Here is a 53,617-nt window from a genome sequence, read left to right as displayed (position 1 = left end):
GCAGATCGAGTTTACGGTCGATTCCGGCGCGCTGCATGTGCTCGACGCGGTCAAAGTAGCGCGCTCGTCCCGGGCTGCCGTCCGGATCGCGGTGGCGCTGGCGCAGGACGGCATCATCAGCCATGACGAGGCGGTGCTGCGGGTCGAGCCGCGGGCGCTGTCGGAACTGCTCCATCCGCAGGTCGATCCGCGCGCCCCGCGCGACCGTTTCGCCCGCGGCATCGCCGCCAGCCCGGGCGCGGCGCAGGGCCGGATCGTGTTTTCCTCGACCGCCGCCCAGGCCTGTGCCGCGCGCGGCGAGCCCTGCATCCTGGTGCGGCGCGAGACCGCGCCCGAGGACATCCGCGGCATGCATGCCGCCGCCGGCGTGCTGACCGAGCGCGGCGGCATCACCAGCCATGCCGCGGTGATCGCCCGCGGCCTCGGCCTGCCCTGCGTCGTCGGCGCCTCGGACATCACCCTCAATGCCCGCGACAAGCTGCTCAAGACGACCGATGGCCGGAGCTTCCGCGAGGGCGACCTGATCACCGTCGACGGCACCCGCGGCGAGGCCCTGGTCGGTGCCGCCGAGATGCTGGAGCCGGCGCTGGACGACGCCTTCCGGGCGCTGCTGCACTGGGCCGACGCGGCGCGCGACATCGGCATCCGCGCCAATGCCGACACCCCGGCCGACGCCACCACCGCGCGGATGTTCGCCGCCGAGGGCATCGGCCTGTGCCGGACCGAGCACATGTTCTTCGAGGAAGGCCGGCTGACGGTGATGCGCGAGATGATCTTCGCCGACAGCGCCAAGGACCGGGCCGCCGCGCTCGACCGGCTGCTACCGATGCAGCGCGAGGATTTCGTCCGCCTGTTCGAGATCATGGCCGGCCTGCCGGTCTGCATCCGGCTGTTCGACCCGCCGCTGCACGAATTCCTGCCCCACAGCCGCGAGGGCATGCGCGAACTGGCCGAGGCGCTGGACAAGCCGCTCTCCGACGTCACCCGCCGGGTCGAGGCACTGAGCGAGTTCAACCCGATGCTGGGCATGCGCGGCGTGCGGCTGGGGATCACCGTGCCGGAAATCTACGAGATGCAGGCCCGCGCCATCTTCGAAGCCACGATCGAGGTCGGCCGCAAGGGCGAAACGGTGGTGCCCGAGATCATGATCCCGCTGGTCTCGGCCAAGCGCGAGGTCGAGATGGTCAAGACCCGGATCGACGCCGTCGCGGCGGCGGTGCGGACCGAGGTCGGGCTGGGCTTCGACTACCGGCTCGGCGTCATGGTCGAGACCCCGCGCGCGGCGCTGCGGGCGGGCGAGATCGCCCAGCATTCCGCCTTCCTCTCCTTCGGCACCAACGATCTGACCCAGATGACCTACGGGCTGTCGCGCGACGATGCCGGCCGCTTCATGAACGCCTATGTCCAGCAGGGCGTCTTCCCCGAGGACCCGTTCCATGTCCTCGATGTCGAGGGGGTTGGCGAGCTGTTGATGATGGGGGTCGAGCGCGGTCGCAAGGTGCGGCCGAATCTCACCCTGTCGATCTGCGGCGAACATGCCGGGAATCCCGAATCTATCGCCTTCTGCCGCTCGGCCGGATTCGACTATGTTTCCTGCTCGCCCTTCCGGGTGCCGGTGGCTCGGCTGGCCGCCGCTCATCTGGCGCTGAAGGAACGGCGGCAGGATAGGTAACACTTTTATTACAGCATCTTACGCCGAAACGGGTGCCGTCTCTCGCGCTGATTCCGGTCCTGGAATGGGCTGATTCCATCTTCGGGAAGGGCGTCGAGATGTTGCAAAAATGACGCAGGGGTAGACCTTTCTTGGGAATTCGGCTAGAGCAGCCGCTGGTTGTTGCCTGGGGGCGCGGCCGGTGAAACGAGGCCGGGAACGGATATCATGCGCATGGTTATGGCATGGGCACGCAGCGCGGTGTTGCTGGTGGCCCTGAGCACAGCGGCTGTTGCCGACGTGTCGGTCAGCCAGTCGAACGATCCGACGGCGTCGGTCGACACCCGGCTGTCGCTGCTTCTGGGGCAGGAGCGGACCGCCTTCACCGCGATCTCGCCCGACCGGCTCGAGCAACTTTTGGCGCCGCCGCCGCGGCAGACCCGCAAGGCCGGCGAGATCGCCGACCCCGACCACATCAAGTACAGCGAATCCTGGCTCGCCTCCCTGCCCAAGGCCAAGGGCGGCGAACAGTGGAGCTGCCTGGCCGAGGCGCTGTATTTCGAGGCGCGCGGCGAATCCGTGAAAGGCGAATTCGCGGTCGGCGAGGTGATCCTCAACCGCGTCGACTCTGCCCGCTTCCCCGACAATGTCTGCGCCGTGGTCAACCAGGGAACCGGGCGTCGCAACGCCTGCCAGTTCTCCTTCACCTGTGACGGCCGGCCCGAGGTGGTGCACGAACCCGCCGCCTACGAACAGGCCGGCAAGATCGCCCGGCTGCTGCTGGACGGCGCGCCGCGCAAGGTGACCGACGGGGCGACCTATTTCCACACCCGCTCGGTCCATCCGCGCTGGTCGCGCCGGTTCACCCGCACGGCCATCATCGGCGCCCATGTCTTCTACCGCCGGCCCGAGCCCAAGCCGACGCAGGTCGCCGCGAATTGACGGGCATGCCCGGCCCGGGGTCGCTTGCGGGTCGCGGCGTGACGCCTTCGGGCGCTTAGAGTTGAGTGCAGGCGCTAGGGTCGGGCGCGATTCCCGCCCCCGACTGCCCCGGAGCTGCCATGACCACCGATATCCGCCTCGCCTTCGCCCACCCGGAAGCCCGGGCCGAGGCCACCGCCAGCGCCGATCCGCGCGACCGCATCAGCCTGCGCGACCATGTCGTCGAGGTCGAGATCGGCGCCTTCCAGGCCGAGCGCGGAGTCACGCAGCGGGTCTGCTTCAACGTCGTGGTCGAGATCCGGCCGCATCCGGCGCCGCTCGACGACGATGTCGACCGCATCCTGTCCTATGACAAGATCACCGAGGCGATCGCGGCCGAGCTGGCGGCCGAGCGGCTCAACCTGCTCGAAACCCTGGCCGAGCGGGTGGCCGAGCGCATCCTGGCCGAGCCGCAGGCGATGCGGGTCTTCGTCCGGATCGAGAAGCTCGACCGTGGCCCCGGCGCGCTCGGGGTCGAGATCGTGCGCTCGCGCGCCGCGGTGCCACTGCGCGCGGTTCAGGATGACGGCAGCGAAGCGGCGCTGCACCCGCTGGTGGTCTATCTCGACAATGCCGCGATCGCGGCGCCCGACCTGTCGGCGCGGCTCGACCAGTGGGAGGCCGGCGGCCGGCCGCTGATCCTGGCCGTCGGCCTGCCCGAAGGCCCGCGCCCGGTCTCGCAGGTCAAGCCGGCGCAGCGCCGGATCGACCTCTTGGCGATCGAGCAGAACGCCTGGGTGCTGGCCGGCCGCGACCCGCGTTGCGTGGTGGTGGCCAGCCGGACCGAGATCGACTGGGCGATGAACCACGGCCAGACGATCGTCTGGGCGCCGTCCAAGCTGGTGCTGGACGCGGTCGACGGTCCCGGCGCGCCAGCCGACAACGCGGTGGCGCTGGCGCTGTGGCTGGCCGAGCTGCTGGCCGCCGAGCGGCTGATCGTTCACGGCGATGTTTCGGTTCCGGCGGGAAGTCGCGTGCCGGTTGAGCGGTTGGCCGGCTGAGGCTTGCCAAGCGGCCGGGGCGGGCCTAATCCCGTGCCCAGCCTTCCGGCCGGGGGCGCGGGCGATGCCCGAGGCGGCCTCCGGCGGGGATATTTATTTGAAGATGAAAGCGCGGCGGCGACCTTGCCCGCGCGAGGGGAGCCGGCAGCGGCAGGATGCAGTATTTCCGACCGATCGCGATGACCGATGCGGCCCGGCCCGAGGGGGCGTTGCCGCTGGCGGGGGGCTGGTGCTGGTTCGACCGGGTCGAGGTGATCGCGCGCGGGCAGGCCCCCCGGCTGATCGCGGCGCAGGATCTGCCCGCCGAGGTCCGGCAGCGGCTGACGGCGCCGCGCGCGCCGGTCTGCGGGCTGGCGATGGACGCGCCGCGGATCATGGGCATCCTCAACGTCACCCCCGACAGTTTCTCCGACGGCGGTCGCTTCGATGCGCCGGAGACGGCGCTGGCCCATGCAAGGGCGATGCGCGCGGCCGGGGCGGAGATCCTCGATATCGGCGGCGAGAGCACGCGGCCGGGCGCGGCCGAGGTGGCGGTGGCGGAGGAGACCGCCCGTACCGCGCCGGTGATCGCGGCGCTGCGGGCGGGCGGCGACAGCGGCGCGATTTCCATCGACACGCGCAAGGCGGCGGTGGCGCAGGCGGCGCTCGAGGCCGGCGCCGACCTGGTCAACGACGTCTCGGGCTTCGACTTCGACCCCGGCATGGCCGGGACGGTGGCGGCGAGTGGCGCGCCGGTCTGCCTGATGCATGCCCAGGGCCGGCCCGAGACGATGCAGGCCGATCCGCGCTATGATGACGTGCTGCTGGATGTCTACGACCATCTCGAGGCGCGGGTGGCGCGGGCCGAGGCGGCGGGGATTGACCGGGCGCGGATCGTCGTCGATCCCGGCATCGGCTTCGGCAAGACCCAGGCCCACAACCTGGCGCTTCTGTGCCGTCTGTCACTGTTTCACGGGCTGGGCTGTGCCATCCTGCTGGGCGTGTCGCGGAAGAAATTCATCGGCACCATCGGCGGCGCCGAGCTGGCCGAAGACCGTGCGCCGGGCTCGATCGCCGTGGCGCTGGCCGGGGTGGCGCAGGGGGTGCAGATCCTGCGCGTCCACGACGTGGCGGAAACCGCCCAGGCGCTGCGCCTGTGGCAGGCAGTGACCTTGAGCGAGAAAGGGTAGGCGAGCATGGTACGGAAACTGTTCGGAACCGACGGCGTTCGCGGCGAGGCCAACAAGTACCCGATGACGGCCGAGCTGGCCCTGCGGCTGGGGGCGGCGGCGGGGCGCTATTTCCGGCGCGAGAACGGCGGCGTCCACCGGGTGGTGATCGGCAAGGATACCCGGCTGTCGGGCTACATGCTGGAGAACGCGCTGACCGCGGGGCTGACCTCGACCGGCATGAACGTGCTGCTGCTGGGGCCGGTGCCGACGCCGGCGGTCGGCTTCCTGACCCGCTCGATGCGCGCCGATCTGGGGGTGATGATCTCGGCCAGCCACAACCCGCATCGCGACAACGGCATCAAGTTCTTCGGCCCGGACGGTTTCAAGCTGTCCGACGCCGCCGAGGCCGAGATCGAGGCAATCCTCGCGGGCGAGATCGTGCCGGCCAGGCCCGAGAATATCGGCCGGGCACGGCGCATCGACGACGGCCGCGGCCGCTACCTGGAATTCGCCAAGACCACCTTCCCGGCCGGGCTGCGGCTGGACGGGCTCAAGGTCGTGGTCGATTGCGCCAACGGCGCCGCCTACCGCGCCGCGCCCGAGGCGCTGTGGGAACTGGGGGCCGACGTGGTCCCGGTCGGCGTCTCGCCTAACGGCTACAACATCAACCAGAATTGCGGCTCGACCCAGCCGGCGACGGCGGCCGAGGCCGTGGTCGCCCACGGCGCCGATGTCGGCATCTGCCTCGACGGCGACGCCGACCGGGTGATCATCCTCGACGAGACCGGCGCGGTGGCCGATGGCGACCAGCTGATGGCGCTGCTGGCGGCGCGCTGGGCCGAGGACGACCGGCTGAACGGCGGCACGCTGGTGGCGACGGTGATGTCGAACCTCGGGCTGGAACGGTTTCTGCAAGAGCGCGGGCTGCGGCTCGAACGGACGCCGGTCGGCGACCGCTATGTCGTCGAGGCGATGCGCCGCGGCGGCTGGAACCTGGGCGGCGAGCAGTCGGGCCATATCGTGATGACCGACTACGCCACCACCGGCGACGGGCTGATCGCCGGGCTGCAGTTCCTGGCCGAGATGGCGCGGACCGGGCAGAAGGCCAGCGCGCTGGTCCGGCAGTTCGAGCGCGTGCCGCAGCTGCTCAAGAACGTGCGCTACGAGCTCGGGGCCGAGCCGCTCAAGGCCGCGCCGGTGCAGGCGGCGATCACCGAAGCCGAGGGGCGGCTGAGCGGTTCGGGGCGACTGCTGATCCGCAAGTCGGGCACGGAGCCGCTGATCCGGGTGATGGCCGAATGCGAGAACGAGGCCCTGATGACCGAGCTGGTCGATAGCATCGTCGCCGCGGTCGAGGCCGAAGGCTGACGGCGGCGGCGCCGAGGGGGCCTTCTGCCCCCTCTTCGCGCCACGGCGCGAATTCACCCCCCGAGGATATTTGCGAGCAGAAAGAAAGCCGGGGTGGTCCGGGGTTTTCCCGGCTGCGGCTCAGGGCCGGCGCCGCCAGGCCGGGGCGCGGCTGATGGCGAGGCCGCCGAGGATCAGCGCGAGGGCGCCGAGGAAGGCGGGCGGCAGTTGTTCCTGCAGCAGCAGGGTGCCGAACAGCACCGACCAGATCGGCACCTGGTAATTGACCTGCGACAGGAAGGACGGGCCCGAGGACTTGATGATCCGGACCAGGATCAGGGTGGCCAGCGCGGTCGGGAACAGACCGAGGTAAAGCGCCGCGCCAAGGGCGGTGGCGCCGGGGGCGGCCGGCATCGGCTCGCCGATCAGGGCCACCGGGGCGATGACGGCGGTGGCGACCAAGAGCGCGGCGGCGCCGAAGCTGATCTGGTTCGATTGCGGCGCCCGCCGGGTGATGATCGAGCCGGTGGCATAGCAGGCGGTGGCGCCGAGGCAGGCGAGGCGGGCCAGCGTCTCGGTCTCGGCACCCGAGGAGGCGAAGGCCTCGGGGCCGATCAGGGTGGCGACGCCGGCAAAGCCGACGAGGAAGCCGATCCCCTTGCGCAGGGTCATCTGCTCACCCGGCACGAAGACATGGGCCAGCGGCAGCACCAAGAGCGGCACCACCGCCATGGTGATGCCGGCAAAGCCCGAGGTCACCGATTGCTGCGCCCAGGCCAGCAGCAGGAAGGGAAAGGCGTTGGAAAACAGCCCCATGCCGATGCAATGCAGCCAGAGCTTGCGCTCCTTCAGCGCCGGCAGCCCGACGCCGAGCGCATAGGCCAGCACGGTCAGGGCAGCGGCGCCGAGGGCGATGCGGATGGCGGCGATCTGGGCCGGGCCGAAGCCGGTCAGCGCCAGCTTCACCCCCATGAAGGAGGCGCCCCAGATCATCCCCAGCAGGGTCAGCAGGGCCCAGTCGGTCAGGTTGCTCGTCCGCGTCATGGCGCAAGCGTTAGCGCCGGGGACAGGCAAGGGCCAGAGGGAAAATTTATGCATGCGAACGAGGCGACGAACTGTCGTTCCCGACTGCCCCGCCCCTCAACGAAAAAAGGGCGCCCCGAGGGGCGCCCGTAGTCGGCCAGAGCCGGCGTACCGGCCTCTGACGGGGGAAGCTCAGTTCTTCGCCTTGTCGACCAGCTTGCCGGCCGAGATCCACGGCATCATCGCGCGCAGCTTCTCGCCGACCTGCTCGATCTGGTGTTCGTCGTTCAGGCGGCGGGTGGCCTTGAAGAAGGGCTGGCCGACCGCGTTCTCCTGCATGAAGTCGCGCACGAACTTGCCGGTCTGGATGTCGCGCAGGACTTCCTTCATCCGGGCCTTGGTCTCGTCGTAGGGCAGGATGCGCGGGCCCGAGACATATTCGCCGTATTCGGCGGTGTTCGAGATCGAGTAGTTCATGTTGGCGATGCCGCCCTCGTAGATCAGGTCGACGATCAGCTTCACCTCGTGCAGGCACTCGAAATAGGCCATCTCCGGCTCGTAGCCAGCCTCGACCAGGGTCTCGAAGCCCATCCGGATCAGCTCGACCAGGCCGCCGCAGAGCACCGCCTGCTCGCCGAACAGGTCGGTTTCGCATTCCTGGCGGAAGTTGGTTTCGATGATGCCCGAGCGGCCGCCGCCGATGGCCGAGCAGTAGGACAGGCCGATTTCCATCGCCTTGCCGCTGGCGTCGTTATGCACCGCCACCAGGCAGGGCACGCCGCCGCCCTTGACGTATTCGCCGCGCACGGTGTGGCCCGGGCCCTTCGGTGCCATCATGATGACGTCGATGCCCGGCTTCGGCTCGATCAGGCCGAAATGGACGTTGAGGCCGTGGGCGAAGGCGATCGCCGAGCCTTCGCGCAGGTTGTCGTGGACGTATTTCTTGTAGGTCTCGGCCTGCAGCTCGTCGGGCATGGTGAACATGATCAGGTCGCACCAGGCGGCGGCCTCGGCGATGCCCATCACCTTGAGCCCCTCGGCCTCGGCCTTGGCCGCCGAGGGCGAGCCTTCACGCAGCGCCACGGCCACGTTCTTGGCGCCCGAGTCGCGCAGGTTCAGGGCGTGGGCGTGGCCCTGCGAGCCGTAGCCCAGGATCGCCACCTTCTTGTCCTTGATCAGGTTGATGTCGCAATCGCGATCGTAATAGACGCGCATCGGAGTTCCTCTCTCGGTCTGGCTGTCTTGATGACATCGAGCATACGGGTTTCCGCCGTAATCCCCGTGCATAATTTGACTGTAATCCAAGTTTATGGAAATTATCATTTCCCAAACTGGCGAATATCGAGATAATCATGCGCATTGACGATACCGACCGGCGTATCCTGCGCCAGCTGATGGCCGAGCCCGAGCTGTCGACGGCCGATCTGGCGGCCCGCGCCGGGGTCACCGCGGCGACCTGCTGGCGGCGGCTGGAGAAGCTGCGCGACCGCGGCATCCTCAAGGGCCAGCAGGCGGTGCTGGACTGGCGTGCGCTGGGCTACGAGGTCGAGGTCTCGCTGCGGCTTACCCTCGACAAGACCCAGCCGCGCGCCTTCGAGGAGTTCATCGCCGCCGCGCGGCTGGTGCCCGAGGTGATCGAGATCCAGACCTTCCTCGGCCAGGTCGACCTGCGGCTCAACCTCGTCGCCCGCGACATGGCCCATTACCAGGAGGTCTATCGCGACCGCATCCTCGCCCTGCCGCATATCGCCGATATCGAGGCGCTGATGCATGTCACCTCGATCAAGGCCAGCGAGGCGCTGCCGCTATGATCGCGCTCGACGATATCGATCGGGCGATGCTGCGGGCGCTGGTCGGGGACGCCACGCTGAGCGCCGGCGAGCTGGGCCGCCGGCTGGGCCTGTCGCAGCCCGCCGCCTGGCGCCGGCTGAAGCGGCTGACCGAGGGCGGCGCGATCCGGGCCCGGCGGGTCGTCGTCGACCGCGAGGCACTGGGCTTTTCGGTGACCGTGTTCCTGGGCGTCAAGCTGGCGACCAAGGGCAAGGTGAGCCTGGAGGATTTCGAGCGCGCGGTGACGGCGATCCCCGAGGTCCAGACGGTGCAATACATTCTCGGCGCCTACGACTACCGGCTGCGGGTGGTGGCGCGCGACCTGAGCGATTTCGAGCGCGTGCTGCGGCGGCGGATCATGACCCTGCCGGGGCTGGGCCAGGTGGATGCCAACGTGCTGCTGTCCGAGGAGCGGCTGCCGGGGCCGATCGGCTAGGGGGCGCCGCCCCGCCGGTTCCGGGCTCCCCGAGCATATTTCGGGACGGAAAATGAAAGGCTGGCCCGGAGGCGGCGGGCGGGCTATCACCTTGGCAAAGCTAGCTGAGGAGAGAAGCCATGCCCGCGCTGCGCCCCGATGTCGATCCGGACGGTCTGCAGGAATTCTCGGTCGTCTTCACCGACCGGTCGCTGAACCACATGTCGGCGAAGTTCCAGCAGGTGATGCGCGACATCTCCTCGATGCTGAAAAAGGTCTACAACGCCGGCTCGGTGGCGCTGGTGCCGGGCGGCGGCACCTACGGCATGGAATCGGTGGCGCGGCAATTCGCCAGCGGCCGCCACGCGCTGGTGGTGCGCAACGGTTTCTTCTCCTACCGCTGGAGCCAGATCCTCGAGATGGGCGGCTTCGCGGCCGAGACCACGGTAATGAAGGCGCGGCCGGCGGGCAACGAACCGCAGGCGCCCTTCGCCCCGGCGCCGATCGCCGATGTCGTCGCCAAGATCCACGATGCCAAGCCCGACGTCGTCTTCGCGCCGCATGTCGAGACGGCGGCGGGGCTGATCCTGCCCGACGATTACCTCAAGGCGCTGGCCCAGGCGACGCATGATGTCGGCGGGCTGTTCGTGCTCGACTGCATCGCCTCGGGCTGCGTCTGGGTCGACATGCAGGCGGTGGGCGTCGACGTGCTGATCTCGGCGCCGCAGAAGGGCTGGTCGTCCTCGCCCTCGGCCGGGCTGGTGATGCTGTCCGACCGGGCGCGGGCGCGGATCGACGGCACCACCTCGTCGAGCTTCGCGCTCGACCTGAAAAAGTGGCTGTCGATCATGGAGACCTACGAGGGCGGCGGCCATGCCTATCACGCCACCATGCCGACCGACGCGCTGGCCGCCTTCCGCGACACCATGGCCGAGACCCGCGATTACGGCTTCAAGCGGCTGAAAGAGGCGCAATGGGCGCTGGGCGACGGGGTGCGGGCGATGCTGGCGGCCAAGGGCGTGCGCTCGGTCGCCGCCGAGGGTTTCGGTGCGCCGGGCGTGGTGGTCAGCTATACCGACGATCCCGAGATCCAGAACGGCCGGAAATTTGCCGAGAAGGGGATGCAGATCGCCGCCGGCGTGCCGCTGCAATGCGACGAGCCCGAGGGCTTCCGGACCTTCCGGATCGGGCTGTTCGGGCTCGACAAGCTCTATGACGTCGAGGGCACGCTGGGACGGCTGAAAGCGGTGGTCGACGAGGTGCTCTGAGGCCCCCGTCACCGCCTTCGGCGCGCCTCGGCACGGACCGACGCGCGCTCGAAGAGGAACGAGGACGGCTCAGTGAACGCCGAGCCCGGCGCGCATCAGCGTCTTGCGCACCGGGGCGACCGAGTAGAGCGCGTTGAGCGCCGTCGCGCGCAGGTCGCGCAACCCGCGCGCGCCCAGCATCGAGGCGCGGTTGAGCGCGTCGATCCCCGTCACCCGGGCCAGCACCTCGGCATGGCGGCGGCGGTGGTAGGTTTCCAGCATCTTGGCGCTACCCATGTTTGACGGATCGGCCTGCGCCAGTTCCAGCAGCACGCGCAGGTCGGCGAGGCTCATGTTCAGCCCCTGGGCGCCGATCGGCGGCACGACATGGGCGGCCTCGGCAATCAGCGCCGTGCGCTGGCCCCACATGCTGTGGGCATACTGGCTGATGATCGGCCAGACCGTGCGCCGGCTGGCCAGGGTCAGCGGCCCGAACAGGTGGCAGGAACGCTCGGACATCGCCGCCTCGAACTCGGCCTCGGGCAGGGCGGCCAGGTGCAGCACCTCGGGCCCGCGCTCCATCCAGACGATGGCGGAGCAGGGCAGCCCGTCGCGGTCGGGCAGCGGCACCAGGGTGAAGGGGCCGCCCGAGCGATGGATCTCGGTCGAGACGTTCATGTGCGGGATCGGGTGGGTGACCGCGAAGGCCAGCGCCTTCTGGCCGTAGCGGATCGTCCGGACATCGATCCCCAGCGCCTCGCGCACCGGAGAGTTGCGGCCGTCCGCGGCGACCAGCAGCCGAGCCGAGACCTGGCTGTCATCCGACAGCGTCACCAGCGCCTCGGCCTCGCGGGTCAGGACCGCGCGGGTCGCGGTGCCGGGGCGGAACGCGACGTTTTCCATCTCGTCCAGCCGCGCCACCATCTCGCGCCGCAGCAGCCAGTTCGGCAGGTTCCAGCCGAAGGGATCGTCGGAGATGTCGGAAGCGTCGAAATCCTTGACGATGCGGGGCTCGGGCAGCTCGCCGCCGGCATCGACGATGCGCATGATCTGCAGCGGCGCGGCATGGGGTTCGAGCCGCTGCCACAGCCCGGCGGCCTCGAGCACCGGGATCGAGGGCTGCAGGAAGGCGGTGGTGCGCAGGTCGGCGCCGGCATCGGCATCCGAGGTGATCGGCGGGGCGGGATCGACGCAGATCACGTCGAAGCCGGCCGCGCCGAAGGCCGCGGCAGCCGTGAGCCCGGCGACGCCGCCGCCCGAAATCAGAACATCGGTGGAAATCCGCTCCATGGGGTCCTCCCTTGCGTGCCCGCAACTTAGTGCGGGCGACGGGGGAGGGAAAGCGGCGAAGCGTCGGCCATGGCCATTGGCCCGGACCGTGGACGATGATGGAAAGGGCGGGGGGCTGTCTGCCCCCCGCGCCCCCCGAGAGTACTTTCGCAAAGAAGAAGGAGGCGCGCGGGGTCTTTCCCGGCCCGGTCAGCCCAGGGTGATGCGGATCAGGATGACGAACATGATCGGCACCGCGACCAGGGCGGTCATGGTCAGCGCCATCGGGCCGTAGGTCATCGTCGCCAGCGTCACGGCGGTCAGGAAGACCACCAGCGCGTACCAGAAATTCTCTTCGCCCTTGGTGGCGATGTCGCGGGCGATCCAGCCGAGGACCGGGATCATGAAGAAAGACCGTTTGAGGATGGCGGTGGCGGTGGCCGACATGGGCAGGACTCCTGTTCGAATGGAACCCTCGTCCTAGCGTGCCTTGATCCAGAACAAACTGCGCAGGATGCCGCAGTGCGGCATCGTGCCGCGTATCGGTGCGGTTAACCTGTTAACTGCGACAGAAAATCGCGCAGGTCGGCGGTGTGATGGTGGATATGCGGCGCCGGCTGTGGCTCGGGGGCGACATGGACCGTGCGCATCCCCATCGCGTGCGGCGCGGCCAGGTTGCGGGCATCGTCCTCGAACATCGCGGCGCGGGCGGCGTCGATGCCGGCCCGGGCGAAGATGGTCTCGAAGGCGGCGCGCTCGGGCTTGGGGCGGTAGTCGGCATGCTCGACGCCGTAGACCGCGTCGAACAGGCCGGCGAGGCCTCGGGCGGCCAGCACCCGCTCGGCATAGGGGGCGCAGCCGTTGGTATAGACGATGCGCTGGCCCGGCAGGGCGCGGATATGGGCGGCGAGCGCGGCATCGGGCTCGAGATGGTCGAGCGAGATGTCGTGGACATCGTCGAGATAGGGGCCGGGATCGACGCCGTGCACCTGCATCAGCCCGGCCAGCGTGGTGCCGTAGGTCGCCCAGTACTCGCGCCGCAGCCGGTCGGCCTCGGCCCGGTCGACGTCCAGTTCCTGCATCACCCAGGCGGTCATCCGTTTCTCGATCTGGTCGAACAGACGCGCCTGCGGCGGGTAGAGCGTGTTGTCCAGGTCGAAGACCCAGGCGCGGACATGGGAGAAGTGTGTGGCGACCATGGCGGGAAGGTAGGGGCGCGCAGGGCCGGCCGCAAGGGTGGGGAGGCTTGATTGTCGGGCGAAGCCGGGGCTACGGTGCGCCAGTTGAACGGAGCGGGACATGCAGGAAATCAAGCCGGCGCAGAAGGATGCCTATTCGCTGATCCTCGAGGCGATCGATACGGGTGTCTACCGGCCTGGCGACAGGTTGGTGGAATCGGAGCTGGCCGAGCGTTTCGGCGTCTCGCGCACGCCGATCCGCGAGGCGTTGCAGCGGCTCGAGACCCAGTCGATGCTGTCGCGCGACGGCCGCAGCCTGATCGTCGCCTCGCTCGACCACAACCAGCTGGCCGAGCTTTACGTCGTCCGCACCGAGCTCGAGGCGCTGGCGGCCCGGCTGGCGGCGCGCCACGCGACGGACGAGGAAATCAGGGTGCTGCAGGACATGGCCCGGCAGGACCGCAAGCTGCTGGGCGATCCCGAGGCGCTGAGCCGCGCCAACCGGCGCTTCCACAAGCAGATCCACCTGGCGTCGCACAATCGTTTCCTGGTCCAGCAGATCGACCTGGTGCACCGGACCATGGCGCTGCTGGCCACGACCTCCTTTGCCGCCGAGGGCCGCGACGAGGACGCGCTGGCCGAGCATGACGCGATCGTCGCCGCCATCGCCGCCCATGATCCCGAGGCGGCGGGCGAGACCCTGCGGACGCATATCTCGAAGGCGTTCGAGACGCGGCTCAAGCTCGATGCCGGCGAATTGAAGACCCGCGGCGAGACGGGCGCCGAGGCGGGCCCCGAGACGGGCACCGGGGCGGGCAGCTAGGCGCCGGTCCCGCCGCGGTCCGGGTTACATCCGCGACTTGGCGATGCGGAAGGCGGTGGAGGCGAGCCAGCCCGCCGCGATGGCGATGAACAGCGACAGCACGCCATAGGCCAGCGGCTGGTCCTTCGACAGCCGGTAAAGCCAGCGCTCCAGCCCCTCGCGCCGAACCTCGATCACGCTGTCGGAACTGTCGAGCACCGTGCCGCCACGGGTCAGGAAGATGCGCAGCTTGTAGGCGCCCTCGGTCAGGTTCGAAGGCAGGGCGATCGAGGTATTGAACAGGGTCGCGGCCTGGAAGTCGACGCTGCCCTCGTTCAGCTTGTAGAGCCCGTTCTTCTCGCGCAGGCGGATCAGCGCGTCGGTGAAGCGGGGCGCGTCCGGCGCCTCGCTGGCGGTGCCGACGGCGCGGATCGCCTTGGGGATGGTGATCCGGTAGCGCAGGTCGTCGGTGGCCGAGAGCGACTTGGCCAGCGGCGCCGAGGTGGCGATGGCGTAGAAGCTCGGCGCGCCGGAGATGGTCACGGCCTCGGAGTTGACCCAGATGCCGAACTTGCGTTCCTTCTTGCGCACGATCAGCGGCTGCGACGGGCCCTGCAGCGTCATGATGACGTCGAGCGGCGGGCCGGGCGGTATCGGCCGATCGCGCTTGACCGCGCCGAAGACGAGGATGTCGGAGCCGTTGAAATTGGCGGTGATCGCGACGCGGTCCTTGCTCAGCCCCGAGACGAGCTGTTCCGCCCGGGCGGGGGCAGCGCCGAGAAGGGCGCCGGCGAGGGCCGCGACGGTGACGGCGGGGATCAGGAAACGGCGGATCATGAGCGGCCCACCGGAGCGATCGAGAACACGTCGGCCGGGGTCAGCAGCATGTCGAGGCCGATCTTGACGCAGACCGCGAGGACCAGCAGCGCCAGCAGGATGCGCATCTGCTCGGCCTTGAGCTTGAGGCCGATGCTGGTGCCGATCTGGGCCCCGACCACGCCGCCGACGATCAAGAGCACGGCCAGCGCCAGGTCGACCGACTGGCTGGTGATGGCGTGGGCCATGACCGAATAGGCGGTGACGAAGATGATCTGGAACAGCGAGGTGCCGACCACGACCTTGGTGTTCATGCCCAGCAGGTAGATCATCGCCGGGACGATGATGAAGCCGCCGCCGACGCCCATCGCCGCCGACAGGAAGCCGACCAGGACGCCGATGCCCAGCGGCGGGATGATCGAGATATAGAGGCCCGAGGTGCGGAACTTCATCTTCAGCGGCCATTTCTGGACCGAGCTGTGATGGCGCCGCTTCGGCGGGGCGGGCGCCGCGTCCGAGGCCTGCTTGCGGGCGCGGCGGATGGCGCGGAAGCTCTCCTGGAACATCAGCGTGCCGATCAGGCCCATGAAGATGACGTAGGACAGCTGGACGAAGAGGTCGATCTGCCCCAGCTTCTTCATCAGCTCGAAGACGTAGATACCGATGGTCGAGCCGGTGAAGCCGCCCAGCAGCATCACGATGCCCATGCGGAAGTCGACGGTGCGCCGTCGCAAGTGCACCAGCACCGAGGAGACCGAGGAGGCGACGACCTGGGTCGCGCCGGTGGCCACGGCAATCGGCGGCGGGATGCCGATGAAGAAGAGCGCCGGGGTGATCAGGAAACCACCGCCGACGCCGAACATGCCGGACAGGAGCCCGACGATCCCGCCGATACCGAACAACAGGAAGGCGTTGACGGAAACCTCGGCAATGGGAAGGTAGATCTGCATGGCGGCGCCCTCGCGGAGCTGGATGGTGGGGTCCACATGACTCGGATGTTCAAAGCTGTCAAATCTTTGCATCCGTGAATATGTGGCATTCACGTCAGGCTGCGCAGGTATCGTCGGAGGATGCGGTCGAGTTTCGCGGCCCCCAGCGGGGCCATCTGCTTGGTATGTTCGTGGCTGATGGATTCGTCGCTGAGCCCGGCGGCCATGTTGGTAATGGTGGAAATCGCCGCGACGCGCAGGCCGAGGAAGCGGGCCAGGATGACCTCGGGAACCGTCGACATCCCTACGGTATCGGCCCCCAGCGTGCGAATTGCGCGGATTTCGGCGGGGGTTTCGAAGGACGGGCCCGAGTACCAGGCATAGACGCCCTCGGCCAGTTCGAGCCCTTCCGCCGCCGCCGCGGCGCGCAGGCCGGCGCGGATCTCGGGATCGTGGGCGTCGGTCATCGGCACGAAACGGGCGTCCGACGGCTCGCCGATCAGCGGATTCAATCCCGAAAAATTGATATGATCCGACAGCAGCATCAGCGCCCCGGGCGGGATGTCGGGCCGCAGCGAGCCGGCCGCGTTGGTCAGGAGCAAGCTCTCGGCGCCGAGTTCGCGCAGCGCCTCCAGCGGCAGCCGCATGGCGTCGGCCCGACCCGATTCGTAGTAATGCGACCGGCCGCCGAAGACGGCGACCCGCACGCCCTCCAGATCGCCGATCACCAGCTGCGGATTGTGGCCCGAGACGCCGGCATGGGGAAAGCCGGGCAGATCGTCATAGGGAATGGCGGTGCCGTCCACCGCCCCGGCCAGGTGGCCGAGGCCGGAGCCGAGGATCAGGCCCAGCCGCACCGGCGCCTCTCCGGCGCGGGCGCGGATCGTCCGGGCGAGGTCCTCAGCGTTCCTTGACATAGGGCGTGCCTCCGGCGCGTGGCGGGATCGCCTTGCCGACGAAGCCGGCGAGGATGATCACCGTCAGGATGTAGGGCAGGGCCTGCATGAACTGCACCGGCAGGACGAAGGCACCCAGGTCGATGTTCTGGTAGCGGTTCGAGATCGCCTCGAGCAGGCCGAACAGCATCGTCGACCCGAGCGCGTACCACGGCCGCCATTTCGAGAAGATCAGCGCCGCCAGCGCGATATAGCCGCGCCCCGCGGTCATCTCCTTGACGAAGCCGGCCGAGAGCGAGGTCGACAGGTAGGAGCCGGCGATGCCGCAGAGGACGCCGCAGATCAGCACCGCGGTGAAGCGCATCCGGATCACCGAGACGCCGGCGGTATCGACGGCGGCCGGGTTCTCGCCGACCGCGCGCAGCCGCAGCCCGAACCGGGTCTTGTAGAGCGCCCAGTAGGTCAGCGGCACGCAGGCCAGCGCCAGGTAGACCAGGATGGTATGGCCCGACAGCAGGTTCTGGTAGATCGGCCCGATGACGGGGATTTTCCCGATCGCCTCGGCGCCGGGCAGGGCGATGCTCTGGAACCGGCCGCCGCCCATCAGCGCCGGGGTGCGGCCGCCCTGGTGGAACCAGCTCTGCGCCACCAGCACGGTGATGCCCGAGGCGAGGAAGTTGATCGCCACGCCGGAAATGAGCTGGTCGCCGCGGAAGGTGATCGAGGCCACTCCGTGGATCAGCGCCAACACCAGCGCCGCGGCGATCCCGGCGGCAAGGCCGAGCCAGGCGTCGCCGGTGACGGCGGCGACCGCGCCCGACATGAAGGCCGCGACCAGCATCTTGCCTTCGAGGCCGATGTCGAACACGCCCGAGCGTTCCGAGAACAGGCCGGCCAGGCAGGCCAGCAAGAGCGGTGTCGCCAGCCGCACGGTGCTGTCGAGGATCTCGATGATCGTCTGGTAGTCCATCAGCCACGCCCCCGGCCGAATTTCAGGAACAGGCTCTCGATCGGCATCCGCACCATGTTGTCCAGCGCCCCGGTGAACAGGATCACCAGCGCCTGGATCACGGTGATCAGCTCGCGCGGGACGTTCGACCACAGCGCCAGCTCGGCCCCGCCCTGGTAGAGAAAGCCGAACAGCAGTGCGGCGAGGAAGACGCCGAACGGGTGGTTTCGGCCCATCAGGGCGACGGCGATGCCGATGAAGCCGGCGCCCTCGGGCGCATTCAGCACCAGGCGCCCGGCCTCGCCCATGACGTTGTTGATCGCCATCATGCCGCCGAGCGCGCCCGAGATCAGCATCGCGTACATGGTGATCCTGACCGGGTTGATGCCGGCATAGCGCGCCGCCGGTTCCGACTTGCCGAAGGCCCGGATCTGGTAGCCGAGGCGGGTGTGCCAGATCAGCAGCCAGACCGCGACGCAGGCGCCGATGGCGACGAAGAAGGTGACGTTGGCCGGGGTGTGCTTGGCGAAGGGAATGCCGACAGTCGCCAGGATCTCGTTCAGCTGCGGCAGCTGCGTCGCCTTGGGGAAGTTGGCCGAGGCCGGGTCCATCGAGCCGACCGGGCGCAGCACGTTGACCAGCAGGTAGTTGAGCAGCGAGGCGCCGATGAAGTTGAACATGATGGTGGTGATGACGACATGGCTGCCGCGCTTGGCCTGCAGCCAGGCGGGGATCGCCGCCCAGGCCGCGCCGAACAGCGCCGCGCCGACCGAGGCGGCCAGCAAGGCGATCGACCAATGCGGCCAGGGCACCATCAGGCAGACCAGGGCCACGCCGAGGCCGCCCAGCGTCGCCTGGCCCTCGCCGCCGATATTGAACAGGCTGGCATGGAAGGCGACGGCGAAGCCGAGACCGGTGAAGATGAAGTTGGTGGTGTAGTAGAGCGTGTAGCCCCAGCCATAGCTCGACCCCAGCGCCCCGGTGACCATGATCTTCATGGCCTGCACCGGGTCCTGGCCGATCGCCATGATGACGAGGCCCGAGATGACGAAGGCGATGACGATGCTGATCAGCGGCACCAGCAGGGCGTCGGCCCAACGCGGCATGCGGTCCATCAGGCGGCCTCCCCTTCAGAGGAGCTGTCCATGCCGGCCATCAGCATCCCCAGTTCCTTTTCGTTGGTTTCCTCGGGCAGGCGCTCGCCCATGATCTGGCCGTCGAACATCACCGCGATGCGGTCCGACAGGCTCATGATCTCGTCCAGCTCGACCGAGACCAGCAGGATCGCCTTGCCGGCGTCGCGCAGCCGCAGGATCTGCTGGTGGATGAACTCGATGGCGCCGATATCGACGCCGCGGGTCGGCTGGCCGACCAGCAGCAGGTCGGGATTGCGCTCGATCTCGCGCGCCAGCACGATCTTCTGCTGGTTGCCGCCCGAGAAGTTCTTGGCCGCCAGCTTGGCGTTGGGCGGGCGGACATCGAAGCGTTCCATCTTCGACTGGGCGTCCCTGAGGATGGCGCGGTTGTCCATCAGCAGGCCGTTCATCTGGTAGGCCGGATCGTGGTGATAGCCGAAGGCCATGTTCTCCCAGGCCGCGAAATCCATGATCAGACCCAGCCGCTGGCGGTCTTCCGGGACGTGGGAAATGCCCTGGTCGCGGCGGGTCTGGCCGTCCGAGCGGAAGCCGGTGACGTCGATTTCCTTGCCGTTGAGGCGGATGATGCCCTCGCCGCCCAGGGTGCCGCCGAGCACGTCGAGCAGCTCGGACTGGCCGTTGCCGGCGACCCCGGCGATGCCGACGATCTCGCCCGCGCGGACGTCGAAGGACACGCCCTTGAGCCGCTCGACCCCCTTGTCGTCGGTGACGCGCAGGTCCTGCACCTCGAGCACGGTGAGGCCGGGCTTGGCCGGGGTCTTCTCGACCCGCAGCAGCACCTTGCGGCCGACCATCAGCTCGGCCAGTTGCTCGGGGCTGGTCTCGGCGGTCTTGACCGTCGCCGTCATCTCGCCGCGGCGCATGACGCTGACGGTGTCGGTGATCTCCATGATCTCGCGCAGCTTGTGGGTGATCAGGATGATCGTCTTGCCCTCTTCGCGCAGCCGGCCGAGGATGCGGAACAGCTGGTCGGCCTCGGCCGGGGTCAGCACCCCGGTCGGCTCGTCGAGGATCAGGATGTCGGCCTGGCGGTAGAGCGCCTTGAGGATCTCGACCCGCTGCTGGTGGCCGACCGAGAGGTTCTCGATCATCGCGTCGGGGTCGACATGCAATTCGTATTCGTCGGCCAGCTGGGTCAACGTCTTGCGCGCCTTTGACAGCGACGGACCGAGCCGCGGGCCGTCCTCGACGCCGAGGATGACGTTTTCGAGGACCGAGAAATTCTGGACCAGCTTGAAATGCTGGAAGACCATGCCGATGCCGGCCTTGATGGCCGCCTGGCTGTCGGGGATCTGGGTCGGGCGGCCGTTGACGATGATCTCGCCCGCATCGGCCTTGTAGAAGCCGTAGAGGATCGACATCAGCGTCGACTTGCCGGCGCCGTTCTCGCCCACGATGCCGTGGATCGAGCCCTTGGCGACCCGGATCGAGATGTCCTTGTTGGCCTGGACAGGCCCGAACGCTTTCGAAATGCCCCGCAGCTCGATCGCTGCGGGAGCACCTGCGGGAGCGGCAGTCGCCTGCCGCCCCTGTTTGTCATCCATGCCCATCGGGTCTTACTTCACCGGGCAGGAATTGTCGGTCATGTAGTCGTGGACCTTGATCTCGCCGTCCTCGATCTTCTTGGTGGCCTCGTCGACCGCCTTCTTCATCTCGGGCGTGACCAGCTTGGCGTTGTTGTCGTCCATCGCCGGGGCGACGCCGCCGGCCTTGAGGTCCATCACCTTGACGCCGGGCTCGAGGTTCGGGCCGGCCGAGAAGGCGGCGTAGACGGCGTTGTCGACGCGCTTGGTCATCGAGGTCAGGACCTGGCCCGGATGCAGGTAGTTCTGGTTGCTGTCGACGCCGATCGACAGGATGTTGGCGTCGGCCGCGGCCTGCAGCACGCCGATGCCGGTGCCGCCGGCGGCGGCATAGATGACGTCGGCGCCCTGGCTGATCTGCGCCTTGGCCAGCTCACCGCCCTTCACCGGGTCGTTCCAGGCCGCCGGGGTGGTGCCGGTCATGTTCTGGATCACCTTGGCGTCGGGGTTCACCGCCTTGACGCCCTGGACGTAGCCGCAGGCGAACTTGCGGATCAGCGGGATGTCCATGCCGCCGACGAAGCCGACGGTGCCGGTCTTCGAGGCCATCGCCGCCATCATGCCGACCAGGTAGCTGCCCTGCTCCTCGGTGAAGACGATCGACTCGACGTTGGGCTGGTTCACCACCATGTCGATGATCGCGAACTTGGTGTCGGGATAGTCCGGCGCGACCTTGTTGAGCACGTCGCCGAAGGCGAAGCCGGTCATCACCACCGGGTTGGCGCCCGATTCGGCCAGCCGGCGCAGCGCCTGCTCGCGCTGGGCTTCCGACTGCATTTCTAGCTCGCGGTATTTCTTGCCGGTTTCCTTGGCCCAGCGTTCGGCACCGTGGAAGGCGGCTTCGTTGAACGACTTGTCGTATTTGCCGCCGAGGTCGTAGATGATGGCCGGCTCGGCCACGGCAACGCCCGCCGTCAGCGCCAGCGTCACCGCCGCGCCCGCGATCTTCTTCATCAGGGTCATTTGGATTACTCCCGGTTACATGATGCGAGGCATCCCGAGCCGGGTCTGCCCCCCTGTGACATCTCGCCGCTCTGTGTCGGCCCATGCCGAATAAGGCCGCAGCGTGCAAGAGGGGTCAATAGCGTTTTTGCCGGTGCAGCACCGGATTCCTGACCGAAAGGTAAAAAAGTTATCCTGCCCCTACGTCACCTGTCCATCGCCTTGGCGTAGAGCAGGGCGTCGACTGCTCGAGCCGCCCCGCGGTAGTAGTTCTTGCGGCGCCCGGTCTGTCGCCAGCCGGCGGTTTCGTAGAGGGCGCGGGCCGGGGCATTGTCGGCGGCGACCTCGAGAAAGGCGTTCTCGGCACCACGGGCGGCGGCCTCGGCCTCGAAGCGGGCCAGCAGGGTCCGGCCCAGCCCCCGGCGCCGGGTCTCCGGCGCGACGGCGAGGGTCAGCAGTTCGGCCTCGCCGGCGATCGCCCGGCCGAGCAGGAAGCCCCCGGTCCCGGTCAGCAGGAAGCAGCCGGGCAGGGACAGCAGCGAGGCGAATTCGTCGGCGCTCCAGGGCCGCGGGGTGGTGAAGCAGCGGGCATGGAGGGCGGCGAGGGCGTCCGGGGTCTCGGGCGGGCCGCTCACGGCAGGATCGCCGGCGGCGGATCGGAAGGCGGCGCGGCATCGGCGCTGCGCAGGTAGAGCGGCGCCGGGCGCTGCTGTGGCGTGGCGCGGCGGGCGGCGGCAATCCGGGCGATGGCCTCGGCCAGCGGGGCGGCGGGAGGCAGGGCCCGGCCGCCGGTCAGGGCCGCGATCTCCTCGGCGCGGTGGCCGATCACGTCGCGCTCGAGGAACGCGACCGGCAGCGCGCCGGCCAGCTCTTCCGGCGTGGTCAGTTCCGCCAGGTCGAGCTGGTCGGGCGGGGCGATCCAGCAGCGCCCGCGGCGGCCGTCGAGGCTGCACAGCACCGGGCCGTCCTGCCCCAGCGCCAGCGCCTCGAAACCGTTGACGCCGATCGCCGGGACAGCAAGCGCCAGCGCCAGCCCGCGGGCGGCGGCGACGGCGATCCGGATGCCGGTGAAATTGCCCGGGCCGATGCCGACGCCGATCGCCGCCAGATCGCGCCAGCCGGCGCCGGCCTCTGCCAGCAGCTCTTCCAGCAGCGGCATCAGCCGCTCGGCCTGGCCGCGCTCCATGTCCTCGCTGCGTTCGGCCAGTAGCCGGTCGCCCGACAGCAAAGCGGCCGCGCAACGCGCGGCCGATGTATCGAAGCTCAGGATCAGGGGCTCAGGCGGCAACCGGGCGCACCTCGATCACTTCCGGGATGTAGTGCCGCAGCAGGTTCTCGATGCCCATCTTCAGGGTCAGGGTCGAGGACGGGCAGCCGGCGCAGGCGCCCTGCATGTGCAGGTAGACGATGCCGCGGTCGTAGCCGTGGAAGGTGATGTCGCCGCCGTCCTGGGCCACCGCCGGGCGGACCCTCGTGTCGAGCAGTTCCTTGATCTGGGCGACGATCTCGCTGTCCGGGCCGTCGTCATGGTCCTGGTGGCCGCCGGCGCCCTCGGCACTGGTCACGGCCGGCTGGCCGGACTGGTAATGTTCCATGATCGCGCCCAGCACGGCGGGCTTGAGGTGGTCCCAGGACAGCTCGCCCGCCTTGGTGACGGTGACGAAGTCCGGGCCGAAGAAGACGCCGGTCACGCCCTCGACCGCGAACAGCCGCTGGGCCAGCGGCGAGTCGCCGGCCGTGTCGGCGCTGGGGAAATCGGCGGTGCCGCTGTCGAGCACGGCCTGACCGGGCAGGAATTTCAGCGTCGCGGGGTTCGGCGTGGATTCGGTCTGGATGAACATGGCTATCTCCGACTGTTACGCTCGGATATGCGCCCGGGCGCCCGTGAAGTCAAGATTTGGAATGGTTCTAAGATGCGCGCCGCTGGCGCGCCGACGCCCCCGGCGGGAGTATTCGGACAAAGAAGAACTGAAAGGCGCCTCCCGTTCCCGCGCTTCTCCTTTGCGGAAATATTCCGGGGGCGGGGGGGGAGACCGGGGGGCTGGCCCCCCGGCGTTCAGGTGATCGCCTCGAGCCGTTCCTTCGACATCTCGCCAGGCACGATGGTGATCGGGATCGGCAAGGTGCCGGAGGAGCGCGACAGCGCCGTCACCAGCTTGCCCGGACCGCTCTTGTCGGTGCCGGCGCCCAGCACCAGCACGCCGATCTCGGGGTCGTCCTTGATCTGGCCCAGGATCTCGTTGACCGGCTCGCCCTCGCGGATCACCAGCTCGGGCTCGACGTTCTGGCGGGTGCGCATCCACTTGGCGAAGACCTCGAAATGGGCCTCGATCCGCTCGCGCGCCTCGGCCCGCATCACCTCGCCCACGCCCATCCAGTGCTGGAACTCCTCGGGCGGGATCACCGAGAGGATCTGGACGCCGGCATCGGTATGGGCCGCCCGCAGCGCGGCGAAGCGCATTGCGTTGAGGCATTCGCGGCTGTCGTCGAGGACGACGAGAAACTTGCGCATCTACTGAACTCCTTGCCGCTGGATCATTGCCGAAGCCGGGCGCTGCTGGCAAGCGCGGATCACGCGGCGCCCGCGTCGGTCCGGGCCCAGTCCCAGTAGAGCTCGCGCGCGCGGCGGGCGACGGGGCCGATCTGGTAGGAGGTGCCGTCGAATTCGCTCACCGGGGTGACCTTCGACATGTTGCCGGTCAGGAAGACCTCGTCGGCCTTGCGGAAGTCGTCGAAGGTCAGCACCGTCTCGTGCACCTCGAGCCCGTCGGCGCGCAGGTTCTTGATATGGCGGGCGCGGGTGATGCCGGCGAGGAAGGTGCCGTTCGGGATCGGGGTGAAGACCGCGCCGTCCCTGACCATGAACACGTTCGCCGTCGCACTCTCGGCGACATTGCCCATCGCGTCGGCGACCAGGGCGTTGCCATAGCCTTTCGACCGGGCCTCGACCAGCATCCGGGCGTTGTTGGGATAGAGGCAGCCGGCCTTGGCGTTCACGACATTGTCAGCCAGCACCGGGCGGCGGAACTGCGTCGTGGTCAGGGTGACGGCGGCATCCGGCGCGGCCATCGGGATTTCCTCGAGGCAGATGGCGAATCCGCTGCCCTCGGCGCGCGGGACGATGCCGCTGGCATCGCCGTCCAGCGCCCAGTACATCGGCCGGATATAGACCGGCGTGCCCTTGGGATAAAGCGCCAGCCCCTCGCGCACGATCTCGACCATGCGGTCGGCCTCGACCGTCGGCGTGATCATCAGCGCGGCGGCCGAGCGGTTGACGCGGGCGCAGTGCAGGTCGAGATCCGGGGTCAGCCCGTCGACCTGGCGGGCGCCGTCGAAGACGGTGGTGCCGAGCCAGCTGCCGTGATCGGCCGCGCGCATCACCGGCACGTCGCCCTCGTGCCAGCTGCCCTCGAAATAGGTGCGGATGTTGCTGCCCGTTGCCATTGCCGTCCTCCGTGTGCTTGCGGCGCGGAGTTAAGCACCAAGCCCGGGCAGGGTCCAGAGCGGGGCTGCCATGCGCTGCGCGCAGGGGATGCGACAAAGATGTCCGCCGCGAAAGGTGCCGGCGAAACTGCCCCCGGCACGGGGCCGGGGGCAGGGACGGTCCGGGCCGGGGAAAGCGGGACCGTGGCGCGGCACGAGCGGCGGCAGAACGCCGGGGGGAGGCACCTGCCGGGGGAAACGGGACAGGGCCCGGGCCGCGCGGGGGCGGACGCCCCAGGGGGCAGACTGGGGGCGCGAGGAATCCGGTTGGTGACGGTTTCGCGTCGGTTTGATGACAAAACCGCTGCCGCCCTGCCGCCCTGCCGCGCGCGCGTCTGGGCGAGGGCTTGCCGCGTCCCCGCTTCGTGACTTGAGCGGAGGCCGGGGCGGGCGGACCCTGCCGTCGGCGCGGCAAGACCGGAACGCGCCGAAAGGAGGCTGAGATGGATGATGACAAGGTGAAACGCCGTGGAGTCCTGGGCCTGATCGCAAGCGGCGTCGCGGCGCTGGCGTTGCCGTTGCGCGGCCGCGCGACGACATGGGGGCCCGGCGACTGGCCGGCCCATTTCGCGACTCTCTCGGCGGGCGCGATCCTGATCGACAGCCGCGGCGGCCGGCTGCATTTCTGGGCCGCCGACGGCGTCGGCTATCACGAGTTTCCCTGCCGCCTGCCGCAGGCGGCCGACCTGCGCCGGCGCGGCCGGACCGAGGTGGTGCGCAAGCTGGTCGGGCCGACCTGGCGCCCGACCCCGGCGATGTTCGCCGCCGACCCGGCCCTGCCGCGCCGGGTCAGCGCCGGACCGGACAACCCCTTCGGCAGCCACGCGCTCTGCCTCGGCTGGCGCGGCTACCGCATTCACGGCGCACCGGAGGAGCCGGGCGCCGCGCTGCACGGCGGGCTGGGCTGCTACGGGCTGAGCAATGCCGAGGTGGCGGCCCTGTTCCGAGAGGTCGGGATCGGCACGCCGGTACAGGTGATCTGAGGGCGCCGCGGCTGGCAGGCCGTTCGCCCAGGGGGGCGCTGCCCCCGTCGCCCAGGGGCGACTCCCCCGGAGTATTTTTCGCAAAGGTGAAATGCAGGATGCGCTTCTGCCTTCACCTGAGCGGAAATATCCCGGGGGGGGGGCCGGAACGGGCGGGGGCAGCGCCCCCAGCGCGTCTCCATCCTAGGTCCGCTGCCGGGCGCGGGCCCAGCGCCGCTGCCGGCGCAGGGCGGCGTGGCCGAGGGCATGGGCGATCAGGGTGCCGCCGGCCCAGATCAGGCCGAAGAGCCCGGCGATCAGGCCCAGGGCATGGGCCGAGAAGCGCAGCGTCGCGCGCAGGAAGCGGCTCTTGCCGAGCAGTTCGAGCCGGCCGACGGTCCTTTCCCCCAGCGCCTCGCTGGCCCGGGCCATGCGGCGGGCATCGGCGGGGCCGTCGATATAGCGCAGCAGGTGCAGGGTTTCGGTCGGGCTCAGCCTGGCGCCGATCCGGCCGAGATCGTCCAGCGTCTCGGCCAGCGGGCGCAGGACCCGCGGGTCGACCAGCGCGATCAGGTCGTCGCGGCCGCGGGCGGCGGGCAGGCGGGCCCAGTCGATCCCGGCCTCGACGCTGTGCAGCACGAAGCGGCCCAGCCGTTCGCTCACCAGCCCCATGCGATGCGCCAGCCGCAGCGTCCCGGCGCCCAGCTTGACCGAGACCGAGGAGCCGCCGCTGACCAGCACCAGCGCCGTCGCCCCCAGCCCGGCCAGCGACAGGCCGAGATTGAGCCGGTCGACCTGCGCTCCGGTAAGATAGTGCCAGCTCTCGCTGCCGACCCCGGCGATGTCGCCCAGCGGGGTCAGCACCATCGGCGCCTGGCAGATCAGCACGGCGGAAAGCTCGCAACTCGCGGCGTCGATGGCGCAGGCGGCGCATTTGCCGGCCGTGGCGCTCCAGCTGTGATCTTCGTCCCAGGCCGCCTGGCGGGCGGCGGCCAGATCGGCTGGCAGGGCGATGGCGCGGCGTTCGGCGACACCCTCGACCGCCGCGATCGCCAGCCAGTTGCGGGGCGTCTCGGCCAGCAGGGTGCGCAGCCGTGCGGTGACGTTCTCCGGCGTCGCCTCGGCCGCCATCATCAGGTTCGAGGCAGCGCGGATACCCTCGGCGCTGCGCGCCACCAGCGGCTGCAGCGCCGGGGTGCGCAGCACATCGCGGGCCGTCCAGACCAGCCCTGTCAGCGAGGCCAGCAGGACGAGCGTCAGGGCAACCCGTGCGAGCGCCCTGACCATCCCCTAGCGCCGGCGCGAGCGGATCATGCCGGTGATCTCGAGCGTCTTGTCGAGGATCGGCTGGGCGATCGCCTCGGCCTTGTCGGCGCCGTCGCCGAGGATGCGGTCGATCTCGGCCGGGTCGCTCATCAGCCGGGTCATCTCGCCCGAGATCGGCGCCAGCTTCTCGACCGCCAGCTCGGCCAGCGCCGGCTTGAAGGCGCCGAAGCCCTGGCCGGCATAGTCCGCGAGCACTTCCTCGACCGAGCTGCCGGAGAGGGCGGCGAAGATGTTGACCAGGTTGCGCGCCTCGGGCCGCTCGGCCAGCCCGTCGGGCGTGTCGGGCAGCACCTCGGGATCGGTGCGCGCCTTGCGGATCTTCTGGGCGATGGTATCGGCGTCGTCGGTCAGGTTGATCCGGCTCATGTCCGACGGGTCCGATTTCGACATCTTCTTCGAGCCGTCGCGCAGGCTCATCACCCGCGTCGCCGTGCCCTCGATCACCGGCTCGGTGATCGGGAAGAAATCGGTGCCGTAGTCGTGGTTGAACTTGGCCGCGATGTCGCGGGTCAGTTCAAGGTGCTGCTTCTGGTCCTCGCCCACCGGCACATGGGTGGCGTGGTAGACCAGGATGTCGGCGGCCATCAGCGACGGGTAGGCGAAGAGGCCGAGCGAGGCGTTCTCGGCATTCTTGCCGGCCGTCTTGTCCTTCCACTGCGTCATCCGGCCCATCCAGCCCATGCGGGCGACGCAGTTGAACACCCAGGCCAGCTCGGAATGGGCCGAGACCTGGCTCTGGTTGAACAGGATCGAGCGGCTCGGGTCGACGCCGGAGGCCATGAAGGCGGCAGCGGCCTCGCGGGTCTGGTGGCGCAGCTTTTCCGGCTCTTGCCAGACGGTGATCGCATGCAGGTCGACAAGGCAGTAGATCGTCTCGAACCCGTCGCCCTGCATCTCGGCGAAACGCTTGAGCGCGCCGAGATAGTTGCCAAGGGTCAGCCCGCCCGAGGGCTGGATGCCCGAGAACACCCGCGGCGTGAAGCGCGGGTCGACGCGAGGCGTTTGGACCGCATCGGTCATCGGTGATACTCCGTCTGGAAATTTCCGGCATCCTCGCTTATCTCCGGGGCCGCCGACCGTCAACCGAAGGCCGCCCGGCGCGGGCACAAGGAGTTCCCATGCATCACGATCACAACGCCCCGCCGTTCAATCCGCTGCCCTGGGTGGTGTGGCTGCTGGTGCTGCCGATCGTGGCGATGGAGGTGGTGTTCGGCCTCGGCGCCTCGGGCATCGCCGGCGGGCCGGCGGCCATCGGCTGGCGCAACGAGGCGGTGCAGTGGTTCGGCTTCAACTCGTCCTTCCTGCAATGGATGATCGAGAATGGCACCTTCCCGCCGGCCCTGCTGCTGCGCTTCGTCACCTATCCCTTCGTCCATGGCAGCGTGACCCATGCGGTCTTCGTCGCGGTCTTCCTGCTGGCGCTGGGCAAGTTCGTCGGCGAGGTGTTCCGGCCGCTGGCGGTGCTGGCGATCTTCTTTTGCTCGGCGATCGTCGGCGCGCTGGCCTTCGGGTTGCTGGCGGGGCCGTCGCAATGGCTGTTCGGCGGCTACCCGGCCGATTACGGGCTGATCGGGGCGTTCACTTTCCTGCTATGGACCAGGCTGGGCGAGACCGGGCAGAACCAGTATGGCGCCTTCTCGCTGATCGGCTTCCTGATGGGGATCCAGCTGATCTTCGGCGTCTTCTTCGGCAGCCGCCCCGACTGGATCGCCGACCTCGCCGGCTTCTTCACCGGCTTCGCCCTGTCCTTCCTCGTCGGCCCCGGCGGCTGGCAGCGCGCGCTGGCGCATCTGCGCCAGCGTTAGAGGCGCTACGGGGAGGCGTCACGGCGTCCCGAACCGCTCCAGCGCCGTGCGGTAGAGATCGGCGTCGACATTGCCGCCGGTCGCCACCGCGATCACCGTGTCGCCCTGCAACTGGTCGGGCCGGAACAGCGCCGCCGCCAGTGCCACGGCGCCGCCCGGCTCGATGACGATCTTCAGCCGCAGGAAGGCCAGCGCCATCGCCCGCAGCGCCTCGTCGTCGCTGACCGCCAGCCCCGGGCCACAGAGCCGCGACAGGATCGGAAAGGTGAGCTGGCCCGGCTCCGGCGTGACGATCGCGTCGCAGAGCGAGCCCGCCATGCGCGGGTTGCGCAGGATCTCGCCCGCCGCCAGCGACCGTGCCGTGTCGTCGAAGCCCTCCGGCTCGCAGGGCCGCACCTTCAGCCCCGGCGCCCGCGCCTCCAGCGCTAGCGCGATGCCCGAGGTCAGCCCGCCACCACCGCAGGGCACCAGCACCGTGCCCCCGGTCACGCCCTGCTCGGCGGCCTGTTCGGCGATCTCCAGCCCGCAGGTGCCCTGGCCGGCGATCACCTGCGGCTCGTCATAGGGCCTGATCAGGGTCAGCCCGCGTTCTTCGGCCAGCCGCGCCCCGATCGCCTCGCGGCTCTCGTTGGCGCGGTCGTAGAGCACGACTTCGGCGCCCAGGGTCCGGGTGTTGTCGACCTTCAGCCTGGGCGCGTCGGACGGCATGATGATGACGGCCGGCACCCCGTGTTGCCGGGCGGCATAGGCAACGCCCTGGGCGTGGTTGCCGCTGGAATAGGCGATGACGCCGCGCGCCCGCACCTCCGGCGCCAGCGCCGAGACCGCCGACCAGCCGCCGCGGAACTTGAACGAGCCGGTATGCTGCAGGCATTCCGCCTTCACCAGCACCCGGCGCCCGGCGATCTCGTCGAGGAAGGGCGAAGAGAGCAGCGGCGTGCGCCGGGCATGGCCCTTCAGGCGGGCGGCGGCGGCGTCGATCATCGAAATGTCGGTCATGGTGGGCTCCCTGTGGCGGCAGCTTCCGATCTAGCGCGGGCGCGGGCGGCGGAACAGTCCCCTTGGCGCCGGCCCGGGCGGTTAACCGGTCCTTAAGGACGCTGCCGGCAGGTTTGGCCGGAAAGGAGGCGGCGATGTCCGGCAGGGGGGCTGTGCTGGTTTGCGCGGCGCTGGCATGCGCCGCGACCGGGGGCGCTGCGCCGGCCCGTGCCGGCGCCTGGCCACGCGCGCCGGGGCATTTCTTCCTCTCGACCGCCGTGACCGGCTGGCGCGACAGTCGTGGCGTGGAGGCGCGCGGCGAGCTGTTCCTCGAATACGGGCTGAAGGACGGCTGGACGCTCGGCCTGGAATCGGAACTCGGCGCTTCCGGCGGCGGCGACGTCTTCGTCGGCGCCTATCGCATGGCGCCGTGGAGCAGCGGCCGGGACAAGCTGCGCTGGGGGCTGGCGCTGGGCCGGCGCCGAGTGCCGGGCGGCGGCACGGTGACCATCCTGCGCCCGGCCCTTGCCTGGGGCCGCGGTTTCGGCGCCGGGCGGCTGCCCTGGCCGGGCTGGGAACAGGTCGAGCTGCAGGCAGAGCTCTGGCCCGCCACCTGGCAGATCGCGCCCAAGATCGAGGTCACGCTCGGCGTCAAGCCCTCGGACCGCTGGGCGGCGATGCTGCAGGTCCGCGCCGACGCCTATCCCGGCGCGCCGCGCAAGCTGCGCCTCGTCCCCGGCCTGATCCGCCGCCTCGGCCGCCACGCCCGGCTGGCGATCTCGCCGGGGATGACCATTATTGGCGGCCACGACGCCGATCTCAAGCTGGCGGTCTGGACGGAATTCTGAGGTCGCGCGCCATTCCCGACGGTGCGAAGGCGGAGGGGACGGGAGCCTCCGGCGGGGATATTTGTCGTGAAGATGAAAGGGCGGCCTGCTTTCATCTTCACTCAAATATCCCCCGCGGAGCGTCCTCGGTCCGTCCGCGGTGCAGGCGTCGGGCTGTCAGGCGCCCAGCCTGTCCAGGAAGGCGCGGATCAGCCCGAGCGACTCCGGTTCGTCGAGGAACGGGACATGGCCGCGATCGGGGACTTCGGCGAACAGCATGTCGGGCCGGCGACGGCGCATCTCGGCCACGGTCTCGGGCGACAGCAGGTCGGAATTGGCGCCGCGGAGGAGGGCGAGCGGCAGGCCCTCGGCGGCGTCGAACAGCGGCCAGAGATCGGGGTCGGGGCCTTCCATCGCCGCGGCGACGGCGTCGCGCAGCGCCGGATCGTAGGTGATGCGCAGCCCGTCGGGCGTCTCGCGGTAATGCAGGCTCACCTCTTCCTGCCAGCGGCTGGCCGGGACGTTGGCGAAATCGGGCAGGCTCGAGGGCATGGCGGCGGCGAGCTGGGCCAGCGACTTGGCGCCGGGGTTGCGGCCGACATAGGTGAAGATGCGCTCCAGCGCCTTGCGTTCGACCACCGGGCCGACATCGTTGAGGCAAATCCCGGTCAGCCGGTCCTTGGCGGTGGCGGCGAGGAACATGGCGAGGATGCCGCCGCGCGAGGTGCCCAGGATTGCCGTCCGTGCGACGCCGAGATGGTCGAGCAGGTTAAGCGCGTCCTGCGCCTCGCGCGGCACCGTGTAGCTCTCGGCCCCGGTGAAGGCGGAGGCGCCGCGGCCGCGGTAATCCATCCGGATCAGGCGGCAGGGCGACAGATGCGGCCTGAGGTAGTCGAAATCGCCCATCGTCCGGGTCAGGCCGGAGAGGCAGAGCAGGGTGGGGCCGCCGCTGCCGATCTGGTCGTCGGCATAGGCGAGGCGGGCGCCGTCATCGGCGGTGAAATACGCGGTCATAGCTTGGCGGCGAGGTCCGGGATCGTGGTCAGGTCGGGCAGGATGGTGTCGGGCGTCCACGGTAGCTGGTCGATCGGCTGGCCGGAGCGGTTGACCCAGGCGGTGGCGAAGCCGTAGCCGGCGGCGGCGGCCGCGTCCCATCCGTTCGACGAGACGAAGAGCACCTCTTCCGGCTTGGTGCGGAAGCGCTTGCCGACGAGGTCGTAGACCTTGCGGTTGGGCTTGAACACGCCGCAGCTTTCGACCGACAGCACGTCGTCGAGGACGTCGCCGATCCCGGCCGAGTCGACCGCCGCCTTGAGCATCCCCGGGGCGCCGTTCGACAGGATCGCGGTGGCGAAGCCCTCGGCCTTCAGCGTCGTCAGCATTTCCGGCACTTCGTCATAGGCCTGCAGCTCGGCATAAAGCGCCATCAGCCGTTCGCGCAGCCGCTTGTCGTCCAGCCCGGCAGCCTCCATCGCCCAGTCGAGCCCGTCGCCGGTGACCTGCCAGAAATCGGCATGCACCCCGGTGATCGCCCGCAGCCAGCTGTATTCCAGCTGCTTGCGGCGCCAGTCCTCGGCCAGCTTGGGCCAGATATCGACAAGCGCCGCGTTCTCGGGCTCGGCCGCGGCCTGGCGGGCGGCGGCGGCAACGTCGAACAGGGTGCCGTAGGCGTCGAAGACGCAGGTGGTGATGCTCATGGTTTGTCCTCCCGGCCGCACAGTGGCACAGCGCGGACGTCGCGAAAAGGCCCGGCGCGGCGGCGGCGCGGGGGTTTACATCCGCGCGCGGGCGCGTCAGGCTTGGCGCTCACCCAGAGTACCTGCGCGAAGAAGGGCGCAGCCTCGGAAACTCCCCCAAGATAACCGAAAGTGAGAGGCGATGACCCAGGTCAAACCCGGCGACACCGTGCGCATCCATTATACCGGCACCCTGGCCGACGGGACGGTCTTCGACAGTTCCGAGGGCCGCGACCCGCTCGAATTCACCGTCGGTGCCGGCCAGATCATCCCCGGTCTCGACCGCGCGCTGCCCGGCATGACCGCGGGCGAGGAAAAGACCGTGACCGTCGCTGCCGCCGAGGCCTATGGCGAGGCCGATCCGAACGCCCGCCAGGCCGTGCCGCGCAGCCAGGTGCCCGAGAACCTGCCGCTCGATCTCGGCACCGTGCTCGAACTGACCACCCCCGAGGGCCAGAAAATGCCGGTGACCGTGGTCGAGGTGACCGAAGAGGCGGTGGTGCTGGACGCCAACCACCCGCTTGCCGGCCGCGACCTGACCTTCGCCTTCGCGCTGGTCGAGATCGTCTGAGCCGCGCCATCCGGTCGCTCCGGCGATCACCCTTGGCTGACGGGCCGCTTCGTGTTGTTCTGACCGCTCAACAGCACGGAGCGGCCGATGACCTCCCCCCTTGACCGGCTGGCCGAGCGTGTCCGCGAGATGCAGGACGCGCTCGAGGCCGAAATCGAAGACAAGCGGCGCGAGTTCCGCTACCGGGTCGAGCGCGGCCGGGTGGTGTTCGAGGCCGAGGTCCGCGCCCGTCACCGCGCGGCGCGCGAGAAGCTCTCCAGCTTCCTGGCGCGCACCCGGCCGCTGGTCGTGCTGACCGCGCCGGTGATCTATGCCCTGATCGTGCCCTTCGCGCTGCTCGACCTTTTCGTCGTGCTCTACCAGGCCATCTGTTTCCCGGTCTACGGTATCCCCAAGGTGCCGCGGCGCGATTACGTCGTGATCGACCGCCAGAGCCTCGCCTATCTCAACGGGCTGCAGAAGCTGAACTGCATCTATTGCGGCTATGCCAACGGCGTCATCGCCTGGGTGCGCGAGGTGGCGGCGCGGACCGAGGCCTATTGGTGCCCGATCAAGCATGCCCGGCGGCTGGCCGAGCCGCATAGGCATTACCCGCATTTCGTCGATTTCGGCGACGAGCGCGCGTTCCAGAGGCGCGTCGAGGAGCAGCGCGCGGCGTTGCGGGAGAAGGAGTAGCCGGGCGAGGGCGCAAACCGACGTTGACCCCTGCAGGGAGCTTCGACAAGAGCGTCCCTGGCCCGGAATCAAGGGCGCAAGCCCGCCGTTGCGCGCCCTCCCTCTCCCTTGGGAAGGCGCCTTGGCGATGTCTTGCGCGGTTCAGAGGGCGTTCGGGGCTTTCGGGACAAAGTGCCGACCGCGAACGCCGCGAGCGCCCACCCGAGGGAGGGCGCGGCCCTCTGTCGCGTCAGGCCCAAAACCCGCTTCGTCCGCAGGGCGCATAGGGAAGCGGCCCGCTATCACAGCCCGGAGGGACGCCGTCTTGGCGCCCCTTACAGGTTCTCCGATTGCGGCATGCCCAGCACGTGATAGCCGCTGTCGACCCGGACGATCTCGCCCGTGGTGCAGGCGCCGTAATCCGAGGCGAGGTAGACCGCGGTGCCGCCGACCGCCTCGAGCGTGGCATTGGCGCGCAGCGGCGCATTGGCCTCGGTGTGGCGGAAGGTCTTGCGCGCGCCGCCGATCGCGGCGCCGGCCAGCGTCTTCATCGGGCCCGGCGAGATCGCGTTGACGCGGATGCCGTCGGGGCCGAGGTCGTTGGCGAGATAGCGCACCGAGCTTTCCAGCGCCGCCTTGGCCACGCCCATGACGTTGTAGAACGGCGTCACCCGGTTCGAGCCCTGGTAGGTCAGGGTCAGCAGCGTGCCGCCGTTCGGCATCAGCGCGGCGGCGCGGCGCGAGACGTCGATGAAGGAATAGCAGGAGATGCAGAGCGAGTTCTTGAAGTTCTCGCGCGAGGTGTCGGTGAAGCGGCCGGTCAGCTCGTTCTTGTCCGAATAGGCGATGGCGTGGACGAGGAAGTCGAGTGTGCCCCATTCGTTCTTGAGCCGCTCGAACGCGGCGTCGAGCGAATCGTCGTCCATGACGTCGACATCGACCAGGAGCGACGAGCCCAGGCTCTGCGCCAGCGGTTCGACCCGCTTGCCGAACGCCTCGCCCTGATAGGAGAAGGCCAGCTCCGCCCCTTCGGCGGCCATGGCGCGGGCAATGCCCCAGGCGATCGAGCGATCGTTGGCGACGCCCATGATCAGCCCGCGTTTGCCCTTCATCAGTTCGGCCATGTCGAACCCCTTGCTTGCTTCTGCTTATTCGTCAAAGCGGCTGAAGATCAGCGACGCGTTGGTGCCGCCGAAGCCGAAGCTGTTCGACAGGACCGAATCCAGTTCCACCCCTTCGCGCAGGGTGGTGGCGATCTCTTCGGGCTTCAGCTTCGGATCGAGCTCGGTCACGTTGGCCGAGGCGGCGATGAAGTTGCCCTGCATCATGATCAGCGAATAGATCGCCTCGTGCACGCCGGTGGCGCCCAGGCTGTGGCCGGTCAGCGACTTGGTCGAAGAGATCGGCGGCGTGTTGCCCTCGCCGAAGATGTTCCGCACCGCTTCCACCTCGCCGATATCGCCGACCGGGGTCGAGGTGCCGTGGGCGTTGATGTAGTCGATGCTGCGGCCTTCCGGCAGGGTCGCCAGCGCGACGCGCATCGCCCGCTCGCCGCCCTCGCCCGAGGGCTGGACCATGTCATAGCCGTCCGAGGTGGCGCCGTAGCCCGTCACCTCGGCATAGATCTTGGCGCCGCGCGCCTTGGCGTGCTCGAGTTCTTCCAGCACCACCACGCCGCCGCCGCCGGCGATGACGAAGCCGTCGCGGGTGGCGTCGTAGGGGCGCGAGGCGGTCTGAGGCGTGTCGTTGTATTTCGAGCTCATCGCGCCCATGGCGTCGAACAGGCAGGACAGGGTCCAGTCCAGTTCTTCGCCGCCGCCGGCGAAGACGATGTCCTGCTTGCCCATCTGGATCTGCTCGACCCCGTTGCCGATGCAATGGGCGCTGGTCGAGCAGGCCGAGGTGATCGAGTAGTTGACGCCCTTGATCTTGAACGGCGTCGCCAGGCAGGCCGAGTTGGTCGAGCTCATGCAGCGGGTGACCATGAACGGGCCCATCCGCTTGGGCGAGCCCTTCTCGATCACCGTGTTATGGGCGAGGAAGAAGTTCGAGGTCGACGGTCCGCCCGAGCCCATCACCAGGCCGCTGCGCTCGTTCGAGACGTCGCTCTCCTCGAGCCCGGCATCGGCGATCGCCTGCTCCATGGCGATGAAGTTGTAGGCCGCACCCGGCCCCATGAAGCGCAGGTTGCGCTTGTCGATATGGTCCTCGACCTTGATCTGGGGCTGGCCCTTCACCTGGCTGCGGAAGCCGTGCTCGGCATAGTCCTCGGCGAAGATGATCCCCGAGCGACCGGCGCGCAGGCTGGCCTCGACCTCGGCAGCGTTGTTTCCGATCGGCGAGACAATGCCGATCCCGGTGACGACGACACGGCGCATGGTTGCTCTCCTCGTGATGTTCGCGGGGTCAGCCGGCGACGGCCAGGCCGACCTTCATGTCCTTGACCTGATATATCACCTCGCCGTCGGCCTCGACGCGGCCGTCCGCCACGCCCATCTTCAGCTTGCGGTCGATGACGCGCGTGAAGTCGACGTAATAGGTGATCATCGTGCGGTCCGGCCGCACCATGCCCTGCAGCTTGACCTCGCCGACGCCGAGCGCGAAGCCCTGGCCCTGCCAGCCGCGCCAGCCGAGGTTGAAGCCGGTCAGCTGCCACAGGCCGTCGAGGCCGAGGCAGCCGGGCATGACCGGGTTACCGGGAAAGTGGCATTCGAAGAACCACAGATCCGGGGTGATGTCGAACTCGGCCACCACATGACCCTTGCCATGGGCGCCGCGATCGGCCGAGATATCGGTGATGCGGTCCATCATCAGCATCGGCGGCAGGGGCAGCTGGGCATTGCCCGGGCCGAACAATTCGCCCCGCGCGCATTTCAGCAGCTGCTCCTTGTCGAAGCTCGTCGGATATTCCGCCATTCGGCCTTGCCCCCGTTATGGATACATCCCGTCCCTCTACCACCCGCAACCGAGCGCATGCAAGCAAGCAAGGGCGCCGGATGGGGCGCGGCCGGCCCGTCGGGGCGTTTCGACGGTGATTTCTATTTGAAAACACCCCGCCCGGCCTCCTATATTGCCGGATCAGGAAAGGGAGAGCTAGCGGATGACCCCGATCGCCACCGCGCGCGGCGCGAAATGGCTGGCGCAGGCCGGCCTGCGCCCGACCCGTCAGCGCCTGTCGCTGGCGGCGTTGCTGATCGGCGACGGCCAGAATCGCCACGTCACCGCCGAAAGCCTGTACGCCGCCGCCCGCGCGGCGGGAGAGAAGGTGTCGCTGGCGACGGTCTACAACACCCTGCGCGCCTTCTGCGATGTCGGGCTGATGGCCGAGATCACCGTCGACGGCAACAAGAGCCATTTCGACACCCGCACCGACGACCATCCCCATTTCTACTGGGAAGACGACAACCGGCTGAGCGACGCGCCGGCCGACGAGCTGCGGATCACCGGCCTGCCCGAGGCGCCCGAGGGCACCGAGATCGCCCATGTCAACGTGGTGATCCGGCTCAAGCGGGTCTGACCGCTTCCCATTCTTGATCCGGATGCAGGCCAGGGGCGCTGCCCCGTCGCCAGTTCGCCCGGACCAATGGCGCAGGGTTGGCGAACCCGGGACATTTTCGTGACGATGAAAGACAGGCGGCGCCCCTCCATTTCACCTTTGCGCAAATACTCCGGGGGCAGCGCCCCCTTGCCGGCTTCACCTCAGAACCACTGCCCCGGCTCCATCAGCCCCAGGTCCATCAACTGCTGCGAGTGCCAGGCGAAGGGTACCGAGTTGCGCCACTTGAAGCTGGGGATGTCGAAGGTCGATCCGGGGTTGCTCTTCAGCGCCTTGGCGGTGCGGAACGAGACGATGGCGGCGGTGATGTTGTGGTGCCAGGGGCAGGAATAGGTGTTGTATTCCTCGTCGTTGAAGGTGTGGTCGTCGCGCAGCTGCAGCCCCGGCTTGGCCCGGAACAGCGCGATCCGGTCGATCTTGCGCCGCGTTTTCGGGATGTGTTCCTCGAAGCGCCAGCGCAGCCCGCCGAAGAAATCCAGCTGGCGCTCCTTGGGCTGGCCGCGGGCGTCGGCGCGGGCGAGGGCGTAATAGCCGGTGCGGTCGAGCAGGGCGGCGTCGAGGTCGACCGCGTCGGGATGGCGCGACAGGTCGCCGGCATAGAGGTCGATGACATAGGTCAGCACCGCGTCGCGGCGCTCTTCGGCGTGGAAGGCCAGCATCTCGCGGATGTTGCGGGTCTCGCAGAAGGGGTGGAACAGGTATTCGGCGTTGTAGCAGTAATACATCCACAGCCCCGGCGCCGCGGCGATGATCCGGTTGACCGCCGCGGGCACCGCGCCCTCGCGGTGCAGGTCGTAGCGGATGCGGTAGACGCCGTCCGACAGGTGGAGGGCGAAATCGACGCCCGGCGCGGTGAAGACCAGCACCGAGCGGAAGCCGGCGTCGAGATGGTGGCGCACGGTGCTGCTCACCTCGACCCGGTCCTCGGCGAAGATCATCGCCACCGGCCCCGCGGCCAGCGCATCGCGCCCCCTGGCCAGGAAATCGCTCAATCCGTCGTAGGTCACCGTGGCCCTGCCTGTTCTTGCCCCGCGCGCAGAATCCGCCAGCCGGCGCGGCATTGCAAGCGTTGCGGTCGGGCGCCAGTTTGGATAGGAACGCGGCTTGCATCACCACGAGGCTTGGACCGATGGCCGATCACGACACGGCGCCGAAGAAGCTCTTCATCAAGACCTACGGCTGCCAGATGAACGTCTATGACAGCGAGCGCATGGCAGAGGCGCTGGGCGCGCAGGGCTACGTCACGACCGAGCAGGCCGACGAGGCCGACATGGTGCTGCTCAACACCTGTCACATCCGCGAGAAGGCGGCCGAGAAGGTCTATTCCGATCTCGGGCGGCTGCGTCCCTTGAAGGAGGCCAAGCCCGAGCTCAAGATCGGCGTCGCCGGCTGCGTCGCCCAGGCCGAGGGCGCGGAGATCCTGCGCCGGATGCCGCTGGTCGACCTGGTGGTCGGGCCGCAGAGCTATCACCGCCTGCCCGAGATGACGAAGGCCGCCGAGGCCGGCGAGAAGACGGTCGACACCGATTTCCCGCTCGAGGACAAGTTCGACCACCTCGCCCGGCGGCCCAAGGCGGCGCGCGGGCCGACCGCCTTCCTGACCGTGCAGGAGGGCTGCGACAAGTTCTGCGCCTTCTGCGTCGTGCCCTATACCCGCGGCGCCGAGGTCAGCCGGCCGGTCGACCGGGTGCTGGCCGAGGCCCGCGACCTGGTCGAGCGCGGCGTGCGCGAGATCACCCTGCTGGGTCAGAACGTCAACGCCTATCACGGCGCCGGGGAAGGCGGCGACTGGGGCCTGGGCCGGCTGGCGCGCGAACTGGCCAAGATCGACGGGCTCGACCGCATCCGCTACACCACCTCGCATCCCAACGACATGGATGACGAATTGATCGCCGCCCATGGCGAGCTGCCCGAGCTGATGCCCTACCTGCATCTGCCGGTGCAGTCGGGCAGCGACCGCATCCTCAAGGCGATGAACCGCAAGCATACCGCCGAGCAATACCTGCGGCTGGTCGAGCGCATCCGCGCCGCCCGGCCCGACCTGGTCCTGACCTCGGATTTCATCGTCGGCTTCCCGGGCGAGACCGACGAAGATTTCGAGGCAACGATGCAGCTGGTCGAGGCGGTGGGCTACGGCATGGCCTATTCGTTCAAGTATTCGGCCCGGCCGGGCACCCCGGCGGCGGAGAAAGCGGCGGTGGCGGCCGAGGTGGCGGATGAAAGGCTGCAACGGCTGCAGGCGCTGTTGACGCAGCAGCAGCGGCAGGTTCAGGATGACATGGTCGGCCGCGAGGTCTCGGTCCTGTTCGAGAAGCCGGGCCGGCTCGAGGGGCAGATGGTCGGGAAATCCGAGCATCTCCATGCGGTTCACGTCCGCCACCCGGCGGCGCGACCCGGCGTGATCGGCCGGGTCAGAATCACGGGCTCGGCACCGAACTCGCTCGCCGGGGACTGGGTGGACGGCTGAGGCGCGGCGGGGCCGCGTCGTCGCGGCGCGGACAGTTCCGGAGTCGCGGGTACACTGTTGATCCGTGAGACACAATATTTGGGGATTCGCCCTTCACAGATCCCCAAAATTTGCTAGACTCAAACATATAGAGTGTGTGACCTTTTCCTGAAGGGGCGATATCGCGAGCCCCGATGGGTTCTGGCAGGGGGCTAGGGAGCGATGTATTCCAAGATCATTCGGGCCGGCATGGGCGGCGCAGCCGCGGCCATGCTGGCAATGACCATTTCGGCCGGGGCGGCGGCGGCTGGCGGCACGCCCGGCACTGCGACCGGATCGGTGCCGAAGGGCACGGTCTCGCAGGCGGCCAAGCCGGAAACGCGGACGGGCGAGATTTACCAGCCGACGATCTGGATCGACCCGGACGGCTGCGAGCACTGGGCGATGGATGACGGTGCCGAGGGCTACATGGACATCCGCCTCGACCGCGACGGCAAGCCGATCTGCCACCGTGGCAAGACCTGCGCGGTGATGAATTCCGATCAGCTCTTCGCCACCGACAAGGCGTCGATCAGCGCCGAGGGCAAGCGCAAGCTGCGCTATTTCTTCACCCATGCCGGGGCGTTCTCCTATGCCATCAACGGCCATACCGACAGCCGCGCCAGCGACGCCTACAACATGGACCTGTCCAAGCGCCGGGCCGAGTCGGTGGCCAAGGTCGCGCGCTCGGTCGGCGCCCGGGTCGCCTCGGTGCGCTGGTATGGCGAACGGATGCCGATCGCCTCGAACAAGACGGCCGCGGGCATGCGCCTGAACCGGCGCGTCGAAATCGAATGCATCCGCTGAGGGGGGCTGCGAGATGAACATTGTCAAACTCACGGCCCTGCTGCTGCTGCCGCTGGCACTCGGCGCCTGTGCCGATCTAGAGGCGACGCCGAAGAACAAGGGCGTCGACCGCGGCCCGATCGGGGTCAAGTCGCTGACCCAGCTCAAGGCCGGGATCTGGGTCGACCCGACCGGCTGCGACCACTGGATCATCGACGACGGCGTCGAGGGCTATCTCTCGGCCCGGCTGGACAAATACGGCAAGCCGGTCTGCTCGGGCATCGCCCCGCCGAACGTGGCCACCGGGCCGTTCAAGGCCGGCGGCGACATCCGCGATCCGGTCAAGCCGGGCGAGAAGATCACCTATACGCGCTAGGCCCGGGAGATGGGCAGCAGGCGGCCGCGGATGCGCAATCCGCGGCCGCTTCGTTTCACTTTATTGAAATTTTTGCACCAGAGCTTGCGCAAACCCCTTTCGATTGCCACCATATTCATGTGACCTCTTGCACAGGAGTCGTTATTGGGCATCAGCGCGCTGACACCCCCGCCCGTCCCGGAAGACGTCCAGGAGACGCTTCTGGAATTCCCCGACAATCGCCTGCTGATCGGCCTCTGCGGTGAGTTCGACCGCAACCTGGCCCAGGTCGAGCACCAGCTTGGCGTCCAGATCATCCGGCGCGGCAACCAGCTCGCCGTGATCGGCCCGGGGGCGGCGCGCAGTCAGGCGGCGGTGGTGCTGCGCGGTCTCTATGCCCGGCTCGAGGCCGGGCGGCAGATCGACGCGGGCGATATCGACGGCGCGATCCGGATGGGCGACCCGATCTTCGAGACCCCGGGCCGCGGCGGCGAGCCGGCCGACCAGCTGGAAATGTTCCAGGGCGGCAAGGTCGAGATCCGCACCCGCAAGAAGATCATCGAGCCGCGCACCGAAGCGCAGAAGGCCTATGTCAAGGCGCTCTACGCCAACGAACTCGGTTTCGGCATCGGCCCGGCCGGCACCGGCAAGACCTACCTCGCCGTCGCCGTCGGCGTCTCGATGCTGATCGGCGGCCATGTCGACCGGATCATCCTGTCCCGCCCCGCCGTCGAGGCGGGCGAGCGGCTGGGCTTCCTGCCCGGCGACATGAAGGAGAAGGTCGATCCCTACATGCAGCCGCTCTATGACGCGCTGAACGATTTCCTGCCGGGCAAGCAGCTGCAGAAGCTGATGGAAGAGAAGCAGATCGAGATCGCGCCGCTGGCCTTCATGCGCGGCCGCACCCTGTCGAACGCCTTCGTGGTGCTGGATGAGGCGCAGAACGCGTCCTCGATGCAGATGAAGATGTTCCTCACCCGACTGGGCGAGGGCAGCCGCATGGTGATCACCGGCGACCGGACCCAGGTCGACCTGCCGCGCGGCATGCCCAGCGGCCTGGCCGAGGCGGAACGCATCCTCGGCAAGGTCAAGGGCGTGAGCTTCAACTACTTCACTTCCCGAGATGTCGTGCGCCACCCGCTTGTCGCCCGGATCATCGAGGCGTATGAGCGCGACGATGAGGCCGCTGGTTGACACTGTGATCGAGGACGGGCGCTGGGACAGGTTCGGCCTGGGCCCGGTGGCCGAACGCGCCGCGCGGGCGACGCTGGAGGCGCTGGGGCTCGACCCGGCGGGCTACGAGCTGTCGCTGCTGGGCTGCGACGACGCCCGCATCGCCGTGCTCAACGCCGATTTCCGCGACAAGGCGACGCCGACCAACGTGCTCAGCTGGCCGGCCGAGGATCTTTCCGCCCGGGACGAGGGCGCGGCGCCGGCGCTTCCCGACGAGGGCAGCCCGGAGGATCCGGAGGAGTTGGGCGACATCGCCATCTCCTGGCAGACCTGCCAGCGCGAGGCCGGGGACCAGGGCAAGACCATGGGCGCCCATGTCACCCATCTGGTGGTTCACGGAACCTTGCATTTGTTGGGTTACGATCACATTCGCGATGGCGATGCGGCTTTGATGGAAGGGCTTGAGACGCGAATACTTGCAAGCCTGGGGGTTGCGGACCCATATTCGTGAAAGTGCGGGCCATTCTGCCCGCTTGTTTGGAAAGGACAGATGGACAGCAGCAGCGAAGGGTCTAACGCAGCGCAGCGCGCGCGAGACCCCGAAATGAGCGAGCAGCAGGGCTTTTTCGGCCGGCTGTTCAGTGCGTTTTCCCCTGACAGCGATACCGCTTCCGAGACGGCCGAGCCGCGGCCGGTCAACGGCGCCGCCGCCGCCAACTCGTTCGGGTTGAGCAACCTGCGCCGGCTGCGGGTCGACGACGTCGCCATTCCCAAGGCCGAGATCGCCGCCGTGCCGGTCGACATCCACCGCGAGGAACTGGTCGAGGTGTTCCGCGAGCATGGCTATTCCCGCCTGCCGGTCTACAAGGACACGCTCGACAAGCCGCTCGGGCTGGTGATGCTCAAGGACCTGGCGCTGACCTACGGTTTCGGCGCGCCCGGCGGCCGGTTCTCGCTGCGCAAGCTGATCCGCCCGGTGCTGTTCGCGCCGCCGTCGATGCCGGTCGGGGTGCTGCTGCAGAAGATGCAGAAGGAACGCGTCCACATGGCGCTGGTGATCGACGAATATGGCGGTGTCGACGGGCTGGTGACCATCGAGGACCTGATCGAGACCGTGATCGGCGAGATCGAGGACGAGCATGACGAGGCCAATGACGGCTTCTGGACCGCCGAGAAGCCGGGCGTCTACCTGGTCCAGGCGCGCGCGCCGCTCGACGAGTTCGAGGCCGAGATCGGCCACAGCCTCGCCCCGACCGAGGAGGACGAGGAGGAGGTCGACACGCTGGGCGGCCTGGTCTTCCTGCTGATCGGCCGGGTGCCGGCGCGCGGCGAGGTCATTCGCCACGAAAGCGGCGTCGAGTTCGAGGTCGTCGATGCCGATCCGCGCCGGATCAAGCGGCTGCGGGTGCGGCTGCCGGGCACGGCCCCGGCCGCGGCGAGCAAGGCGTCGTCCTCCCCGAGTCGCGACAGCGCAGCGGTGAGCGGCTGAAGGTGCGGCTCCCCCGGGTTCTGAAAGCTCCGGCACGGCCCGGGGGGCGGGCACTGCTCGGCGCCATGGCGCTGGGGGCGCTGATCGCCACCGGTCAGGCGCCGCTGGGCTGGTGGGGATTGGCGCTGGTGGCCTTGTCGGGGCTGACCTTCGTCATCGCGCGCGAACGCTCCGTCGCCCGCGCGGTCTGGCTGGGCTGGCTCGCCGGGGCCGGGCAGTTCGGCGCGGCGATGTTCTGGATCGTCGATCCGTTCATGGTCGATCCCGGCCGCGACGGCTGGATGGCGCCCTTCGCGCTGCTGTTCATGGCCTTCGGCATGGCCCTGTTCTGGGCCCTGGCCGCCGGCATCGGCGCCGCGCTGGGCCGCGGCCTGCCGAGCCGGGCGCTGGGGTTCGCCCTCGGCCTCGCCGCCACCGACCTGCTGCGCACCTATGTCTTCACCGGCTTTCCCTGGGCCCTGGTCGGCCATATCTGGGTCGGGACCTGGCCGGCGCAGGCCGACATCTTCCTCGGCCCCGTCGGCCTGTCGCTGATGACGACGCTGGCCGCCGCCTTGCCCTTCGCCGTGCCGCGCGGCCGGGGCATCCTGCTTTCGGCGCTGCTGCTGGGCATGGCCGGCGGCTTCGGCCTCTGGCGCCTCGACCAGCCGGTGCCGCCGCGGCCGCAGCCGATCACGGTACGGCTGGTCCAGCCCGACGCCGAACAGGCGCTGAAATGGCGCCCGGACATGCAGCGCGTCTTCTTCGACCGCCAGTTGCGCTACACCGCCGCCCCGGGCAAGGACGGCCGGCGCCCCGACCTGATCGTCTGGCCCGAGACCTCGGCGCCGTTCCTGCTCAACAATCCCGGCATCGGGCTGCAGATGATCGCGGCGGCGGCGCAGGGCGTGCCGGTGGCGCTGGGCATCCAGAGGGTTTCGGGCCGGCGCGCCTATAACAGCCTTGCCGTGCTGGATACGAGGGGCGATGTCGAGGATGTCTATGACAAGCATCACCTGGTGCCCTTCGGCGAGTACATGCCGCTGGGCGATTTCCTGGGGAAGTATTTCGGCATCACCGCCTTCGCGGCGCAGCAGGGCAACGGCTATTCACCCGGTCCCGGCGCGGCGGTGCTCGCCCTCGGCCGTCTTGGCCATGTCCTGCCGCTGATCTGCTACGAGGCGGTGTTTCCGCAGGATATCCGGGCGGCGCCGTCGCGGCCGGACTGGATGTTGCAGGTCACCAATGACGGCTGGTTCGGCAATCTCGCCGGCCCTTACCAGCACCTCGCCCAGGCGCGGCTGCGGGCGATCGAGGAGGGGGTGCCGCTGCTGCGCGCCGCCAACACCGGGGTGTCCGGGGTGATCGACGCCAAGGGGCGGCTGCTGAAGACGCTGCCGCTCAACAGCAAGGGGTATCTCGACGTGACCGTGCCGGGATCGCTGCCGGCGCCGCCCTATGCCCGCTGGGGCGACGGGCCGGTGCTGGGGCTGCTGCTCGCCGGGCTGGCGGCGGTGGCGATCGGCGCGCGGCGGCGGGGCGGACCGGCGGCCTAGGGCGCGCCACAAATTCCCCACGCCGTGACATGACAATGCGTCCCGTCGCGGCAATACTGGCGCCGGCCGACAGAAGGCCGACAGGGGAGGGAGATGTCGATGATGGAACCGTCGTTGAACGTGCTGGGCGGGAAGCTGGAGACCTGCTCGACCGACCCGATGACCGGCTTCTACCGCAACGGCTGCTGCGATACCGGCAAGCTCGATTACGGCCGCCACACCGTCTGCGCGGTGATGACCGCCGAGTTCCTCGCCCTGTCGAAATACCTCGGCAACGACCTGTCGACGCCGCGGCCCGAGCACAACTTCGCCGGTCTCAAGCCCGGCGACCAGTGGTGCCTCTGCGCGGTGCGCTTCCTGCAGGCGCATGAAGAGGGGGCGGCGCCGCAGGTGAACCTTGCCGCCACCCACAAGCGGACGCTGGACATCGTCCCGCTCGAGGTGCTGGAACGCTACGCCGTCGGTCGCTGATTTTCGCGGCCGACGGGCAGGGCCGCGAGTGCCGCCGCCGCCGGGGCGCGGTCGACCAGCGCCTCGGCCATAAGGTCCTCGATGAACAGGCTGAGAAGTTGCGGCCGGCCGCTGACCCCGGCCTTGCGGTAGATCGCGTTGGTCTGGGCCTTGACGGTGCCTTCCGAGGTGCTGCGGATGCCGGCGATTTCCTGGGTCGAGAAGCCCTTGATCGCGAACAGGGCGACATCGCGCTCGGCCGGGGTCAGGCCCCAGTCGCCGAAGCGTTCCTCGAGCAGTTCCATGAAGGCGCCGGAGGCGGCGCGCAGCTGGCCCTCGACCTTGGCGGTGCGCTGGAGCGAGCGCCACAGCGCCACCGCCCCCAGCACCAGCCCGAGAATGAGGCCGAGCGCGGCGCCCATTTCGAGCAGTTCCTTGTTCTGCCAGCTGATCGGGTGGGCCCGCAGCCCGAGAACGGTCAGCACGATGTCCGAGACGAAAAAGAAGGCGCAGAAAGCCTGCACCGCGAGGATCACCGCCACGATGTGGAAATTCGTCATCGTGCCACCCCGGTGGGTTCCGTTCGGCCGGGGGTCCGCCGCTCAGTCACTGCCGCCATCGCCGCCATCTCCTCCGTCGCCGCCGCCATCGCCGCCGCTACCGCTGCCGTCGCCCCCATGGTCGCCGCCACTCGAGCCGCTGTCGCCGCCACTGTCCCCGCCGCCGTCACTGCTGCTGCCTCCGTCGCTGCTGCCGGAGGAGGCGTCGGACACGCCCTCTGCCTCTCCGCCGGTGCTGTTGGGACGCGAATCTAGAATCTCGTCGCTGGCAGAAACCTGACCGCTGGTCGCAAGCGGCTGCCAGTAGTCGCGCAGGATCTCGCCGGTGCGCGGATTGATGATGATCTCGCGGGTCTGGGTCTTGCTGGTGGCGACGATGCGGGTGCGGCCCAGCCAGGTGCGGGTGACATGCATCTTGGTGAAGCCCTGGGCGCGGAGCTGGCGCTCGACGCTGTCGGTCATCGCATCCGCCCGCGCCATCGGCGCGATCAGGAGCGTCGCCGCCAGGGCGGTCACGAATTCTCTGCGCTGCATCGCTTGCCCTCCTGTCTGCTGCCGGGCCCGGGGGTCATATCCTGGGCTATATCTGGTCGGGACGACCCCGGCGCAAGGGCCGGGGCCGCCGAGAGGCCTGTGGCAAATGGTTCAGTCGTGGCCGCCGTCGCCACCTTCACCCCCTTCGCCACCGGCGCCGCCATCCCCGCCGGCATCGCCGCCATGGCCGCCCGCGTCGCCGGCACCGCTGTCGCCGCCGCTGCCGTGCCCGCTGTCGCCGCCCTCGGAGTCGCCGCTCGTGTCCGCGCTGGTGTCGGTGCTGTCATCGGCGCCGGAGGCGCTGTCGCCGTTGCGGCTGCGGGTCGCCGTGCCCTGGGCGTTGTCGTCGTTGGTGCGGGTGCGCGTCCGGGTCTGGGTCTGGAGCTGCTGCTGGGTGCTGTCGTTCTGGGCATATTGCGTGCCGAGCGTGGCCCGGGTCTGGCTGCGGAGCTGCAGCCCGTCGCCGGTGCTGGCAACGGCCATGGAGCCGAGCGCGGTCAGGGCGGTGGCGGCAAGGATCATCTTTTTCATCGGGTCTCTCCCATTTACGGCAGCGCCCTCTGCGCCGCCCGGTGAGCCGAAATTGACCCTTCGCCGGCCGGTTCTCTATCCGCACCGGGTTTAGCCGGAATGCGCTAAACCCTCGGCAGAGGTCCATAAACCTGAGTTTATGGCGCCCTGGCCTCACGCGGGCGTGACGGGGCGTGTTGCGGGACGCCTCCGTGTTGGGGGGCCAAAAAAACGCCATCGCCCGGCACGAAGGCCGGGCGATGGTATGCTCTGCAACAGGTCCAGGGCCGACGGTTCAGCCGTTCATCTCGACGCCGAGATGCTTGGCGACGGTGAAGATGTCCTTGTCGCCGCGGCCGCACATGTTCATCACGATGATATGGTCCGAGGGCAGCTCGGGCGCGATCTTCATCACATGGGCCAGGGCATGGCTGGGCTCGAGCGCGGGGATGATTCCCTCGAGCTTGCAGCTCAGCTGGAACGCCTCCAGCGCCTCGACATCGGTGATGGCGACATATTCGGCCCGGCCGGTATCGTGCAGCCAGCTGTGCTCGGGCCCGATGCCGGGATAATCGAGCCCGGCCGAGATGCTGAAGCCCTCGAGAATCTGGCCGTCCTCGTCCTGCAGCAGGTAGGTGCGGTTGCCGTGCAGCACGCCGGGCCGGCCGCCGGTCAGCGAGGCACAGTGCTGCATCTTCTCGTCGACGCCCTTGCCGCCGGCCTCGACGCCGATGATCCGGACCTCCTTGTCGTCGAGGAACGGGTAGAACAGCCCCATCGCGTTCGAGCCGCCGCCGATCGCGGCGATGACGGTGTCGGGCAGGCGGCCTTCGCCTTCCTGCTCGGCCAGCTGCCAGCGCACTTCCTTGCCGATGATCGACTGGAAGTCGCGGACCATGGCCGGGTAGGGATGCGGGCCGGCGACGGTGCCGATGCAGTAGAAGGTGTCGCGGACATTGGTGACCCAGTCGCGCAGCGCGTCGTTCATCGCGTCCTTCAGCGTGCCGCGGCCCGACGTCACCGGCACCACCTCGGCACCCAGAAGCTTCATGCGGAAGACGTTGGGCGCCTGGCGCTCGACGTCATGGGCGCCCATGTAGACGACGCATTTCAGGCCGAACTTGGCGCAGACCGTCGCCGTCGCCACGCCATGCTGGCCGGCGCCGGTTTCGGCGATGATCCGGGTCTTGCCCATGCGGCGGGCGAGGATGATCTGGCCCAGCACGTTGTTGATCTTGTGCGCGCCGGTATGGTTGAGCTCGTCGCGCTTGAGATAGATCTTGGCGCCGCCGAGATGCTCGGTCAGCCGCGAGGCGAAGTAGAGCGGCGAGGGCCGGCCGACATAGTGCTTCCACAGGTCGTCCATCTCGGCCCAGAAGGTCGGATCGGTCTTGGCCTTCTCGTATTCGGCTTCGAGACCGAGGATCAGCGGCATCAGCGTTTCCGAGACGAAACGCCCGCCGAAAATGCCGAACCGGCCTCTCTCGTCCGGGCCGGACATGAAGCTGTTGATCAGGTCGTCGGCCATGTCAGTGCTCTCCCTCAGGGTCCAGACTGCGTTTATAGCCTATATGCGAAGCGGTAAAGCCGAGCCGGTCATAGAATGCATGCGCCCGGCCGCGGCTTTTATGCGTGGTCAGCTGGATCAGGCGGCAGCCGGCGGCGCGGGCCCGCGCCTCGGCATCCGCCATCAGCGCCGCGCCGACGCCGCGGCTGCGCAGATCGGCGGCGACGCGGACGCTTTCGACCTGGGCGCGGCTGGCGGCGCGCAGCGACAGCCCGTGCAGGATGTTGAGGTGATAGGTGGCGACGACGCGGCCGTCCTGCTCGCCGACGACGAGCTGGCTGTTGGCGTCGGCCGCGATCCGGTCGAAGGCGGCAAGATAGTCTGCCATCCCGCCGGTCTCGCGCTGGGCGCCGAGAGGGTCGTCGGCCAAGAGCGCCACGATTGCCGGCACGTCGTCCCGGGTGGCGCTGCGGAAGGTCAGGCTCATGCCATCGCCGCCTTGAGGAAGGCCGCGATCCTGGCCGGGTCCTTGACGCCCGGCGCGCTCTCGACGCCGGAAGAGACATCGACCTGCCGCGCCCCGGTGAGCTGGATCGCGGTGGCGACATTCTCGGGCGTCAGCCCGCCGGCCAGCATCCACGGCACCGGCCAGCGCCGCCCGGCGATCAGCCGCCAGTCGAAAGTCAGGCCGTTGCCGCCGGGCAGGGTGGCATCCTTCGGCGGCTTGGCGTCGACGAGAAGCTGATCGGCGACGCGGCCGTATTCCGCCAGTTGCGGCAGGTCGGCCTCATCGGCGACGCCGACCGCCTTCATCACCGGCAGGCCGAATTTCGCGCGCACTTCGGCCACCCGCTCCGGGCTCTCCTTGCCGTGGAGCTGGAGCATGTCGAGCGGCACCTCGGCGAGGATCGCCTCCAGTTCCGCATCCGTCGCATTGACCGTCAGTGCCACCTTGGCCAGCCCCTCGGGCACCTGCCGGGTGAGCGTGCGGGCCTCGGCGATGCTCAGGTGGCGCGGCGACTTGGCGAAGAAGACGAAGCCCAGATAGGCCGCCCCCGCCTGCGCCGCCGCCTCGATCGCCGCGGCATCGCGCAGCCCGCAAATCTTGACCCGGATATCCCGTGCCATCGCATCCATCCCGGGCCCTGCCGGCCCTTCTCAAACAGGAAAATCGGCCGCGCCGGAGGCACGCCCTTCGGCCGCCGCCCGGCTCAGCTCGCCTTGCGCTTGTCCTCGAGGATCGCCAAGACGTCGTCCTCGGGCGCCGTCTTCAGCTTGGCGACCTCGCGCTGCAGCTTGCTGGCCTCGCGCGTGCTCTTCGCCGCCGTCGCCCGGTACTTGTGCTCGCGCAGCCATTCCCAGCCGAAGCCCAGCACCAGCCCGGCGGCAACCCCGCCCAGCACGACCAGGAACAGCGGCAGCTGGATCGTCCAGTTGCGGCCGATATAGGTGGTCAGCTCGCCCGGCAGCAGGTTCAGCGTCACCATGCCGCGATTGGCACTGGCGACGATCAGCAGGGCCACCGCGATCAGCGCGAGCAGCAGGTAGCGAAGGATGCGCATGGTTCGGCTCCGGTTACTTGCCGTTCAGCCGGTCTCGCAGCAGCTTGCCGGTCTTGAAGAACGGGACGGCCTTTTCCTCGACCTCGACCGCCTCTCCGGTGCGTGGGTTGCGCCCGACTCGGGCATCCCGCTTCTTCACCGAGAAGGCGCCGAAGCCCCTCAATTCGACCCGGTCGCCGCGCGACAGGGCCTCGATGATTTCTTCGAAGATCGTGTTGACGATCTTCTCGACATCTCGCTGATACAGGTGCGGGTTTTCATCGGCAATCTTCTGAATCAGTTCCGAACGGATCATACAGCAAATCCCCCCTGTGGTCGGCCGGCTGCGCGCCACATGTTTATGGGGTGACTATAGGGACAATTGCCCGTCGCACAAACAGAAAGCCATTGGAATGACGGGGATTTCCCCTTGAGTTGAGCCAATGCCCGCCGACGCGGAGGGGCCGCGGGCCGCGGCGGAGGGTCGCGGCCGGGATGCTGCGCCGCCGCAGCCGCGCCGCGCGCGCGGGTGATTCGGACGCTCGACAGCCCGCGGCGAGGGGCGGAGGTGGGCGCGCGGCGGGGGAGGGCGTCGGCACCGGGGTGCGGCGCTGGGAAAGGCGGCGGGGCACCGGACTGCCGGCACGGTTCGGACATGGCACGACCCTCTGTCGTGCCCGCGGTTGCCGGCCGACCCCGCGACGCGCACCTTCGCCCGCGGCGCGCCCGCTGTGCCAACACGGCGTGCCAGGAGGGGAAGCCGCCGCGGACCAGGAAGCGGACCAGGAAGCCGATCGCCAAGGCTCTGCGCCATCTCAAAAGCAAACGGCCCCGCGCGGGGCGGGGCCGTTCGTAGGTCTGCGTGCCGGGGCTGGGCTCAGCCCTTGTCGCCCTTGAGCGCGGCGCCGAGGATGTCGCCCAGCGAGGCGCCCGAGTCGGACGAGCCGTACTGTTCCACGGCTTCCTTCTCTTCGGCGATCTCGCGCGCCTTGATCGACAGGCCCAGACGGCGGGTCTTGGCGTCGACATTGGTGACGCGGACGTCGACATGGTCGCCGACCTGGAAGCGCTCGGGGCGCTGCTCCGAACGGTCGCGCGACAGGTCCGAGCGGCGGATGAACGACTTCATGCCGTTGTATTCCACCTCGATCCCGCCATCCTCGATCGCCGTCACGGTGACGGTGATGATCGAGCCGCGCTTGACGCCGTCGACGGCATCGCTGAAGGCGTCGTCGCCGAGCGCCTTGATCGACAGCGAGATGCGCTCCTTGTCGGTGTCCACCTCGGTGACGACGGCCTTGACCATGTCGCCCTTGCGGTAGTTCTGGATCGCTTCCTCGCCGCGCTGTTCCCAGCTCAGGTCGGACAGGTGGACCATGCCGTCGATGTCGTTGTCGAGGCCGACGAACAGACCGAACTCGGTGATGTTCTTGACCTCGCCCTCGATCTCGGTGCCGACCGGGTGGGTTTCGGCAAAGACTTCCCACGGGTTGCGCATGGTCTGCTTGAGACCCAGCGAGACGCGGCGCTTGGCCGGATCGATCTCGAGCACCATGACGTCGACTTCCTGGCTGGTCGAGACGATCTTGCCGGGATGGACGTTCTTCTTGGTCCAGGACATCTCGGAGACGTGGACCAGCCCCTCGACACCCGGCTCCAGCTCGACGAAGGCGCCGTAGTCGGTGATGTTGGTCACGCGGCCCTTGTGGACCGAGCCCAGCGGGTAGTTGGCCTGCACCGAATCCCACGGGTCGGCCTGCAGCTGCTTCATGCCGAGGCTGATGCGGTGGGTTTCCTTGTTGATCTTGATGACCTGAACCTTGACGGTCTCGCCGATCGACAGGATTTCCGACGGGTGGTTGACCCGGCGCCACGCCATGTCGGTGACGTGCAGCAGGCCGTCGACACCGCCGAGATCGACGAAGGCGCCGTATTCGGTGATGTTCTTGACCACGCCCTCGACGGTCTGGCCCTCGTGCAGCGCGGCGATGACCTCGGCGCGCTGCTCGGCGCGGGACTCTTCGAGGATGGCGCGGCGCGAGACCACGATGTTGCCGCGGCGGCGATCCATCTTCAGGATCTGGAACGGCTGCTTGAGGCCCATCAGCGGGCCGGCATCGCGCACCGGGCGGACGTCGACTTGGCTGCCGGGCAGGAAGGCCACGGCACCGCCGAGGTCGACGGTGAAGCCGCCCTTGACGCGGCCGAAGATCGCGCCTTCGACGCGCTGCTCGTCGGCATAGGCTTTTTCCAGACGGTCCCAGGCCTCTTCGCGGCGGGCCTTGTCACGGCTGATGACGGCCTCGCCACGGGCGTTCTCGACCCGGTCGAGATAGACCTCGACCTCGTCGCCGACGGCGATTTCGGGCGCCTCGCCCGGGCTGGCGAATTCTTTCAGATCGACGCGGCCTTCCATCTTGTAGCCGACGTCGATGATGGCCTGGCCCGCCTCGATGGCGATGACCTTGCCCTTGACCACCGAACCTTCGTTCGGCGTGTCGATCTCGAGGCTTTCGTTAAGGAGGGCCTCGAATTCCTCCATCGATGCGTTTTGAGCCATGTGGTCTCGGTTTCCTTTATCTAACGCTTTCACTGGCCAGACGGTTGGCTCCGCCGGTCTTCGTTGATCGCCCGTGGGACGGCACAGCCAACAAACAGAAAGGGCCGGCGTGACTATCCGACCCTGCCCCAGTTGCTTCTTATATGGCGTGCCGCCTTGTTGACTGCCGGGTCTATAAGCCCTCTGCCCCAATCCCGCAAGGGCTTTCGGCCGCTTGCGGGTGGGGCGGGGACGGCTGGCTGCGATGCCGCGGCCACTCTGAAACTCACCCCCGAGGCGGTGTGTCGCCCGACAGCATTTTCTTCCACCATCGCTTCATTCTTGTCGTGACGGTCGTTTCGGCCGACCGGTCCGCATCGGCTCTCCGCGCGATTTCCTCCCAGTCGGATGTTTCCCCGGGCAACACGGCGCATCCCGCCCGGAGATCGCCATCAGGATCGTGAACCGCCAACTGTCGCGGGATCTCCGAAACGAGGAAATCCGAAAGATCGTGCCAGCGAGCCCCGACTTGCCCGGTGTCGCGATGGGCAAGCACGACTTCTTCCGCTTCGGTCAGGTAGAGCAGCCCCTGAGATGCCCAGGGGCCATTGATCGCGCCGAAACCGAACCAGGTCCTTGGAATATCTGGTGCGCGTTCGGTCGGATACTGTCCGTAGCGCAAGCTTATTGGAGCGGCCACGGCGTGTTCGATCTTTGCCGCATCGCCATAGATGGAAAGGGCGTGACACTCCAACCCGTTGGTGACGCGAAGAAACGCGCGCAATGGGGCAGGAATATGCGCCTCTGTCTGTTCCGGGATCGGGAAGTCAAGTTCTGCTTCCAGCTCGTCAATCTCGGCATCGTCAAGGCCGTTGAACACGTTGGCCGAGTACCAGGCGGGGCCCTTGTCCGGCATATGCCCTGCCTTGAACGCGTGGAATGGTCCGTCCACCACCCCGCGCGGTTCGAGGATACGCCGGATCTCGGCAATCGCGAATCCTGTTGCCTCAGCGACCGAGGACGACACCGTCACTACCGTTCCAGTTTCATTTCGACATAGCCTATCGCCTTCGCCACCGCCGCGTCGA

Annotated in this window: 60 protein-coding genes (2 of these 60 cut by a window edge); 23 read left to right on the top strand and 37 right to left on the bottom strand. The window is 68.8% G+C overall.

Translation table 11 applies throughout. From position 1 onward, the window contains the following. The 5 genes from ppdK to glmM all read left to right on the top strand — a co-directional run. On the top strand, window positions 1-1,672 hold the 3' portion of the coding sequence (ppdK, locus tag ACFOES_RS14560; RefSeq protein ID WP_377834034.1) for a pyruvate, phosphate dikinase. It extends 908 nt beyond the left edge of the window; the window shows 1,672 of its 2,580 coding nt (coding positions 909-2,580); the start codon falls outside the window, past its left edge; the stop codon is at window positions 1,670-1,672. A gap of 207 nt (window positions 1,673-1,879) precedes the next feature. Further along, window positions 1,880-2,593 (top strand): cell wall hydrolase, encoded by a 714-nt coding sequence (locus tag ACFOES_RS14555; RefSeq protein WP_377834033.1) that lies wholly within the window; start codon window positions 1,880-1,882, stop codon window positions 2,591-2,593. A gap of 119 nt (window positions 2,594-2,712) precedes the next feature. Then, window positions 2,713-3,633: a dihydroneopterin aldolase gene (locus ACFOES_RS14550; RefSeq protein ID WP_377834032.1), complete on the top strand. Its 921-nt coding sequence runs from the start codon at window positions 2,713-2,715 to the stop codon at window positions 3,631-3,633. A gap of 155 nt (window positions 3,634-3,788) precedes the next feature. Beyond that, window positions 3,789-4,802, top strand: a complete 1,014-nt coding sequence (folP, locus tag ACFOES_RS14545) for a dihydropteroate synthase (RefSeq protein WP_377834031.1) — start codon at window positions 3,789-3,791, stop codon at window positions 4,800-4,802. Window positions 4,803-4,808: 6 nt separating this feature from the next. After that, complete coding sequence (gene glmM / locus ACFOES_RS14540; RefSeq protein WP_377834030.1) at window positions 4,809-6,152, top strand: phosphoglucosamine mutase; 1,344 nt, start codon at window positions 4,809-4,811, stop codon at window positions 6,150-6,152. 120 nt (window positions 6,153-6,272) lie between these two features. Here the strand turns inward: glmM and ACFOES_RS14535 are convergent, their stop codons facing one another. Further along, a complete protein-coding gene (locus tag ACFOES_RS14535) occupies window positions 6,273-7,175 on the bottom strand; it encodes a DMT family transporter (protein WP_377834029.1) in 903 nt (300 codons plus the stop codon). A 171-nt stretch (window positions 7,176-7,346) separates the two neighbouring features. After that, window positions 7,347-8,369 (bottom strand): ketol-acid reductoisomerase, encoded by a 1,023-nt coding sequence (gene ilvC / locus ACFOES_RS14530; protein WP_377834028.1) that lies wholly within the window; start codon window positions 8,367-8,369, stop codon window positions 7,347-7,349. 137 nt (window positions 8,370-8,506) lie between these two features. Between ilvC and ACFOES_RS14525 the strand changes: the two genes are divergently transcribed. From ACFOES_RS14525 to ACFOES_RS14515, 3 genes are all read left to right on the top strand, one after another. Then, window positions 8,507-8,965: an Lrp/AsnC family transcriptional regulator gene (locus ACFOES_RS14525; protein WP_377834027.1), complete on the top strand. Its 459-nt coding sequence runs from the start codon at window positions 8,507-8,509 to the stop codon at window positions 8,963-8,965. Continuing rightward, the gene (locus tag ACFOES_RS14520; protein ID WP_377834026.1) at window positions 8,962-9,420 is read left to right on the top strand and encodes an Lrp/AsnC family transcriptional regulator; all 459 of its coding nucleotides are present in this window, start codon (window positions 8,962-8,964) and stop codon (window positions 9,418-9,420) included. Before ACFOES_RS14525 ends, ACFOES_RS14520 begins: the two co-directional genes overlap by 4 nt. A 119-nt stretch (window positions 9,421-9,539) precedes the next feature. Then, window positions 9,540-10,667: an aminotransferase class V-fold PLP-dependent enzyme gene (locus tag ACFOES_RS14515; RefSeq protein ID WP_377834025.1), complete on the top strand. Its 1,128-nt coding sequence runs from the start codon at window positions 9,540-9,542 to the stop codon at window positions 10,665-10,667. Between the two features lie 69 nt (window positions 10,668-10,736). Here ACFOES_RS14515 and ACFOES_RS14510 read toward each other — a convergent pair whose 3' ends face one another. The 3 genes from ACFOES_RS14510 to ACFOES_RS14500 all read right to left on the bottom strand — a co-directional run bounded on the left by ACFOES_RS14510 (window position 10,737) and on the right by ACFOES_RS14500 (window position 13,114). Next, window positions 10,737-11,936 (bottom strand): UbiH/UbiF family hydroxylase, encoded by a 1,200-nt coding sequence (locus tag ACFOES_RS14510; RefSeq protein ID WP_377834024.1) that lies wholly within the window; start codon window positions 11,934-11,936, stop codon window positions 10,737-10,739. 189 nt (window positions 11,937-12,125) lie between these two features. Then, window positions 12,126-12,362 (bottom strand): hypothetical protein, encoded by a 237-nt coding sequence (locus ACFOES_RS14505; protein ID WP_377834023.1) that lies wholly within the window; start codon window positions 12,360-12,362, stop codon window positions 12,126-12,128. A gap of 104 nt (window positions 12,363-12,466) precedes the next feature. Beyond that, on the bottom strand, window positions 12,467-13,114 hold the full coding sequence (locus ACFOES_RS14500; RefSeq protein ID WP_377834022.1) for a pyrimidine 5'-nucleotidase: 648 nt from the start codon (window positions 13,112-13,114) through the stop codon (window positions 12,467-12,469). 100 nt (window positions 13,115-13,214) lie between these two features. Here ACFOES_RS14500 and ACFOES_RS14495 point away from each other — a divergent pair, with 100 nt between their 5' ends. Continuing rightward, window positions 13,215-13,916 carry a GntR family transcriptional regulator gene (locus ACFOES_RS14495; protein WP_377834021.1) on the top strand — a complete coding sequence of 234 codons (702 nt, stop codon included), beginning with the start codon at window positions 13,215-13,217 and terminating at the stop codon, window positions 13,914-13,916. 24 nt (window positions 13,917-13,940) lie between these two features. Here ACFOES_RS14495 and ACFOES_RS14490 read toward each other — a convergent pair whose 3' ends face one another. The 12 genes from ACFOES_RS14490 to ACFOES_RS14435 all read right to left on the bottom strand — a co-directional run bounded on the left by ACFOES_RS14490 (window position 13,941) and on the right by ACFOES_RS14435 (window position 24,611). Further along, window positions 13,941-14,732: a TIGR02186 family protein gene (locus ACFOES_RS14490; RefSeq protein WP_377834020.1), complete on the bottom strand. Its 792-nt coding sequence runs from the start codon at window positions 14,730-14,732 to the stop codon at window positions 13,941-13,943. Then, window positions 14,729-15,661 carry a sulfite exporter TauE/SafE family protein gene (locus ACFOES_RS14485; RefSeq protein WP_377834072.1) on the bottom strand — a complete coding sequence of 311 codons (933 nt, stop codon included), beginning with the start codon at window positions 15,659-15,661 and terminating at the stop codon, window positions 14,729-14,731. Before ACFOES_RS14485 ends, ACFOES_RS14490 begins: the two co-directional genes overlap by 4 nt. 89 nt (window positions 15,662-15,750) lie before the next feature. Next, the gene (locus ACFOES_RS14480; RefSeq protein WP_377834019.1) at window positions 15,751-16,557 is read right to left on the bottom strand and encodes a purine-nucleoside phosphorylase; all 807 of its coding nucleotides are present in this window, start codon (window positions 16,555-16,557) and stop codon (window positions 15,751-15,753) included. Further along, entirely contained in the window at window positions 16,541-17,506 is a 966-nt protein-coding gene (locus tag ACFOES_RS14475) for an ABC transporter permease (protein ID WP_377834018.1), read from the bottom strand. Before ACFOES_RS14475 ends, ACFOES_RS14480 begins: the two co-directional genes overlap by 17 nt. Continuing rightward, window positions 17,506-18,600: an ABC transporter permease gene (locus ACFOES_RS14470; RefSeq protein WP_377834017.1), complete on the bottom strand. Its 1,095-nt coding sequence runs from the start codon at window positions 18,598-18,600 to the stop codon at window positions 17,506-17,508. The genes ACFOES_RS14475 and ACFOES_RS14470 overlap by 1 nt, the downstream gene beginning before the upstream one ends. Then, window positions 18,600-20,192 carry an ABC transporter ATP-binding protein gene (locus ACFOES_RS14465; protein ID WP_377834016.1) on the bottom strand — a complete coding sequence of 531 codons (1,593 nt, stop codon included), beginning with the start codon at window positions 20,190-20,192 and terminating at the stop codon, window positions 18,600-18,602. Before ACFOES_RS14465 ends, ACFOES_RS14470 begins: the two co-directional genes overlap by 1 nt. A gap of 6 nt (window positions 20,193-20,198) precedes the next feature. Then, window positions 20,199-21,188 carry a BMP family lipoprotein gene (locus ACFOES_RS14460; RefSeq protein WP_377834015.1) on the bottom strand — a complete coding sequence of 330 codons (990 nt, stop codon included), beginning with the start codon at window positions 21,186-21,188 and terminating at the stop codon, window positions 20,199-20,201. Between the two features lie 185 nt (window positions 21,189-21,373). Beyond that, window positions 21,374-21,802: a GNAT family N-acetyltransferase gene (locus tag ACFOES_RS14455; RefSeq protein ID WP_377834014.1), complete on the bottom strand. Its 429-nt coding sequence runs from the start codon at window positions 21,800-21,802 to the stop codon at window positions 21,374-21,376. After that, complete coding sequence (gene tsaB, locus ACFOES_RS14450; RefSeq protein ID WP_377834013.1) at window positions 21,799-22,455, bottom strand: tRNA (adenosine(37)-N6)-threonylcarbamoyltransferase complex dimerization subunit type 1 TsaB; 657 nt, start codon at window positions 22,453-22,455, stop codon at window positions 21,799-21,801. Before tsaB ends, ACFOES_RS14455 begins: the two co-directional genes overlap by 4 nt. Further along, on the bottom strand, window positions 22,445-23,008 hold the full coding sequence (locus ACFOES_RS14445) for a NifU family protein (protein ID WP_377834012.1): 564 nt from the start codon (window positions 23,006-23,008) through the stop codon (window positions 22,445-22,447). Before ACFOES_RS14445 ends, tsaB begins: the two co-directional genes overlap by 11 nt. A gap of 215 nt (window positions 23,009-23,223) precedes the next feature. After that, a complete protein-coding gene (locus ACFOES_RS14440; RefSeq protein WP_377834011.1) occupies window positions 23,224-23,679 on the bottom strand; it encodes a universal stress protein in 456 nt (151 codons plus the stop codon). A 59-nt stretch (window positions 23,680-23,738) separates the two neighbouring features. Continuing rightward, a complete protein-coding gene (locus ACFOES_RS14435; protein WP_377834010.1) occupies window positions 23,739-24,611 on the bottom strand; it encodes a branched-chain amino acid aminotransferase in 873 nt (290 codons plus the stop codon). Window positions 24,612-25,093: 482 nt separating this feature from the next. Between ACFOES_RS14435 and ACFOES_RS14430 the strand changes: the two genes are divergently transcribed. After that, window positions 25,094-25,633, top strand: a complete 540-nt coding sequence (locus ACFOES_RS14430) for a L,D-transpeptidase (protein WP_377834009.1) — start codon at window positions 25,094-25,096, stop codon at window positions 25,631-25,633. A gap of 183 nt (window positions 25,634-25,816) precedes the next feature. Here the strand turns inward: ACFOES_RS14430 and ACFOES_RS14425 are convergent, their stop codons facing one another. Continuing rightward, window positions 25,817-26,899 carry a hypothetical protein gene (locus tag ACFOES_RS14425; RefSeq protein ID WP_377834008.1) on the bottom strand — a complete coding sequence of 361 codons (1,083 nt, stop codon included), beginning with the start codon at window positions 26,897-26,899 and terminating at the stop codon, window positions 25,817-25,819. A gap of 3 nt (window positions 26,900-26,902) precedes the next feature. Beyond that, window positions 26,903-27,958 carry a tryptophan--tRNA ligase gene (gene trpS, locus ACFOES_RS14420; protein WP_377834007.1) on the bottom strand — a complete coding sequence of 352 codons (1,056 nt, stop codon included), beginning with the start codon at window positions 27,956-27,958 and terminating at the stop codon, window positions 26,903-26,905. A 98-nt stretch (window positions 27,959-28,056) separates the two neighbouring features. On the opposite strand from trpS, the gene ACFOES_RS14415 reads away from it, so the two are divergent. After that, complete coding sequence (locus ACFOES_RS14415; protein WP_377834006.1) at window positions 28,057-28,743, top strand: rhomboid family intramembrane serine protease; 687 nt, start codon at window positions 28,057-28,059, stop codon at window positions 28,741-28,743. Between the two features lie 18 nt (window positions 28,744-28,761). Here ACFOES_RS14415 and ACFOES_RS14410 read toward each other — a convergent pair whose 3' ends face one another. Next, window positions 28,762-29,742, bottom strand: coding sequence for a threonine ammonia-lyase (locus tag ACFOES_RS14410; RefSeq protein WP_377834005.1), 981 nt, complete (start codon window positions 29,740-29,742; stop codon window positions 28,762-28,764). Between the two features lie 134 nt (window positions 29,743-29,876). On the opposite strand from ACFOES_RS14410, the gene ACFOES_RS14405 reads away from it, so the two are divergent. Further along, window positions 29,877-30,569 carry a hypothetical protein gene (locus ACFOES_RS14405; protein ID WP_377834004.1) on the top strand — a complete coding sequence of 231 codons (693 nt, stop codon included), beginning with the start codon at window positions 29,877-29,879 and terminating at the stop codon, window positions 30,567-30,569. 156 nt (window positions 30,570-30,725) lie between these two features. On the opposite strand, the gene ACFOES_RS14400 is transcribed toward ACFOES_RS14405, so the two are convergent. Then, window positions 30,726-31,562 (bottom strand): alpha/beta fold hydrolase, encoded by an 837-nt coding sequence (locus ACFOES_RS14400; protein ID WP_377834003.1) that lies wholly within the window; start codon window positions 31,560-31,562, stop codon window positions 30,726-30,728. Further along, window positions 31,559-32,245 (bottom strand): haloacid dehalogenase type II, encoded by a 687-nt coding sequence (locus tag ACFOES_RS14395; protein WP_377834002.1) that lies wholly within the window; start codon window positions 32,243-32,245, stop codon window positions 31,559-31,561. Before ACFOES_RS14395 ends, ACFOES_RS14400 begins: the two co-directional genes overlap by 4 nt. 181 nt (window positions 32,246-32,426) lie before the next feature. Here ACFOES_RS14395 and ACFOES_RS14390 point away from each other — a divergent pair, with 181 nt between their 5' ends. Continuing rightward, the gene (locus tag ACFOES_RS14390; RefSeq protein WP_377834001.1) at window positions 32,427-32,855 is read left to right on the top strand and encodes an FKBP-type peptidyl-prolyl cis-trans isomerase; all 429 of its coding nucleotides are present in this window, start codon (window positions 32,427-32,429) and stop codon (window positions 32,853-32,855) included. Window positions 32,856-32,942: 87 nt separating this feature from the next. Continuing rightward, the gene (locus tag ACFOES_RS14385) at window positions 32,943-33,530 is read left to right on the top strand and encodes a hypothetical protein (protein WP_377834000.1); all 588 of its coding nucleotides are present in this window, start codon (window positions 32,943-32,945) and stop codon (window positions 33,528-33,530) included. Window positions 33,531-33,844: 314 nt separating this feature from the next. On the opposite strand, the gene ACFOES_RS14380 is transcribed toward ACFOES_RS14385, so the two are convergent. Genes ACFOES_RS14380 through fabA form a run of 3 tightly spaced genes read right to left on the bottom strand, consistent with a single transcriptional unit; the run spans window position 33,845 to window position 36,425 of the window. Continuing rightward, on the bottom strand, window positions 33,845-34,633 hold the full coding sequence (locus tag ACFOES_RS14380) for an enoyl-ACP reductase FabI (protein ID WP_377833999.1): 789 nt from the start codon (window positions 34,631-34,633) through the stop codon (window positions 33,845-33,847). Between the two features lie 24 nt (window positions 34,634-34,657). Next, window positions 34,658-35,887, bottom strand: coding sequence for a beta-ketoacyl-ACP synthase I (gene fabB / locus ACFOES_RS14375; protein ID WP_377833998.1), 1,230 nt, complete (start codon window positions 35,885-35,887; stop codon window positions 34,658-34,660). 28 nt (window positions 35,888-35,915) lie between these two features. Next, complete coding sequence (gene fabA / locus ACFOES_RS14370) at window positions 35,916-36,425, bottom strand: bifunctional 3-hydroxydecanoyl-ACP dehydratase/trans-2-decenoyl-ACP isomerase (RefSeq protein ID WP_377833997.1); 510 nt, start codon at window positions 36,423-36,425, stop codon at window positions 35,916-35,918. A gap of 184 nt (window positions 36,426-36,609) precedes the next feature. Here fabA and irr point away from each other — a divergent pair, with 184 nt between their 5' ends. Next, complete coding sequence (gene irr / locus ACFOES_RS14365) at window positions 36,610-37,026, top strand: Fur family transcriptional regulator Irr (protein ID WP_377833996.1); 417 nt, start codon at window positions 36,610-36,612, stop codon at window positions 37,024-37,026. A 182-nt stretch (window positions 37,027-37,208) separates the two neighbouring features. On the opposite strand, the gene ACFOES_RS14360 is transcribed toward irr, so the two are convergent. Then, complete coding sequence (locus ACFOES_RS14360; RefSeq protein WP_377833995.1) at window positions 37,209-38,072, bottom strand: hypothetical protein; 864 nt, start codon at window positions 38,070-38,072, stop codon at window positions 37,209-37,211. A 122-nt stretch (window positions 38,073-38,194) separates the two neighbouring features. Here ACFOES_RS14360 and miaB point away from each other — a divergent pair, with 122 nt between their 5' ends. The 8 genes from miaB (at window position 38,195) to ACFOES_RS14320 (ending at window position 45,359) form a co-directional block, all read left to right on the top strand. Then, the gene (gene miaB, locus ACFOES_RS14355; protein WP_377833994.1) at window positions 38,195-39,532 is read left to right on the top strand and encodes a tRNA (N6-isopentenyl adenosine(37)-C2)-methylthiotransferase MiaB; all 1,338 of its coding nucleotides are present in this window, start codon (window positions 38,195-38,197) and stop codon (window positions 39,530-39,532) included. A gap of 201 nt (window positions 39,533-39,733) precedes the next feature. After that, window positions 39,734-40,357, top strand: a complete 624-nt coding sequence (locus ACFOES_RS14350; protein WP_377833993.1) for an OmpA family protein — start codon at window positions 39,734-39,736, stop codon at window positions 40,355-40,357. Window positions 40,358-40,370: 13 nt separating this feature from the next. Then, window positions 40,371-40,712, top strand: coding sequence for a hypothetical protein (locus ACFOES_RS14345; protein ID WP_377833992.1), 342 nt, complete (start codon window positions 40,371-40,373; stop codon window positions 40,710-40,712). A gap of 144 nt (window positions 40,713-40,856) precedes the next feature. After that, window positions 40,857-41,885, top strand: coding sequence for a PhoH family protein (locus ACFOES_RS14340; protein ID WP_377833991.1), 1,029 nt, complete (start codon window positions 40,857-40,859; stop codon window positions 41,883-41,885). Next, entirely contained in the window at window positions 41,869-42,375 is a 507-nt protein-coding gene (gene ybeY, locus ACFOES_RS14335) for an rRNA maturation RNase YbeY (RefSeq protein ID WP_377833990.1), read from the top strand. Before ACFOES_RS14340 ends, ybeY begins: the two co-directional genes overlap by 17 nt. Window positions 42,376-42,414: 39 nt before the next feature. Beyond that, a complete protein-coding gene (locus ACFOES_RS14330; RefSeq protein WP_377833989.1) occupies window positions 42,415-43,353 on the top strand; it encodes a hemolysin family protein in 939 nt (312 codons plus the stop codon). 65 nt (window positions 43,354-43,418) lie between these two features. Beyond that, window positions 43,419-44,888, top strand: coding sequence for an apolipoprotein N-acyltransferase (gene lnt / locus ACFOES_RS14325; RefSeq protein ID WP_377833988.1), 1,470 nt, complete (start codon window positions 43,419-43,421; stop codon window positions 44,886-44,888). A 99-nt stretch (window positions 44,889-44,987) separates the two neighbouring features. Next, complete coding sequence (locus ACFOES_RS14320; protein ID WP_377834071.1) at window positions 44,988-45,359, top strand: DUF2237 family protein; 372 nt, start codon at window positions 44,988-44,990, stop codon at window positions 45,357-45,359. Here the strand turns inward: ACFOES_RS14320 and ACFOES_RS14315 are convergent. The 11 genes from ACFOES_RS14315 to ACFOES_RS14265 all read right to left on the bottom strand — a co-directional run. After that, the gene (locus ACFOES_RS14315) at window positions 45,341-45,898 is read right to left on the bottom strand and encodes a helix-turn-helix transcriptional regulator (protein ID WP_377833987.1); all 558 of its coding nucleotides are present in this window, start codon (window positions 45,896-45,898) and stop codon (window positions 45,341-45,343) included. The genes ACFOES_RS14320 and ACFOES_RS14315 overlap by 19 nt on opposite strands. A gap of 42 nt (window positions 45,899-45,940) precedes the next feature. Further along, on the bottom strand, window positions 45,941-46,432 hold the full coding sequence (locus ACFOES_RS14310; protein WP_377833986.1) for a hypothetical protein: 492 nt from the start codon (window positions 46,430-46,432) through the stop codon (window positions 45,941-45,943). 111 nt (window positions 46,433-46,543) lie between these two features. Beyond that, complete coding sequence (locus ACFOES_RS14305; protein WP_377833985.1) at window positions 46,544-46,963, bottom strand: hypothetical protein; 420 nt, start codon at window positions 46,961-46,963, stop codon at window positions 46,544-46,546. A gap of 274 nt (window positions 46,964-47,237) precedes the next feature. Then, entirely contained in the window at window positions 47,238-48,470 is a 1,233-nt protein-coding gene (gene trpB, locus ACFOES_RS14300) for a tryptophan synthase subunit beta (protein ID WP_377833984.1), read from the bottom strand. A 1-nt stretch (window position 48,471) separates the two neighbouring features. Continuing rightward, entirely contained in the window at window positions 48,472-48,936 is a 465-nt protein-coding gene (locus tag ACFOES_RS14295) for a GNAT family N-acetyltransferase (protein ID WP_377833983.1), read from the bottom strand. Then, window positions 48,933-49,577 (bottom strand): phosphoribosylanthranilate isomerase, encoded by a 645-nt coding sequence (locus ACFOES_RS14290; protein ID WP_377833982.1) that lies wholly within the window; start codon window positions 49,575-49,577, stop codon window positions 48,933-48,935. The genes ACFOES_RS14295 and ACFOES_RS14290 overlap by 4 nt, the downstream gene beginning before the upstream one ends. A gap of 83 nt (window positions 49,578-49,660) precedes the next feature. Continuing rightward, window positions 49,661-50,011: a LapA family protein gene (locus ACFOES_RS14285; RefSeq protein WP_377833981.1), complete on the bottom strand. Its 351-nt coding sequence runs from the start codon at window positions 50,009-50,011 to the stop codon at window positions 49,661-49,663. Between the two features lie 13 nt (window positions 50,012-50,024). Then, window positions 50,025-50,306, bottom strand: coding sequence for an integration host factor subunit beta (gene ihfB / locus ACFOES_RS14280; RefSeq protein WP_377833980.1), 282 nt, complete (start codon window positions 50,304-50,306; stop codon window positions 50,025-50,027). A 561-nt stretch (window positions 50,307-50,867) separates the two neighbouring features. Continuing rightward, entirely contained in the window at window positions 50,868-52,550 is a 1,683-nt protein-coding gene (gene rpsA, locus ACFOES_RS14275) for a 30S ribosomal protein S1 (protein WP_377833979.1), read from the bottom strand. Window positions 52,551-52,815: 265 nt separating this feature from the next. Next, a complete protein-coding gene (locus ACFOES_RS14270; RefSeq protein ID WP_377833978.1) occupies window positions 52,816-53,562 on the bottom strand; it encodes an SMI1/KNR4 family protein in 747 nt (248 codons plus the stop codon). Then, window positions 53,562-53,617, bottom strand: partial view of a (d)CMP kinase gene (locus ACFOES_RS14265; protein ID WP_377833977.1) — the end only. The gene runs 547 nt beyond the window's last position; only the last 56 of its 603 coding nucleotides appear in the window; its start codon lies off the right edge, out of view; the stop codon is at window positions 53,562-53,564. Before ACFOES_RS14265 ends, ACFOES_RS14270 begins: the two co-directional genes overlap by 1 nt.

Origin of the sequence: Acidimangrovimonas pyrenivorans (assembly GCF_042643245.1) — a bacterium.
GTDB lineage: Bacteria > Pseudomonadota > Alphaproteobacteria > Rhodobacterales > Rhodobacteraceae > Acidimangrovimonas > Acidimangrovimonas pyrenivorans.
Note: the sequence above shows the minus strand (reverse complement) of the source record. Positions and strands in the feature narration are given on the sequence as shown.

Excerpts from the sequence above, each read along its gene's own strand:
- ACFOES_RS14320 (WP_377834071.1), top strand. The coding sequence starts at position 44,988 with ATGATGGAACCGTCGTTGAACGTGCTGGGCGGGAAGCTGGAGACCTGC.
- ACFOES_RS14385 (WP_377834000.1), top strand. The coding sequence starts at position 32,943 with ATGACCTCCCCCCTTGACCGGCTGGCCGAGCGTGTCCGCGAGATGCAG.
- miaB (WP_377833994.1), top strand. The coding sequence starts at position 38,195 with ATGGCCGATCACGACACGGCGCCGAAGAAGCTCTTCATCAAGACCTAC.
- ACFOES_RS14495 (WP_377834021.1), top strand. The coding sequence starts at position 13,215 with ATGCAGGAAATCAAGCCGGCGCAGAAGGATGCCTATTCGCTGATCCTC.
- ACFOES_RS14390 (WP_377834001.1), top strand. The coding sequence starts at position 32,427 with ATGACCCAGGTCAAACCCGGCGACACCGTGCGCATCCATTATACCGGC.
- ACFOES_RS14505 (WP_377834023.1), bottom strand. The coding sequence starts at position 12,362 with ATGTCGGCCACCGCCACCGCCATCCTCAAACGGTCTTTCTTCATGATC.
- ACFOES_RS14555 (WP_377834033.1), top strand. The coding sequence starts at position 1,880 with ATGCGCATGGTTATGGCATGGGCACGCAGCGCGGTGTTGCTGGTGGCC.
- ACFOES_RS14285 (WP_377833981.1), bottom strand. The coding sequence starts at position 50,011 with ATGCGCATCCTTCGCTACCTGCTGCTCGCGCTGATCGCGGTGGCCCTG.
- ACFOES_RS14475 (WP_377834018.1), bottom strand. The coding sequence starts at position 17,506 with ATGGACTACCAGACGATCATCGAGATCCTCGACAGCACCGTGCGGCTG.
- irr (WP_377833996.1), top strand. The coding sequence starts at position 36,610 with ATGACCCCGATCGCCACCGCGCGCGGCGCGAAATGGCTGGCGCAGGCC.
- ACFOES_RS14460 (WP_377834015.1), bottom strand. The coding sequence starts at position 21,188 with ATGACCCTGATGAAGAAGATCGCGGGCGCGGCGGTGACGCTGGCGCTG.
- ACFOES_RS14315 (WP_377833987.1), bottom strand. The coding sequence starts at position 45,898 with ATGACGAATTTCCACATCGTGGCGGTGATCCTCGCGGTGCAGGCTTTC.
- ACFOES_RS14295 (WP_377833983.1), bottom strand. The coding sequence starts at position 48,936 with ATGAGCCTGACCTTCCGCAGCGCCACCCGGGACGACGTGCCGGCAATC.
- ACFOES_RS14465 (WP_377834016.1), bottom strand. The coding sequence starts at position 20,192 with ATGGGCATGGATGACAAACAGGGGCGGCAGGCGACTGCCGCTCCCGCA.
- ACFOES_RS14490 (WP_377834020.1), bottom strand. The coding sequence starts at position 14,732 with ATGATCCGCCGTTTCCTGATCCCCGCCGTCACCGTCGCGGCCCTCGCC.
- ilvC (WP_377834028.1), bottom strand. The coding sequence starts at position 8,369 with ATGCGCGTCTATTACGATCGCGATTGCGACATCAACCTGATCAAGGAC.
- ACFOES_RS14515 (WP_377834025.1), top strand. The coding sequence starts at position 9,540 with ATGCCCGCGCTGCGCCCCGATGTCGATCCGGACGGTCTGCAGGAATTC.
- ACFOES_RS14400 (WP_377834003.1), bottom strand. The coding sequence starts at position 31,562 with ATGACCGCGTATTTCACCGCCGATGACGGCGCCCGCCTCGCCTATGCC.
- ACFOES_RS14410 (WP_377834005.1), bottom strand. The coding sequence starts at position 29,742 with ATGACCGACATTTCGATGATCGACGCCGCCGCCGCCCGCCTGAAGGGC.
- ACFOES_RS14550 (WP_377834032.1), top strand. The coding sequence starts at position 2,713 with ATGACCACCGATATCCGCCTCGCCTTCGCCCACCCGGAAGCCCGGGCC.
- ACFOES_RS14470 (WP_377834017.1), bottom strand. The coding sequence starts at position 18,600 with ATGGACCGCATGCCGCGTTGGGCCGACGCCCTGCTGGTGCCGCTGATC.
- ACFOES_RS14395 (WP_377834002.1), bottom strand. The coding sequence starts at position 32,245 with ATGAGCATCACCACCTGCGTCTTCGACGCCTACGGCACCCTGTTCGAC.
- ACFOES_RS14500 (WP_377834022.1), bottom strand. The coding sequence starts at position 13,114 with ATGGTCGCCACACACTTCTCCCATGTCCGCGCCTGGGTCTTCGACCTG.
- ACFOES_RS14415 (WP_377834006.1), top strand. The coding sequence starts at position 28,057 with ATGCATCACGATCACAACGCCCCGCCGTTCAATCCGCTGCCCTGGGTG.
- ACFOES_RS14480 (WP_377834019.1), bottom strand. The coding sequence starts at position 16,557 with ATGTCAAGGAACGCTGAGGACCTCGCCCGGACGATCCGCGCCCGCGCC.
- ACFOES_RS14380 (WP_377833999.1), bottom strand. The coding sequence starts at position 34,633 with ATGGCCGAACTGATGAAGGGCAAACGCGGGCTGATCATGGGCGTCGCC.
- ACFOES_RS14510 (WP_377834024.1), bottom strand. The coding sequence starts at position 11,936 with ATGGAGCGGATTTCCACCGATGTTCTGATTTCGGGCGGCGGCGTCGCC.
- rpsA (WP_377833979.1), bottom strand. The coding sequence starts at position 52,550 with ATGGCTCAAAACGCATCGATGGAGGAATTCGAGGCCCTCCTTAACGAA.
- ACFOES_RS14520 (WP_377834026.1), top strand. The coding sequence starts at position 8,962 with ATGATCGCGCTCGACGATATCGATCGGGCGATGCTGCGGGCGCTGGTC.
- ACFOES_RS14330 (WP_377833989.1), top strand. The coding sequence starts at position 42,415 with ATGGACAGCAGCAGCGAAGGGTCTAACGCAGCGCAGCGCGCGCGAGAC.
- ACFOES_RS14485 (WP_377834072.1), bottom strand. The coding sequence starts at position 15,661 with ATGCAGATCTACCTTCCCATTGCCGAGGTTTCCGTCAACGCCTTCCTG.
- ACFOES_RS14435 (WP_377834010.1), bottom strand. The coding sequence starts at position 24,611 with ATGGCAACGGGCAGCAACATCCGCACCTATTTCGAGGGCAGCTGGCAC.
- ACFOES_RS14405 (WP_377834004.1), top strand. The coding sequence starts at position 29,877 with ATGTCCGGCAGGGGGGCTGTGCTGGTTTGCGCGGCGCTGGCATGCGCC.
- ACFOES_RS14310 (WP_377833986.1), bottom strand. The coding sequence starts at position 46,432 with ATGCAGCGCAGAGAATTCGTGACCGCCCTGGCGGCGACGCTCCTGATC.
- ACFOES_RS14430 (WP_377834009.1), top strand. The coding sequence starts at position 25,094 with ATGGATGATGACAAGGTGAAACGCCGTGGAGTCCTGGGCCTGATCGCA.
- ACFOES_RS14535 (WP_377834029.1), bottom strand. The coding sequence starts at position 7,175 with ATGACGCGGACGAGCAACCTGACCGACTGGGCCCTGCTGACCCTGCTG.
- ACFOES_RS14425 (WP_377834008.1), bottom strand. The coding sequence starts at position 26,899 with ATGGTCAGGGCGCTCGCACGGGTTGCCCTGACGCTCGTCCTGCTGGCC.
- ybeY (WP_377833990.1), top strand. The coding sequence starts at position 41,869 with ATGAGGCCGCTGGTTGACACTGTGATCGAGGACGGGCGCTGGGACAGG.
- fabA (WP_377833997.1), bottom strand. The coding sequence starts at position 36,425 with ATGGCGGAATATCCGACGAGCTTCGACAAGGAGCAGCTGCTGAAATGC.
- trpS (WP_377834007.1), bottom strand. The coding sequence starts at position 27,958 with ATGACCGATGCGGTCCAAACGCCTCGCGTCGACCCGCGCTTCACGCCG.
- glmM (WP_377834030.1), top strand. The coding sequence starts at position 4,809 with ATGGTACGGAAACTGTTCGGAACCGACGGCGTTCGCGGCGAGGCCAAC.
- folP (WP_377834031.1), top strand. The coding sequence starts at position 3,789 with ATGCAGTATTTCCGACCGATCGCGATGACCGATGCGGCCCGGCCCGAG.
- ACFOES_RS14440 (WP_377834011.1), bottom strand. The coding sequence starts at position 23,679 with ATGCGCAAGTTTCTCGTCGTCCTCGACGACAGCCGCGAATGCCTCAAC.
- ACFOES_RS14290 (WP_377833982.1), bottom strand. The coding sequence starts at position 49,577 with ATGGCACGGGATATCCGGGTCAAGATTTGCGGGCTGCGCGATGCCGCG.
- lnt (WP_377833988.1), top strand. The coding sequence starts at position 43,419 with ATGGCGCTGGGGGCGCTGATCGCCACCGGTCAGGCGCCGCTGGGCTGG.
- fabB (WP_377833998.1), bottom strand. The coding sequence starts at position 35,887 with ATGCGCCGTGTCGTCGTCACCGGGATCGGCATTGTCTCGCCGATCGGA.
- ACFOES_RS14525 (WP_377834027.1), top strand. The coding sequence starts at position 8,507 with ATGCGCATTGACGATACCGACCGGCGTATCCTGCGCCAGCTGATGGCC.
- ihfB (WP_377833980.1), bottom strand. The coding sequence starts at position 50,306 with ATGATCCGTTCGGAACTGATTCAGAAGATTGCCGATGAAAACCCGCAC.
- ACFOES_RS14345 (WP_377833992.1), top strand. The coding sequence starts at position 40,371 with ATGAACATTGTCAAACTCACGGCCCTGCTGCTGCTGCCGCTGGCACTC.
- trpB (WP_377833984.1), bottom strand. The coding sequence starts at position 48,470 with ATGGCCGACGACCTGATCAACAGCTTCATGTCCGGCCCGGACGAGAGA.
- ACFOES_RS14305 (WP_377833985.1), bottom strand. The coding sequence starts at position 46,963 with ATGAAAAAGATGATCCTTGCCGCCACCGCCCTGACCGCGCTCGGCTCC.
- ACFOES_RS14445 (WP_377834012.1), bottom strand. The coding sequence starts at position 23,008 with ATGTTCATCCAGACCGAATCCACGCCGAACCCCGCGACGCTGAAATTC.
- ACFOES_RS14350 (WP_377833993.1), top strand. The coding sequence starts at position 39,734 with ATGTATTCCAAGATCATTCGGGCCGGCATGGGCGGCGCAGCCGCGGCC.